Source organism: Nocardia sp. NPDC050697, from assembly GCF_040654395.1.
In the GTDB taxonomy this organism is placed as follows: Bacteria; Actinomycetota; Actinomycetes; order Mycobacteriales; family Mycobacteriaceae; genus Nocardia.
Genome location: NZ_JBFAHY010000005.1, coordinates 113,623 through 168,395, shown reverse-complemented (window position 1 = coordinate 168,395; position 54,773 = coordinate 113,623). Strand labels below are relative to the sequence as shown.

The following is a 54,773-nucleotide window of genomic DNA, read 5'->3' as shown; positions in this document are numbered from 1 at the left end:
TCGGCGCCAAGTACGTGCAGCTGGTCCCGCCGGAGCGCCCCGGCTCCGCGCACCTGACCGCCGGGCAGGTGCTGGACGCGCAGCACGTCACGGTGGAGATCAATACCGTCTTCCAGCAGCTCACCACGGTGCTCGGCCGGATCGAGCCGGAGAAGCTGAACGAGACGCTCGGCGCCATCGCGACCGCGACCAGCGGCCGCGGCGACCGGGTCGGGCAGATGCTCGCCGACCTGGAATCCTTCCTGGCGCAGCTCGATCCGGCGCTGCCCGCGCTCTCGGCCGACCTCGCCGCCGCGCCCGGCGTGCTGAACACCTACGCCGACGCCGCGCAGCCGCTGCTCGACACCGCCGCCAACGCGAGCTCCATCAGCCGGACCCTGGTGGACGAGCAGCAGAACCTGGACGCCTTCCTGGTCGGGCTGATCGGGCTCTCCGACACCGGGACCGCGGTGCTCGCCGAGAACCACGGCGTGCTCGACAGCACGCTCGCCGCCCTGGTTCCGACCACCACCCTGACCAGGGACTACCGGGCCGCGCTCCAGTGCTCGCTGGAGGGGTTCGGCGATCTCTCCCGCTCCAAGCCGGTGGATGTGCCCGGGCTCGGGCTCTCGGCCAACTTCATGCTCGGCATCGAGCCCTACCGGTACCCGCAGCACCTGCCCAAGGTCGCGGCCTCCGGCGGGCCGCAGTGCTCGGTGCTGCCGGTGCCGTACGAGGGCAGGCCGCCGTACGTGGTCGCCGACACCGGCGCCAACCCCTTCGAGAGTGGCAGGCAGACCGTGGAACTGAACTCGGCCAGTATTCAGCAGCTGCTGTTCGGGCCGCTGCTCACGGGGGCGCCGCGATGAGCCCGCGCAATGGCCCGCTGCTCAAGTTCGGCGCCTTCGCGGTGGTCATGCTGGTGCTCTCCGGGCTGCTCTTCACGGTGTTCGGCGACTACCGCTCCGGCTCGCGGGCGGAGTACGCGGCGATCTTCGCCGACTCCTCCGGGCTCCGCCCCGGCGACACCGTGCGCGTCGCCGGCGTCGAGGTGGGCAGCGTGCGGAAGGTGACGCTGCGCGCCGACCACTCCGTGCGGGTCACCTTCGACGCCGATCGCACCCTGGCGCTGACCGAGGGCACCGCGCTGGCGGTGCGCTACCTGAACCTGGTCGGCGATCGCTACCTGGAGCTCACCGAGGCACCGGGCACGCCGGGGGTGCTGGCCGAGGGCGCGGAGATCCCGCAGCAGCGGACCTCGCCCGCGCTCGACCTGGATCTGCTGCTCGGCGGGTTGAAACCGGTGATCCAGGGGCTGGACTCGCGGCAGGTGAACGCGCTCACCTGGTCGCTGCTGGAGATCGTGCAGGGCAGGGAGGGCACCGTGGAATCGCTGCTGACGCGCACCGCCTCCTTCACCGGCACGCTCGCCGCCGACGGCCAGGTGATCCAGCAGCTGATCGACCACCTGAACACCGTCATGCAGACCCTGGCCAGGGAGGGCGACCGCTTCGGCGCCACCATCGACCGGCTGGACCGGCTGGTCGCGGAGCTGGCCGCGGAGCGCGACCCGATCGGCGACGCCATCACGGCGCTCGACACCGGCACCGCCACCATCGCGAGCCTGCTCACCCAGGCCAACCCGCCGCTGGCGGGCACGGTCGACCAGCTGAACCGGCTCGCGCCGCTGGTCGACGACGACAAGCAGACGCTCAGCGATGCGCTGGGCCGGGCGCCGGGGAACTTCCGCAAGCTGGTGCGGGCGGGCACCTACGGCAACTTCATCCAGTACTACATCTGCTCGATCATCGTGCGGGTCAACGACCCGGCCGGGAACGTGGTGGTGCTGCCCGCGATCGAGCAGACGACCGGAAGGTGCAGCAGGTAATGCTGGAGTACCGCGGAACCCACCTCGCCAGGCACGGCACCGTCGGCGTGGTGCTGATGCTGTGCGTCATCGCGCTCGGGTTGCAGGCACAGCAGTTCATCACCTGGGTGAGCACCGTGCGCTACCACGCGGTCTTCACCGAGGCGGGCGGGCTCTCGGTCGGCGACGACGTGGTGGTCTCCGGGACGAAGGTGGGCCGGGTGTCGCGGGTCGAGCTGGTGGACGGCGACGCGCGCGTCACCTTCGCCATCGACGAGACGGTGGTGCTCGGCGACGCCACCTCGGCCCGGATCAAGACCGGCTCGCTGCTCGGGCAGCGGGTGCTCACCCTGGTCTCGGAGTACTCGGCGGGCTCGCGCCCGCTGCGGCCCTTCGACACCATCCCGGCCGAGCGCACCGGCTCGCCGTACTCGCTCACCGACGCCGTCGGCGAGCTCACCACGAATGTCACCGAGACCGACACGCAGGCGCTGAACCAATCGCTCGACCTGCTCGCCGGCACCATGGACCGGATCGCGCCGCAGATCGGCCCGGCCTTCGACGGCCTCACCGAGCTCTCCCGCTCGCTCAACGGCCGCAATACCGCGCTGCGCGACCTGCTCGCCGCGACGGCCGACGTCTCCGGCATCCTCGGCGAGCGCGGCGCCCAGGTGAACAGCCTGATCCTGAACGCCAACGACCTGCTCGGCGTGCTCGCCGCGCGCAGGCAGGCGATCGTGGAGCTGCTGGCCAACACCACCGCCGTCGCCGACCAGCTGACCCTGCTGGTCGCGGACAACGAGGCCGAGCTGGCCCCCACCCTGGACCGGCTGAACTCGATCGCCGCCATGCTGCAGCAGAACCGGGACAATATCGCCGCGGCGCTGCCCGGCCTGGCCAAGGTCGCGATGACCCAGGGCGAGGCCGTCTCCGGCGGGCCGTTCTACAACGCCTACGTCGCGAACCTGATCCCGGCGCAGGTGATCCAGCCCTTCATCGACCAGGCCTTCGGTATCCAGCCGCAGCCCGCACCCACCCCGGAGCCGCCCCGATGACCCGCAGAATCCTGCTCGCCGCCGGCGCCGTGCTGGTCGTCGCGGCGCTCGCCGTCGCCGGGACCTACGGCTACCGCGCGGCTTTCGGGCCGCGCACCATCACCGCGGTGTTCACCACCGCCACCGCCATCTACCAGGGCGACGACGTGCGGGTGGCCGGGGTGAAGGTCGGGCGGATCGCCGACATCCGGCCCACCGGCACCAGCACCGAGATGGAGCTGGAGCTGGACCGCGGCGTCGCCGTCCCGGCGGACGCCAGGGCCGTCGTGGTGGCGCAGAGCCTGGTCGACGCGCGCTACGTGCAGCTCACCCCCTCGTACCGGGGAGCGGGGCCGACGCTGGCGGACGGCGCGGTGATCCCGCTGGAGCGCACCGCGGTCCCGGTGGAGTGGGACGAGGTGAAGACCCAGCTCACCCGGCTCGCCACCGAGCTCGGGCCCGATGCCGACCTCGCCTCCAGCTCCACCGGGCGCTTCATCGACAGCGCGGCCGAGGCCATGGACGGCAACGGCGAGAAGCTGCGCAGCACGCTGCTGGAACTCTCCGCGGTGGGCCGGGTGCTCGCCGACGGCAGCGGCGATATCGCGAGCACGCTCGGCAACCTGCAGAAGTTCGTCACCGCGCTGCGCGACAGCGATGTGCAGATCGTGGAGTTCCAGAACCGGCTGGCCACGCTCTCCAGCGTGCTGAACGACAGCCGCTCCGACCTGGACGCGGCGCTGGCGAGCCTCTCGGTCGCGGTGGGGGAGGTGCAGCGCTTCGTCACCGCGAACCGGGACCGGGCCACCGAGCAGGTGCAGCGGCTCACCGACGTGACGCAGAACCTGGTCGACCACCGGGACGACCTGGAGCAGCTGCTGCACGTCTTCCCGACGAGCATCGCCAACTTCTACAACATCTACAACCCGGACACCGCCACCGAGGCCGGCGTCTTCGTGCTGAACAACTTCAGCGACCCGATCCAGTTCGTCTGCTCGGCCATCGCCAGCCTGGAGAACGGCACCTCCGCGGAGGGGGCGCGGAAGTGCCGCGAGTACCTCGGCCCGGTGCTCGGGCTGCTCAACTTCAACTACCTCCCGGTCCCGGTGAACCCGGCGCTCGGCCCCACCGCGCGCCCGGAGAGCCTCATCTACACCGAGCAGGATCTGATTCCCCAGGTGGTGGAGACGACCTCCCCGCCCCCGCCGCCCCTCCCCGATCTCGGGGCCATCCTCTTCCCGGGAAGGTAGTGAGCCGTGTTCACCTCCGGAACAACGCGGCACGCGCTGCGCGCGCTCGCACTCGCGCTCGGCACCGTGGCGGTGGCGACGAGCTGCGCCTGGAACGGCGTCGAGACCCTGCCGCTGCCCGGTGCGCCCGGGCAGGGCGGCGATGCCATCACCATCGATGTCGAGATGGCGAATATCGGCACCCTCGTGCAGAACTCGCCGGTCATGGTGGACGACGTCGTGGTCGGCAGCGTGAGCGGTATCCGGCTCGACGGCTGGCACGCCGTCGTCCAGGCCTCGATCCGACCGGACGCCGCCGTCCCGGCCAACGTCGTCGCCACCGTGGGCCAGACCAGCCTGCTCGGCTCCAGCCACCTGGCGTTGAACACGCCCGCCGGTCAGCTTCCCGCCGGGACGCTCGCCTCCGGCGTCCGCATCCCGCTGAATGCCTCCTCCACCTACCCCTCCACCGAGCAGACCCTCGCCTCGCTCTCGGTGGTGGTGAACGGCGGCGGCCTCGGCCAGCTCGGCGACATCATCCACAGCCTGAACGACGCCTTCGACGGCAGGCAGCAGGAGGTCGGCGCGCTCCTGGACCGGCTGAACACCGTCATGGGCACCCTGGACGGCCAGCGCGCCGACATCCTCGCCTCGATCGACGCGCTGAACCGCCTCGGCGGCCGCTTCGCCGAGCAGCGCGACACCGTCAGCCGGGCCCTGACCGAGCTGCCGCCCGCCCTGGACGTGCTGCTCGCCGAGCGCCCGGCCATCACCGACGCGCTGAACCGGTTGCGTACCTTCAGCGACACCAGCACCGCGGTCGTCCGCGACGTGCAGGCCGACCTGGTCACCAACCTGCGCAACCTGGAGCCGACGCTCGCCGCGCTGGCCGACGTCGGCCCGCAGATCGATGCCGCGCTGGCCTACGCGACCGTCTACCCCTACGGGCAGAAGACCATCGACGGCGCGGCGCGCGGCGACTACCTCAACCTGTTCGCCACCGTCGACCTCACCATCCCCCGGCTGCGCCGGGAGCTGCTGCTCGGCACCCCCTACGGCGACCCGACCGCCGTGGTGCAGGCCGCCGTCGGCGACCCCGGCTACGCCCAGCAGATCACCGATCCACTCCGCGCCGGCATCGGAGGCCGCTGAATGCTGCTGTCCCGCTTCGTCAAGTTCCAGCTGGTCACCTTCGCGGTGCTCTCGGTGATCGGGCTGGCCGTGATGGCGACGGTCTACATGAAGCTGCCGACGCTGGCCGGGGTCGGCACCATGCGGGTGACGGTCGAGCTGCCCGCCACCGGCGGGCTCTACCGATTCGGCAATGTCACCTACCGCGGGGTGGAGATCGGCAAGGTGACCTCGGTCGAGCTCACCGACGACGGGGTGCTCGCGCACCTCGCCATCGACTCCGGCCGGGATATCCCGGCCGACCTGGAGGCGCAGGTGCGCAGCGTCTCCGCGGTCGGCGAGCAGTACGTGGAGCTGCGCCCGCGCACCGACGCGGGGCCCTTCCTGCGCGACGGCGCGGTGGTGGCCCGGCGCGACACGACCATTCCGCAGCCGGTCGGGCCGATGCTCGACTCGCTGAGCGCGCTGGTCGGCACCATCCCCACCGACCAGCTGCACGCCCTGCTCGGCGAGCTCTTCACCGGGCTGCACGGGGCCCAGTACGACCTGGAGACGCTGCTCACCTCGGGGCAGACCATCGCCACCGAGCTGAACGGGGTGGCGCCGCAGACCCGCACCCTGATCGAGGACGCGCAACCGCTGCTCGACTCCCAGGTGCGCTCCGCCGACGCCATCCGGATCTGGACCCGCAGCCTCTCCGGGGTCACCGCCCAGCTGGTCGAGAGCGATCCCCGGCTGCGCGAGCTCCTGCACTCCGGGCCGGGGTTCAGCGCGGAGCTGGAGCAGCTGCTCGGCCAGGTGCGGCCCACGCTGCCGATCCTGCTCGGCAACCTGACCAGCGTCGGCCAGCTCGCGGTGACCTACAACGCCGGGCTGGAGCAGCTGCTGGTGCTGCTGCCGCCCTCCATCTCCATGATCCAGGCGGTGCAGCCGAACCGGAACGCCGCCGGGCTCGGGCTCGGCGACTTCCGGATCAGCGGCGTCTCCGACCCGCCCGCCTGCACCGTCGGCTTCCTGCCGCCCTCGGAGTGGCGCTCGCCGGAGGACACCTCCGTCATCGACACCCCCGACGACCTCTACTGCAAGCTGCCGCAGAACTCCGATATCGCGGTGCGCGGCGTGCGCAATATCCCGTGCGCGGAGAACCCGGCCAAGCGCGCCCCCACCGCCGCGCTCTGCCACAGCGAGGAGGGGTTCGTCCCGCTCGCCACCGAGCAGCCGCTGCTCGGCCCCTACCCCCGTGACCCGAGCCTCGAGGGGCAGGGGATTCCGCCGGACTCGCGCTACGGGACCGCGCCCGCCTCCTTCGGGACGGCGCAGTACGACCCACACACCGGCAACTACCTCGGTCCGGACGGAAAGCTCTACCAGCAAACGGATCTCGCCGACAAGGCGGCGGTCTGGACGGACATGCTCCCGCACTGAACCCGATCCCGGCCCGGCCCGGCGCGGCCCGGCCCGGCACGGTCCGTAGCCCGGCTGGTCCGGCCCGGACGGCCCCCGACCCCCGCGGCCGGTCGGCCGCCCGTCGACCCACACACGCACCGGGCACCCCGCATGGAATGCGGGGCGCCCGGTGCGGATTCGGTCAGCGGCCGAGATCGGCCAGCGGACTGGTATCGCAAGCCCTACCGGCAGTGGTCGCCGCGGGCCGCTGGATCGTCGGCAACCCGAGCCCGACCGTCGCCTTGCGCCCGCGCCGCGAGTGATCCTTGTCCGGCTTGGGCAGCGCACCGGCCGTGACCAGCTCCGCATTCCCCTTCACGCACTCCGGATCGGGGCCGTCCAGCGGCATCCCGGTGAAGAACTTCGCCGCCATGCACCCGCCCTTGCACGAGTCGTAGGCCGAGCAGGAGACGCAGGCCCCGCCGGTCTGCGGCTCGCGCAGCCGGGTGAAGAGCTCGGAGCGCCGCCAGACGGATTCGAACCCGCCCGGATCGCGCACATTGCCCGCGAGGAATTCGTCGTGGATGGCGAACGGGCAGGCGTAGACATCGCCGACCGGGTCGATGAGGCACACCACCCGCCCCGCGCCGCACAGGTTCAGCCCCGGCAGCGGGGTGGAGCCGAGCGCGTTCAGGTGGAAGAACGAATCGCCGGTGAGCACCTGCTCGCCATTGGCGACCAGCCAGTCGTAGATGGCCAGCTGCTGATCGGTGGTCGGATGCAGCTCCGGCCAGACATCGGCACCGCGCCCGGACGGCCGCAACCGGGTGATCCGCAGCTGCGCGCCGAACCGATCGGCGATCGCCTTGAACTCGTCCAGCTGCCCGACATTGTGCCGGGTCATCACCACGGAGATCTTGAAGTTCTCGAACCCGGCATCGGCCAGATTCCCCATCGCCCGGTACGCCATGTCGAACGAGCCGGGCCCGCGAACCGCGTCGTTCACCTCGGCGGTGGCGCCGTCCATGGAGATCTGCACATCGACGTAGTCGCTTCCCGCGAGCTGCTTGGCCCGCGCCGCGTTCAGCCGCACCCCGTTGGTGGAGAACTTCACGCCGACGCCGTGGTCGACGGAGTAGTCGAGCAGCTCCCAGAAGTCGGGGCGCACGGTGGGCTCGCCGCCGCCCATGTTGACGTAGAAGACCTGCATGCGCTGCAGCTCGTCGATCACGGCCTTGCACTCGGCGGTGCTCAGCTCGCGCGGATCACGCCTGCCCGAGGAGGAGAGGCAGTGCTCGCAGGCGAGGTTGCAGGCGTAGGTGAGCTCCCAGGTGAGGCAGATGGGGGCGTCCAGGCCGTGTTCGAAGTGCTCGACGAGTTTCATGGTCGCTCCTGGATGGTCCCGGCGTCGGCGAGGCCCGCGAGCGCTCGCAGATAGTGGTCGTGCGAAGGGGCGGGCACCCCCGCCGCGGTGAGCGCGCTGGCCGCGTCGGGCTGCTCCGCGAGCGCGCGGACCACCGCCACCAGCAGCGGCGTCTTCAGGAAGGAGAGCCTGCGGGTGCCGTAGTCGTAGAGCAGCGCGCCGAACGGCTCGGGCCGCACCGACACCGAGGGTGCCAGTGCGTAGGCCCGGGCCGGGTCGAACGGCGGACGGTCAGTAGACACCGCACATGCCATCGATCGAGACCTCCTCGACCAGGACGTCCTCCTCGACCAGGGCCTCGGTCTTCGTGTCCTCGCTCATCTGCGTCTCCTTCCGGTATCGGTGTGACCCCGAGCATAATGTCAGTTGATGTCGAAAAGGAAGAGAATCTAATTTCCGAAACTGAACTACACTGTTGCCGGACTGGAGGAGGTGCCGAGTGACGGAGTCGTCGGTCCGGCGCATGCTGGAGCTCTTCGACGTGCGGCCCGCGGGCGACGGCCGCTTCACCGGGGGCAGCGACGGCGGCTCGCGCCGGGTGGTCGACGGCACCCAGCTGCTGGCCCAGGCGCTCGTCGCGGCGGCGAAGACCTTCGAGGACAAGGTGATTCGCTCCGGCCACGCCACCTTCTCGCGCGCAGTCGACCCCGAGCGGCCGGTGGAGTTCGTGGTCGAGGAGACGCACCGCGGCCGCTCGATGGCGAGCGCGGTGGTCGGGGTGGAGCAGGGCGGGCGGCGCTGCGCCACCGTCTCGGTGCTCGCCGACACCCCCACCGCCGACGTGGTGCGGCACCACGTGCCGCGCCCCGAGGTGCCCGGCCCGGCGGCGGCTGTCTCCGCCGACATGCCGCTCACCGGCCGTGACCTGCGCATCGTCGGGGTCGCCGATGTGAACGACCCGGACGAGGTCGGCCCGCCGGAGCTGCACGCCTGGCTGCGCTACGACCCGATCCCGGACCGCGACGACCTGGCCAAGGCGCTGCTCGCGCACTTCACCGGCCACCTCTCGGTCTCCGCCACGCTGCGCGCGCACCCCGGCGTCGGCACCGCGCAGGCGCACCACACCCTCTCCACCGCGCCGATGACGGTGGCGGTCCGCTTCCACGAGCCCGCCGGGTGGGACGGGTGGCTACTGTATTCGCACGAGAGCATCCAGGTCGGCGCAGGCATGTCCTGCGTGCGCGGGCTGGTGCACACCGAGGACGGGCGGCTCGTCGCCTCCTTCACCCAGGAGGCCATGATCCGCCCGCTGCGCGGGGACGACACCGCCATCCCGGCGGAAGCCCGGCTGTGAGAAGGGAATACCGATGACCGATCACCCCGGCTTCCTGACCCGCCCCGATTACCGGGTCGACATCCACGCCCGCCGCAACCTGATCACCGTGCACCACGAAGACCGGCTGGTCGCGGAGAGCATCCGCGCGCTGCTGGTGGACGAGCAGGACCACGGGCTGGTCTTCTACCTGCCGCGCGCCGACGTGAAGGTGCAGCTGGCCGCCGACGAGTCGCGCGCGAGCACCTGCCCCTTCAAGGGCGCCGCCACCTACTGGCGCTTCGACGGCGACGGCGGCGAGGCGCTGGTCTGGAGCTACGAGGATCCGGCGCCGCAGGTGGCGCGGTTGCGCGGGCACGTCGCCTTCTATCAGGACCGGGTGCAGCTGCGGGTCGGGGTGGCGACCCCGGCGGTCAGCGGCCGGGGCTGAACTCGGCGAGCCGCGGCAGCACCGCCGCGGCGAAGAGCTCCATCGTCGCCTCCGCCTCGCGCGGCGAGACCAGGAAGACGATCGCGTCCAGGCCCTGTGCGGCCCGCTCGGCGAGCTGCTCCGCCACCATGGCCGGGGTGCCGACGTAGCCGTCCGCCAGCCCGTAGGCGGCGGCCGCGTACCGCCGCCCGGCCCGCGCCCGCACCGCGGGCAGCGCGGCCTCGTCCGCGGCCAGCGCGAGCACCGCCTGGTGGGAGCGCGCGATGGTGGCCGGGTCCCGGTCGATCGCGGCGCACTCCCGCTCCAGCGCCGCGGTGAGCGCCGGACGGTCGCGCAGCCCGTAGGTGGGGATGTTCCAGACGTCGGCGTACCGGGCGACCAGCGGCAGCGTGTACTTCGGCCCCGCGCCGCCCAGGTGGATCGGGGGCCGCGGCCGCTGCACCGGGCCCGGCACGTTCGGCAGCTCGGTGACCCGGTAGTGCGCGCCGGCGAAGGTGGTCGGCGCGCCGGTGAACATCCGGGTGACGATCTCCAGCGTCTCGCCGAGCCGCGCGGCGCGCTCGGCGGCGCTGCCCCACGGCAGCCCGGCCCGGCGGTGCTCCTCCTCGATCGAGCCGCTGCCGAGCCCGAATGCCAGCCTGCCGCCGGAGATGATGTCCAGCGTGGTGGCCATCCGGCCGAGCAGCGCCGGTGCCGGAAGGTGTTGCACAGGACGAGGGCGCCGACCCGGAGCGTCGCGGTGCCGCAAAGCAGCGCGGTCGCGGTGGTCCACGCCTCCAGCGCGGGCTGCTCCGCGGCGCCGGGCACCGCATCCCCCGACGGTAGCCGAAACACCCGGTCGCGCAGGGAAAACGAGAGCCGGATTTCCATAGAGCAAGTTATTGCGTGACGGGTGTCACTCTGGCTAGGGTGATGCGTCAACCCTGGTTCCACCCGCTCGAGAAGTAGGCACAATCGGTGATCGATCGCGATTTTCGCCGCTCGCTGCGCAAATACCTGCGCTTTCCCCGCGGCGTCCGTGCCCGGTTGCTCGCCATCGTGCTGATCCCGAGCGTGGCGCTGCTCGGCATCGGCGTCGGCGCGGCGGTCTACCTGGTGCGCGACGCGCAGGAGGCGCAGGACTGGGCCGACCTGGCCGGCGCCACCTGCGCCCCCGCGATCAACCTGGTCCGCACCTTCCAGGTGGAGCGGCAGGCCTCGCTGCTGCACCTGGCCGGTGACCCGGCCGGCACCCAGGGGCTGCCCGCGGCCCGGCTGGCCTCGGACGCGGCCATGCGGCAGATCGTCGACATGGGCAATGCCGCCGCCGAGCTGCGCCCCGACCTGGCCGGCGACATCTCCGGCTTCCAGGCGCTCTACGCCGAGATGCCGCGGCTGCGGCAGGCCGTCGACGTGCGCGCGCTCCCCACCGCCCAGGCCTTCGAGGCGTACAGCACCGTCATCGACACCATCGTGGCCGCGACGCTGCTCGCCGCCGACGTGGCGCCCGGCGGCGATATCGCGGTCGAGCTCTACAAGTCGGTGCACCCGCTGCGCGCGGCCGAGGCGCTGGCCAAGGCGACCGCGCTCGGCGTCACCGCCGAGCTGACCGGCGCGCTGAGCGCCGCCGAGCTGGCCCGGCTCGCCGAGTACGTCGGCGACGCGCGCGGCGAACTCGGTTACGGCCGAACGGTTCTCAAGGGTGACGAGCAGGCGGTGCTGCAGCGGATCCTGGCGGGGCCGGAGTACCAGCGCCTCGTCGAGGTGCAGAACGCGGTGCTGGAGCGCGGCGCGGTGACCGGGAGGGGCACCCCCGAGGAGCTGCCGGTCGGCACGGTGGAGTGGCAGCAGGCCTCGTCCGCGGTCACCACCGGGCTGCTCGCGCTGTGGGAGCAGCAGGCCACCTCGGCGCAGCGCCTCGCCAAGGCCGACGGCGACGAGACCAGCCGCAACGCCTTCCTCGGCGGGCTCGGCGTGCTGCTGGTGGCGGTGCTCGCCTTCGGCGCGGCCGCGCTGCTGGCCCGGCGCTTCGTGCAGCGCATGCGGCGGCTGCGCGGCGACACCCTCGAGCTCGCCGACAAGAAGCTGCCCGAGCTCATGAAGGCCATCGGCAGCGGCGCCCCCTTCGACCCGGATGCCCAGGTGGAGCGGCTGGAGTACGGGCTGGACGAGGTCGGCCAGGTCGCCGACGCCTTCAACCGCGCGCACCGGGCCGCGGTGGACGCCGCGGTCGCGGAGTCCAAGACCAGGTCCGGGGTGAGCACGGTCTTCCTCAACATGGCCTACCGCAGCCAGGCCATGGTGCACCAGCAGCTGGTGCTGCTCGACCGCGCCGAGCGCGACGAGGAGAACCCGGACCGCCTCGACATGCTCTTCACCCTCGACCATCTCGCGACCCGGGTGCGGCGCAACGCGGAGAACCTGGTGATCCTCGGCGGCGAGCAGCCGGGCAGGCGCTGGCGCAACCCGGTGCCGCTGGTCGAGCTGGTCCGCGGCGCGGTCGCGGAGAGCGCGGACTACCAGCGCATCCACACCGCCAAGCTGCCGGACGTGCGGATCATCGGCGCCGCGGTGGCCGACCTCATCCACCTGATCGCCGAGCTCACCGACAACGCCACCGCCTTCTCGCCCACCGAGACCCGGGTGGAGATCTCCGCGGCGCTGGTCGGGCGGGGGATCGCGCTGGAGATCAGGGACCAGGGCATCGGCCTCGCCAACGAGGAACTGGCCGAACGCAATGCGACGCTGGCGAACCCGCCGGACTTCAGCGTCGCCGACCTCTCCGGCGATGCCAGGCTCGGGCTCTTCGTGGTCGGCAGGCTGGCCACCAGGCACCGGATCTCGGTGCGGCTGGCGCACTCCGACTACGGCGGGATCAAGGCCATCGTGATCGTGCCGTCCTCGCTCATCGCCACCGGCTGGGAGCCGCCCACCGGTGCGCACGAGCTGGTCGGGGTCGGCTCGAGCGGGGAGAGCGCCAGCCGGCCCCTGCACCGATTGCGCCCGGACGACTTCGACCCGCCGCGATCGTGAACGACCCGCATGCGTCCTGGTTCGACGAGGACGCGGGCCCGATCGGCCGGCTGTACGCGGTGACCCGCGGCCGGACCGGTCGCGGCCGCCCCGAGCTGGACATGCTCACGCTGGTCGCGGCGAACCGGTTCGGCGGGCTGCGCCGCACCGAGCCGGAGTACGCCGAGATCCTGCGGCTCAGCCGGGAGCCGCAGTCGATCGCGGAACTCGCGGCGCTGCTGCACCTTCCGCTGGCCTCGACCAAGGTGCTGGTCGGCGACCTGGTGGACGACGGCCTGCTCGAGTTCCGCGCGCCGGTGCTCGCGCCGGACACCGCGAGCGCTGATATCGGTGTCCTGCGCGCGCTGCTCAGGGGGATCGAGGCGCTGTAGGCCCGGTCCCGGGGCGGCCCCCGGGCTGCGCGGCCGGGGCTCAGCCGAGCGTGGCCGCCAGCCTGCCCGCGTTCATCCAGCCGATCGCCTCGATCGAGACCATCGGGTTCACCCCGGACGAGGTGGGGAAGCAGGAGGCATCGGCCACCACCAGGTTCGGCACCTCCCAGGTGGCGCCGTCCGGGTTCACCGCGGAGTGCTCGGCGCTGCCGCCCATCCGGGCCGAGCCCATGATGTGCAGCGCCGCCATGGCGCACTGGCCGGGGCCGTACCCGGCGCTCGCGCAGCGGGCCGCGAAGGCCGCGTGGTCGCCGCGCTTCCCCGGCTCGTAGGAGGCGCCGGACTGGTGCCCGGAGGTGATCGCCCGCGCGCCCGCGGCCTCCAGGATCTCGGCGGCGCCGGTGATGCCGCGGTGCAGGTGCGCCCGGTCCCTGGCGGAGAGCGTGTAGTGCACGATCGCCTCGCCCTGCTTGTCCACGGTCACCCGCCCGTGGTCGCGGTCCCTGGTGATCACGCCGATGGCGGCGGTGTGCGCCAGGTTCAGCATGGCGTCGCGGTGCGCGCCCGCGCCGCGCCAGTTCATGAAGCCGACCAGCATGCCGGGGTGCATCGGCCCGGTCTCGTAGATGACGCCGTAGCCGTCGCCGTCCAGATCCGCGTGCTGCCGGGAGATCCGGGTCTGCAGCCCGCCCTCCCACGGCCTGATCTCGTCGTCGAAGGCGCCGAAGACCGCCGAGGCCGGGTGCAGCCGCAGGTAGTCGCCGATGTTCTTGTTCCGCAGCCCGGAGCGGCGCAGCAGCGCGGGGGTCTGGATGGCGCCCGCGGCGACCACCACCGCCCTGGCCCGCACGGTGAACTCGGCGCCGTCGGCGGTGCGCGCGGTGACGCCGGTGGCCCGGCCCGCGGTGACCTCGACCCGGCGCACGTCGGCGCCGACCACCAGCCGGGCGCCGCGCTCGGCGGCATCGCGCAGCCAGGTCTTGGTCGCCGACTGCTTGGCGCCGATCCGGCAGCCGTAGCCGCAGCGGCCGCACTCGGTGCCCGCGTCGCAGGCGTCGGTGACATTGCGCGGCAGCGTGTCCAGCTCCCAGCCGAGCGCGGTGACGCCGCGCTCCAGCACGCCGTCGCGGGCCGAGAGCGGGGAGCGCTCCGCGGTGACCGCGATCCGGCGCACCACCTCGTCCAGTGCGGCGCCGTACTCGTCGCCGGCGAACTGCTCCGCGCCGAGCGCCGCCCACTCCGCGCGCACCGGGTCCGGCGTGCGCAGCGAGGTGCTCCAGTTCACGACGGTGCCGCCGCCGAGGCAGCTGCCCGCCACCAGGGTCAGCTGGCCCTCGGTGGTGGCCTGCGGGCCGGGGGAGTAGAACCGGGTCAGCGCGTCGAGTTCGCCGCCGCCGAAATCGGCGTCGTCGTAGTACTCGCCGCGCTCCAGCACCACCACGTCCAGCCCGGCGGCGGCCAGCCGGGCCGCGGCCGCGCCGCCGCCCGCGCCGGAGCCGACCACCACCACATCGCACTCCAGCACCTGGGAGCCGGTGGGACGCAGCGGTTTCAGCGCGGGGGCGGGCGCCGACGCCAGCGGGCCGGGCGCGGCCGGGTACCCCATCTCCTTCCACAGCGGGTTGTCGCCGTGCGGGCCGGGGGTGGTGTAGTAGGAGAGCAGCGCGGCCTGCTTCAGCGCCTGGAAGATCGCGCGCTTGGGGGCCAGCCGGGAGTTGCCGAGCCCGAGCAGCAGCCGCTCCCGCTCGGCCTGGGTGCGGGCCGAGAAGCGGCCCGGCGCACCGCCGGTGAGCAGCGCGAGCAGTGGGGAGTCCCAGATGCCGAGCAGGGTGGCGAGCTGCTTGCCCTCCGCGGCGCGCGGATTGCGGGCCAGCAGCCGCAGCACGACGTCGGGCACGCCGAGCTCGGAGGCGGCGGGCAGGGCGCTGCCGTCCCCCGGTGCGAACGTGTCGCAGATCAGCGTGAGGGCCGCGCGCTGACGTGCGGTGAGGTCCATGCGAACTCCCGGCAGTATGTGAATCACGACTCACATGAATAGGCTGTGGCGAACCATACTCCGCAGGACAGCCGGGAGTAAAGCGGCATAGACCAGGATGTTCGGGCTGAATTCCGAATTACTTCGGGGAGTCGCCCGGGGTCGCGCGCTGGCGCCAGACGTCCAGGATGTCGGTGGCGAAGGTGCTGGTCGGCAGCGGCGGGCGCTGGCCGGTGGCGACGTGCGCGGCGAGCGCGGCCAGCCGGGTCGCGGCGCGCGCGGGCCAGCCGTTGGCCAGGGTCCAGGCGTAGACGTCGTCGCCGGTGAAGGAGTGGCCGTGCTCGTGCGCGATGCTCAGCACCGCGGCGGCGTCCCGGCGATCCTGCGGCGCAGTGAGATTCGAGGCCGGGTCGACCAGCCCGGAGAGCGTGGTCAGCGCCTCGGCCACCACCGGGTCGAGCCGGGCCGCGCCGGGCGGCGGCACCGCGGGGCCGAGCAGCCGCGGCTGCGCGGCCTGCGCCCAGGCGGCGACCTCGTCCAGGCTGTTCGGCACCACGCAGAGCGCGGTGGTGCGGCGGTCGTCGGCGATCCGGGTGAGCTCCTCCGGGGTGGGCCAGGCCGCGAGCACCGGCCCGCCGCGCCAGGTGGTGGCGGGCCTGCGCCAGGTCGCCACCAGCGCCCTGACCTCCTCGACGAACTCGCGCAGCCAGGGGTTGTCGTCCACGTTCGACCGGCCGGGCGCGTAGACCAGCGGCGTCCCGCCGTAGCGCCGGGATCTGCGCGTGACCCAGGCGATTCCGTCGGACAGCCCGGGGTCGTCACCGACAGCGGTGAGTGCGGTCGGGTAACGCCATCGGCCCGCGGCAGACATGCGGACCATCCTCGCATTACTGCGAGCGTCGAGTAGCGAGTGTCCGGTTCGAATGTCTCGGCGGTTAACTGGTCCAACCAGTTGACCAGAGAGGGGGTGCTGCGGGATGCTGGGGGAGTGGACATCACCCCCGTCACCCGCGCCTCGGTCTCCGACGAGGTCTTCGGGCAGCTCGTCACCGAGATCCTGGCCGGGCGGCTGGCGCCGGGCGCCGCGCTGCCCGGCGAGCGCGAGCTGGCCGAGCGGTTCGGGGTGAACCGGCACGCGGTGCGCGAGGCGCTCAAGGGGGTGCGGCAGGCCGGGCTGGTGCGGATCGCGCAGGGCGGCAAGACCAGGGTGCTGGACTGGCGGGCCAGCGCCGGGCTGGACGCGCTCTCCGCGCTGGCCGAGACCGGCGCGGTGCCGCCGGTGCGGATGCTGCGCGATATCGCGGAGCTGCGCCGCAGCGTCGCGGCCGACGCGGCCCGGCTCTGCGCCGAGCGCGCCACCCCCGAGCAGCGCGCCGCCGTCACCGCGGCGGCCGCGCGCTACCCGGCCGCCACCGACCGCCCGGTCGACGCCACCGAGGCCGACCTGGACTTCTGGACCGCCGTGATCGACGGCTCCGGCAATATCGCCTACCGGCTCGGGCTGAATACCCTGGTCGCGGCGTTCGGCGCGATCGGCTGGCCGGTCATCGCCGACCTCGGGCTCTTCCTGGAGTACGTGGACCGCGACGCGCACGCCGAGCTGGCCCGCCGGATCGCCGCGGCCGACGCCGACGGCGCGCACGCGCTCGCCACCGAGCTGCTCGGCCGCATGGTCGCGCTGCTGGCCGGCGGGGTCGAGGAGTAGCGGTGTTCGACCTTATCCTGCACGCCATCCCGGTCTTCGTGCTCTGCCTCGCGCTGGAGGCGGCCTCGTTCCGCTTCCGCCCCGATGAGGACACGCTCGGCTACGAATTCCGCGACGCCCGCACCAGTATCGGCATGGGGCTGGGCAGCGTGGTGGTGAACGCGGGCTGGAAGCTGGCGCTGGTCGCGATCCTGGCCGCCGCGTACACGCTCTCGCCGCTGCACCTGCCCGCGGACACCTGGTGGTTCTGGGCGCTGCTCTTCCTCGCCGACGACCTCGCCTTCTACTGGTACCACCGCACGCACCACACCATCCGGGTGCTCTGGGCCAGCCACGTGGTGCACCACTCCAGCCGCTACTTCAACCTCTCCACCGCGCTGCGCCAGCCCTGGACGCCGTTCACCGCCATGCCCTTCTGGCTGCCGCTGGCGCTGCTCGGCTTCCCGCCGTGGGCCATCCTGCTGCAGCAGTCGGTGAGCCTGCTCTACCAGTTCTTCCTGCACACCGAGCGGGTCGGGAAGCTGTGGGCGCCGGTCGAGTTCGTATTCAACACGCCCTCGCACCACCGCGTGCACCACGGCGCGAACCCGGAGTACCTCGACCGCAACTACGGCGGCATCCTGATCGTCTGGGATCGGCTCTTCGGCACCTTCGAGCCGGAGCGGGCGCGGGTCAGGTACGGCCTCACCACGAATATCGCGACCTTCAACCCGGTGCGGGTGGCCACGCACGAGTTCGCCGCCATCTGGCGGGATGTGCGCGGTGCGGCGGGCTGGCGGGAGCGGTGGGGGTTCGTCGCGCGCGGGCCGGGGTGGAAGCCCGCCGGTCAGTAGGCGAAGCGGGCGACGGCGCGCAGGAGCGCCGCGCCCATGGCCGGGCTGCCGGTGTGGCCGGAGTCCTCGATGACGTGCAGGCGGGCGTCGGGCCAGGCTTTGCCGAGTTCCCAGGCTGTCTCCAGCGGGCTGGAGATATCGAGGCGGCCGTGGATCAGTTCGCCGGGGATGCCCGCCAGCCGGTGCGCGTCGCGCAGCAGCGCGCCCTCCTCGAGCCACGCGGCATGCGCGAAGTAGTGTGTGCAGATGCGGACGAAGGCGAGCAGCGCGGCGTCCACTTTGGCGCTGTATTGGCCGGGGCTGCCGAGGGATTCGTGGGCGATGGCGGCGTCCTCCCAGCGGCACCACTCGACGGCCGCGTGCCGGCGGACATCGGGGTCCGGGTGCTCCTGCAGCAGTCGGTAGCCGTCGACCAGGTCATCCGTATCCGGGACGACGGCGCGGAAACGTTCCCACTCGGCGGGGAGCAGCCGGCCGAGGCCGCGGTACAGCCAGTCGGTCTCGCGGCGGCGGGTGGTGGTGACGCCGACCAGCACGATGCCGGTGACCCGCTCCGGATACCGCTCGGCGTAGGCGAGGACGAGGGTCGACCCCCAGGAGCCGCCGAAGAGCAGCCAGCGCTCGATGCCGAGGTGCTCGCGCAGCCGTTCCATGTCGGCGACGAGGTGGCCGGTGGTGTTCACCGACATGTCGGTGGCCGGGTCGGCCGCGCTCGGGGTGCTGCGGCCGCAGCCGCGCTGGTCGAACTGGACGATGCGGAAGATATTCGGGTCGAACGTCTTTCGCGGTCCCGGTGTGCTTCCGCTGCCCGGGCCGCCGTGCACCACCAGGGCCGGGCGGCCCTCCGGGTTGCCGCTGGTGCACCAGTAGACGTGGTTGCCGTCGCCGACGTCGAGGAGGCCGTCGGCGTAGGGGTCGATCGGGGGGAAGGGGGCCGTCACGATGGTCGACGGTACGCACCGGGGAGGTGGACTCACCCGCGGGCGGCGTCGACGGCGGCGCGGGCGTTCACCCGGCCGTGGCCGTACCAGGGGCTGTGGCCGGTGGCGTCGTAGGCGCCGTTCGCCTCGTCGATGCGATCGGCGGTGCGCTGCAGGATCTCCCGGACCTGCACGCGGGTGAGCTCCGGCCGCACGGCGAGGACCAGGGCGGCGGTGCCCGCGACGCCGGGGGCGGCGCTGGAGGTGCCGCCGAACTCGGCGGTGTAGTCGCCCGCGGCGTCGCCGAGCGCCGGGTCGCCGGGGTTGTATCCGCCGCGGCCGCGCCGGTCGACGGTCCAGATGCCGGGGGTGAGCGGTGCCGGGTGGCGGAAGGGGGCGTGTTCGAAGTCGTTGCTGGGGAACGCGACCGCCACCGCGGCGCCGGTGTCGCTGTAGACGCTGCGGGTGCCGGTGTCGTTGCAGGCGGCCACCGCGAGCACCGCCGGGTGGCCGGCGTAGCCGTCGTTGTCGGCGGGCTCGTTGCCATTGCCCGCCGCGAAGACGATCACGCAGCCGCGGCCCCCGCGGCCGCTGTTCGCGGCGTACTCCAGCGCCAGCCGGGTGCTCGCCGGAATCGGGACCACGCGCTGGTGGGCGGGGTCTGCGGGGCGGTACCAGGCGCCGTCCGCCGGGCCCCAGCTGCACGAGATCACGTCGGCGCCGTGGTCGGCGGCCCACTGGAAGGCGCGGGCCTCCGCCTGCGAACCGAGGCCGGAGGCGAGCCTGATCGGCAGCAGGGTGGCCTCCGGCGCGACTCCCGAGGCGCCCGCGCCGCCATTGGCGACGGCGACCCCGGCGCAGGCGGTGCCGTGGTTGTCGCCGTACTCCGGGCCGGTGCCGTTCTGGTCCTTCGGGCGCGGGTCGTCGGTGCCCGCGGTGACGTCGCGCGGGGCGACGACCTTGCCCGGCCCGGCGAACTCGGGGTGGTCGATGTCGATGCCGTCGTCGATCACCGCCACGGTGATGCCCCTGCCGCGGGTGATCGTATGTGCCGCCTCCACGTTCGCGTGCGCGTCCACCGGCGTGTTACCGATGGTGGTGGCGCGCAGGTGCCACTGCTGCGGGGCGATGGTCTTGCGGGCGCGGCGGCGGATCAGCTCCGGGTGGCTGTACTCGACGTCGGGGCGGGCCAGAAGTTCCGCGGCGAGGGTGAAGACGCGCCGGCCGGTGCGCTCCGGGGCGGCGGTGAACCAGGCATTGGCGGCGTAGCCGACCTGCTCCTTGACGGTCAGCCCGGCCTCGGCGAGCACCGCGCGGCAGCGGGCCGGGTCGGCGTCGTCGGTGAACTTGACGAAGAGGTTCTCGGTGTAGAGCACCGGTTCGTTCGTGGCCGGGTCGACCAGGACGTGTCCGGCGAATCGGACCTCCGGTGCGGCGTCCAGCGCCCGGATCCGCTCGGCGACCGGCTGCCCCGGCGGCAGCCGGTAGACCTCGACGCCCACCTCCGGATGGGACTGGACGACGACGGCGCCCGCGAGCAGGTCGCGCAGGGGAAGCGGGACCGAGCCGCGCTGCCGGGGGACCGCCGGGCCGGATACGGCGCGCACCACCAGCAGCTCCGCGCTCGGCTCGAACCGGCTGCCCGGCTCACCGGCCCGGCCGAAATAGGCTGTGGGCACCGTCTTCTCCTTCGTTCCCGGAACAGGATGCCGACGGTAGTGCCCGCGTTTCTCCCCACTGAAATGTATAGCGCGAGGTGGGGCTTGCGGCAAGGGGGCGGTGGGGGGTCAGAATCGCTCTCCCGGGCGCCGGACGGTGGCCGGGGGAGGAGGGAATCGTGCGGGTGTTGATCTCGACCGTCGGGTCGCGGGGTGAGGTGCAGCCGGTGGTCGCGCTGGCTCGGGCGCTCGCCGGGCGCGGGTACGAGGCGGTGGTGGTGGGGCCGCCCGATTTCCGTTCGTGGGCCGAGGGGCTCGGGGCGGAGTATCGGCCGGTCGGGCCGGAGTTGCGCGGGACCGCGCGGCGGGTGCCGGGGCCACCGCCGACCGAGGAGCAGCGGCGGGCCATGATCGCGGGGACCGTCGACGCGCAGTTCGACGCCTTGCTGGCGGTCGCGCCGGGGTGCGGGGCCGTGGTGGGCGGCGGGGCGCTGGCCATCGCGGCGGGGTCGGTGGCGGAGTTCGCCGGGGCGCGCTACTCGTACGCGGCGTTCGCGCCGGTCACCCTGCCCGCTGCCGCGCACCCGCCACCGGCGTTTCGCGGGGTCGAGCCGGGGACGTGGGAGCAGGATGCCGAGCGCTGGAACCTGCTCTGGGCCGAGCCGCTGAACGCCCGCCGGGCCGCGCTCGGGCTGGCGCCGGTCGCGGACGTCAGGGCGCACCTGTTCACCGCGAGCCCGCTGCTCGCCGCCGATCCGGTGCTGGCGCCGTGGCCGGAGCCCGGCGGCCCGGTCCGGCAGACCGGTGCCTGGCAGCTTCTCGACCCGCGGCCGCTGCCTGCCGAGGTGCTCGCCTTTCTGGATGCCGGCGAGCCGCCGATCTTCGCCGGGTTCGGCAGCATGCCCGAGCCGAGCGGCGCCGCCGAGGCTCTGCTCGGCGCCGCCCGCGCCCTCGGCCGCCGCCTGATCGTCTCCGCGGGCTGGTCCGGCTTCACCGTCGACGCACCGGATTGCCTTCTCGTCGGCGAACTGGACCTTCGCCAGCTCTTCCCGCGGGTCGCCGCCGCCGTGCACCACGGCGGAGCCGGAACCACGACCACCGCCGCCGCGGCCGGTGTCCCGCAGGTCGTGCTGCCCCAGATATTCGACCAGTTCTACTTCGCCGACCGCGTCGCCACGCTCGGCATCGGAGTCCCGTACACCGTTGCCCCGGAATCCGATTCACTCACCTCCGCCCTCTCCGCGGCCCTCGATTCCACCGCCCGCGCCCGCGCCGTCGCGCGCGAGATCCGCCCCGACGGCGCCCAGCTCGCCGCCGACCTGATCACCGCGGGCTGACCCCGCCCAGCTGCCCGTACGGCACCAGATACTCCCGATCCACCCGGCTCCGCCACCCCTCGTCGGTCGCCTCCAATGCCCGCCCGCCACCCGCGGGATCCCTCGGCCACGGCTCCCGCAGGTGAATCTGGATATCGTCCTGCAGAATCCGCACCAGCTCCATGGCGAACTCCGCCGCCGTATCGCTTCCCGGCTCGGTCGGGTCCAGCGCCGCGGTCGTCCCGACCTCCCGCACGGTAAGACTCACCCACCCGTCCGGCTCCGGTCGGCCGCTCTGCTCCCCGAACCTCCGCCACTCCGCGTCGTACGTCGATCCGACCTCGGCCGGTAACCCCGTCGATCGCTCGATATCGGCTGCCACCAGCCGTGCCCCGCGAACGGCTTCGTCTATGTCCACCTCATCATCCTTCCAGGGCGCTCACGGGACCGAGCACTCGTTGGGCGGGGTGATGTAGATGGTGCCGTCGGGCGCGGTGTGCAGCGCATCGACGTGGAGCACGTCTCCGCGGTTCCACCAATATTTGCCGCTGGAGTAGCGGGGCTGGCCGAAGTGCAGCATGTCGTCCTTCACCGCGCTCTGCAGTTTGGTGATCGGTTTGTCGTTCACGAACAACTGCCACTCGTACTTGCCCGGGCGATGGCCGAGGTCGTTGATGAACCACCACCAGGTGTAGTAGCCGATGGGGTCGCCGTCGGCCGGTCTGATGTCGGATTTGATCGAGCCGTACTGCGTGCCCGCCTGGTAGTCGAGGCACGGCGGTGGTGCCGCGTTCGCGGTCGACGCCGTAGTGAGCTGTCCGATCGTGCCGAGAGCAGCGACGGCGACCGCCACGATCAGGCGCTTGCCGTGCGTGAGCAACACTCCGTACGAGGTCATGGTGCTTCCTCCCCCTGAAACTGTCCGATCGCATGTCCCCTGATCGATGCCGATCACTGAATTGGACGCCTCAACCGGAGGATCGGTTCCCCTCGACAGGTGGGTTGGCGGGGGAGGGGTCGGGGGGACCCCAGCGGAGGGGGCCTTCGGGGCGGGCGACGACCCCGGTGACGGTGAAGTCGAGGGCGGACTGGGCGCCGGGGGCGAAGGTGGCGGGGTCGGGGTTCACTCTGGCGGTGCCGGTGAGCTGGAGGGTGCCGCCGGTGGTCCAGTCGGGGACGAGGAGGCCGCAGCGGGGCTGGGTGACCACGTTGCCTAGCGTCATGAACAGAGAGTTGCCGCGGTAGTCGGGCCAGCGCAGCAGGGTGGGGGAGAGGACCTGGAGGAAGCCGGGGTCGCCGCCGCGGTGGGAGGCGTCGGCGCGGCCGGCGGGGTCGGTGCTGGCGATGAAGAAGGTGTCGGCGGCGGCGACCGCCGCCCGCATGGCGGGGTCGAGGTCGGGGCGGCGGTGCGGTGGCCGCGCCGGGGTGGGGTGATAAGACGCGGGGTCGCGGCGGGCGATGTACTTGGGGCAGTTGCTGTAGACCTGCTCGGTGGTGATCCGCAGCCCGGCGCCGTGCGGTTCGGCGGTGCCGTTGATACGCATGCGCCTGCGGCGCTGGGGTTGCAGGGCGATGAGGCCGATCGGGGCGGCGGTGGTGAGGGCGGCGGCGATCGGGTCGGCGGGGTCGGGGCGGGTGTCGATCAGGACGGTGTGCTCGTCGGCGGTGTGCGCGAAGCCGGGCGGACCGGTGAGCATGCTCGCCCACACGGCGCCGTCCGGGGCGGTGGCGGCGAGCACGAGAAAGCGTTGCGCCGCGAGGAAATCGGCGGCCACGGCGGGGATGTCGGGGCGGATGGAGCGGCCGACGTGCTCGGCGATCTCCGCCTGACCCATGGCCCGCTGCACGGCCAGCTCGCCGGGGTGGAAGAGCATCAGAAGAAGCCGCAGGTGGGGGCGGAACCGGCGGGCGCGGGGGCGGTTTCGGCGCCGGTGGGGGCGTAGACCTCCAGCCGGATGCCGTCCGGGTCGGTGAAGAACAGCCCGCCCGAGGCGGCGCCCTCGCCGTGCGCCACCACCCCGTCGTGCACCCAGCGCACCCCGAGCTCGCGCAGCGCCGACTCCACCGTGCGCACCTCGTCGATATCGGCGACCTCGAAGGAGAGGTGGTGCAGCCCCGGTGTGGCCGCCGAGAACTCGCCGGTCGACTGCTGCCAGAGGGTGAGTACCAGCTTGCCGTCGGCACCGAGGAAGGCCCAGCGCTGGTCGCCCTCGGTGGCGGCGGAGACCTGCTCGAATCCCAGTGCGCGGCAGTAGAAGTCGACCGAGCGGTCCAGGTTCGAGACGTTCAGGCCGATGTGGCCGGTGGCGAGCTGCATGAGTCCTCCTGCGATGGGGTGTAACCGTCTATCTGGATTAAGACGGTAGAACGGCTGCGCGCTGCCCGTCAACCGTCAAAATAGATCTAGATGGTTAGGAGATACCATCAGGTGTGCCTGATCCACGCCCGCACCTCGGCGAACCCCTCGCGCTCGACCTGCTGAACACCAGGTGGAACGGTGGCGGCGGCCCGCGGGACCTGCTGGCCGATCTCGACGGGCTGGAGATCTGGCTCGGCACCGCCGGGCTCGCGGCCCCGGCGAACACCGCCACGCTCGCCGCGCTGCGCATCGCGCGGGATGCCGTCTACGACACCGTCACGACCGGGGACAGCGCCGCGCTCAATGCCGTGCTGGCGCACGGGCGGCTCCGGCGCTCGCTCACCGCGGCGGGGCCGGTGACCGAACCCGACGTCGCCGACCCGGCCGAGCTACCGGGCTGGCTCGCCGCGAACGACCTGCTCGACCTCATCGCCCGCGACGCCGGCCGCATCCGGCAGTGCGCGCACCCGGACTGCGTCCTCTTCTTCTACGACACCTCGCGCAACGGGACCAGGCGCTGGCACTCCATGGCCGCCTGCGGTAACCGCACCAAGGCGGCCCGGCACTACGCCCGCCGCAGCTGAGCTGCTACCTTGAACGTCGTTCAAGTCAGGGTGTGAAGGGTGTGTGCGCCGTGGAGGGTGTCGAGGATTCCCGCAAGCCGAGGCTTCGGGTGCCCGCGCGGGACATGGCGCGGATCGCGGTGTTCGCGGCGCTCATCGCCGCGCTCGGGTTGCCGGGGGCGATCACCGTCGGGTTCAGCGGGGTGCCGATCACGCTGCAGACGCTCGGGGTGATCCTGGCCGGGGCGGTGCTCGGGTGGCGCAACGGGACCGCGGCGGTGCTGGTGTTCCTCGCGCTGACCATGATCGGGCTGCCGCTGCTCTCCGGGGGGCGCACCGGGCTCACCGCGCTGGCCGGGCCGAGCGCGGGGTACCTCATCGGGTGGGTTCCGGGGGTGTTCGTGATCGGGCTGCTCACCGAGCGGATCCTGCCGAAGTACCCGATCGCGCTCGGGTTGCTGATCAATGCGCTCGGGGGGATCGGGGTCATCTACCTGTTCGGCACGCTCGGGTTGCTGGTGCGGACCGATCTCGGGGTGGGGGCGGCGATCACCAGCAATGGGCCGTTCCTGCCCGGGGATATCGCCAAGGTCGTGGTGGCGGCGGTGGTGGCGAAGGGTGTGCATCGGGCTTATCCCGGGTTGATTCGTGGGTGAACTTGCCGAGGGGGAGCTTCTCGGCACGGCCGACGTGGCGGAGAGGAGCGTCGCGCGAGCGGGGCGAGACGACCCGCAGCCGAGCGCCGAGGCGATGCGGAGCGGCTCGGGTACCGCGTTCCCGGCGGTCGTGCTCGGCGGTGCCGGGGACGATGCGGCTGTGCGTGCGAGCGGGCGGGCGTGGAGCTACCGCGAGCTGGAGCGCGCGATCGACGAGTGGAACAGGCGGCACCACGACCTCGACTGCTACGACGCCTCCGAGCTCGAGCTGACCGAGGCGCTGGTCGCCGTCTGCGCGGCCGCGCGGCGCGGGATCCCGGTGCGGGTGGAGAACCCGGAGGCCCGCCCGGAGCGGAGAGGGATCCCGGCGGAGGCGTTCCTGCTGGTCGCCACCTCGGGGTCGACCGGGCGGCCGCGCCCGCTGGCCCGCACCGCCGCCTCCTGGTACGACAGCTTCCCGGAGTTCTCCGCCCGCACCGGCATCACCGCCGCCGACCGGGTGCTGATCACCGGCCCGCTGCACGCCACCATGCACCTCTTCGGCGCGCTGCACGCGCTGTGGGCGGGGGCCTGCGTCACCGACGAGCCGGGGCACGCGACCGTGGTGCACGCGGTGCCCGCGGTGCTGCGCGACGTCGTGCGCGCGGCGCCGCGGCTGCGCACCGCGGTGATCGCGGGAATCGCGCCCGACACGGGTGCGCTGGCGGTCGCGGCGCACCTGACGGTGATGGAGTACTACGGCTCCGCCGAGGTCTCGCTGGTCGCCGCGCGCCGGATCGAGGGTGCGGCGGGGGCCACGGCGGAACCCCTCCGCTTGTTCGCCGGGGTGCGGGCGGAGATCAGGAACAGGCTGCTGTTCGTCCGGACCCCGTACGCGGTGCTGGGCGCCCCGGAGTGGTCCGACGTCGGCGACCTGGCCGAACTCGACGACCACGGGCAGCTCCGGGTGCGCGGCCGCGGGGACTGCGCGATCAATGTGGGCGGCACCCTCGTGGTCGCCGAGGACGTCGAGCAGACGCTCGCGGCGGTACCCGGCGTGCGCGCGGTGGCGGTACTCGGCGCACCGCACGCGGTATTCGGCGCCATCGTGACGGCGGCGGTCGAGCTCGACCCCGACGCCGAGCTGACCGCGGTCCGCGCCCGCGCCCGCACGATGCTGAGCCGCGAGGCGACACCGCGCCGCTGGATCCCCGTGCCGCACCTCCCGCGCACGGCCGCGGGCAAGGTGGCGCGCGGGGCGCTGCGAGACTTGCTGGTATGAGCGCTGTCCTGGTCGCCCCGCGGCGCACCCCGATCGGCACTGCCGGGCACGGGTTCGCCGCGCACACCGTCATCGACCTCGCCGCGCCGGTCCTGCGGGAGATCGCGGCGATGGTCCGCGCGGCGGGCATCACCGCCGAGATCGACGACGTGGTGCTCGGCAACTGCCTCGGCCCCGGCGGCGACCCGGCCCGGATCGCGGCGCTCGCGGCCGGGCTCGGCACCGCTGTCCCGGGCGTCACCGTCGACCGGCAGTGCGGCTCCGGGCTGGACGCCGTCATGCAGGCCGCGCTGCGCGTGCAGTCCGGCGCCGACACCCTGATCCTGGCGGGCGGGGTCGAGTCGGCGAGCACGGCGCCGATGCGGTTCTGGCCGGGGGCCGAGCCGGTCCGCTACACCCGCGCCCCGTTCGCCCCGCCCGGCTTCCCCGACCCCGACATGGGCGCGGCCGCCGACGCCCTCGCCGCGGCCCGCGGCATCTCCCGGGAGCGGCAGGACGCCTACGCCCTGCGCTCGCACACCCGCGCCGCGGCCGCCGACTTCGGCGCCGAGCTCGTCCCGGTCGCGGGGGTCGAGCGGGACGAGCGCATCCGCGCCGGGCTCACCGCCGCCAGGCTGGCCCGGCTGCGGCCCAGCTTCTCCCCCGACGGCACCGCCACCGCGGGGAACTCCTGCGGCATCTCCGACGGTGCCGCCGCGCTGGCGGTGCTCGACGAGAAGCACGCCGCCGGGCTGCCCGCGCTGCGGGTGCGCGGCGCCGCGGTCGCGGGCTCGGACCCGGCGCTGCCCGGGCTGGGCCCGGTCCCCGCCATCCGGAAGCTGCTGCGCCGCACCGGGGTCGGCATCGGGCAGCTCGGCGTCGTGGAGATCACCGAGGCCTTCGCGTCGGTGGTGCTCGCGGTCGCCGACGAGCTCGGGCTGGACGAGGAGCGGATCTGCCCGGAGGGTGGCGCCATCGCCATGGGCCATCCGTGGGGCGCCTCCGGCGCGGTGCTGCTGGTGCGGCTGGCGAGCCGCATGCTGCGCCCGGACGGCCCCGAGCTCGGCCTCGCCGCCTGCGCCATCGGCGGGGGACAGGGGATCGCGCTGCTGGTGGAGCGGGTGGCATGAGCGGGTCGAGTTCGGCGGAGCGGGTGCGCGGAGAGCTTTCGCTCGTGCCGGGGAGGGACGCGGCGTGAGCGAGATCGTCTTCACCGGGGTGCGCCACGGCTACGGCGAGCGCACCGTGCTGCGCGGAATCGACCTGCGGCTCACCGAGCGCCGGATCGGGGTGATCGGCGCGAACGGCTCGGGCAAATCGACGCTGGCCCGCATGATCAACGGGCTGCTCACCCCGGACGCCGGCACCGTCACCGTGGACGGGCTGGACGTGGCGCGCAAGGGCGGGCAGGTGCGGCGCCGGGTCGGCTTCGTCTTCACCGACCCCGACACCCAGATCGTCATGCCGACGGTCGCCGAGGACCTCGCCTTCTCGCTGCGCCGCAGCGGGCTCGGCAAGGCCGAGATCGCGGACCGGGTGCGCGAGATCCTGGAGCGCTTCGGGCTGCACGAGCACGGCGACCACCCCTCGCACCTGCTCTCCGGCGGGCAGAAGCAGCTGCTCGCGCTCGGCGCGGTGCTCATCCGCCGCCCCGAGGTGATCGTCGCCGACGAGCCGACCACCCTGCTCGACCTGCGCAACACCAGAACCGTCGCCGCCGCGCTGGACGCGGTGGACCAGCAGGTCATCGTGGTCACGCACCAGCTCTCGCTGCTCACCGGCTTCGACCGGGTGGTGGTGATCGACGAGGGAGCGGTCGCCTTCGACGGCCCCCCGGAGACCGCGCTCCCGGCCTACCGGGAGCTGATCGGATGATCGGGCTCTACCGCGCCGGCACCTCCCCGCTGCACCGGCTGCCCGCCGGGGTGAAGCTGGTGCTGCTGCTGGTGAGCATTGTCGCGGCGGCCGTCCTGGTGCGTACGCCGGTGCGGGTGGCGGTCGCGGCCGCGGTGGTCGCGGTGCTCTACGCGATGGCCCGGATTCCGGTGCGGGTGGCGCTGGCGCAGCTGCGGCCGGTGCTCTGGGTGCTGCTGCTGATCGCGGTGTTCCAGGTGCTCACCACCTCGCCCGCTCGGGCCGTCGTGGTCTGCGGGGTGCTGCTGATCTCGGTGGCGCTGGCCGCGCTGGTCACGCTGACCACCCGGGTGAGCGCCGTGCTGGACGCGGTGACCGGCGGGCTCGCGCCGCTGCGCCGGGCCGGGGTGGACACCGAGCGGCTCGGGCTGCTGCTCGCGCTCGCCATCCGGTGCGTGCCGCTGCTCGCCGGGATCGTGCACGACGTGGCCGAGGCGCGGCGGGCGCGCGGATTGCAGTGGTCGATGACCGCGCTGGTGACGCCGGTGCTGGTGCGCGCGCTGCGCACCGCCGACGCCTTGGGGGAGGCGCTGGTGGCGCGCGGGGTCGACGATGACTGAGCTGCTCGCCGCGCGCATTCTGCGGCGGGGGGCGGCGCGGCCGGAGGCCGTGGCGGTGCGGGCCGCGGGGGAGGAGGTGGTGTTCGGTGCATTCCTGCACCGGGTGCGGAGTTTCTCGGACGCACTCGCCGGGATGGGCCGGGTGGCGGTGCTGCCCACCTCGGATGTCGAATCGCTGGTCGCCGTCGTCGGCGCCATGCACGCGGGCGTGAGCGTCGTTCTCCTGCACCGCCACCTCACCCCCGCCCACCTGTCCCACACCCTCACCCTCACCCGCCCCGGCGCCCTGATAGCCGCGACCTCCCAGCACCGCCGCCTGCGCCGCCTGGGCTACGAAGGGGACATCCACACCGCCGCCTCCCTGCCGCGCCGGATCCCGCCGCACACCGCCGGGCCCGCTACGGCCACGTCACCGAACCACCCCACCCCCGACGGCCAACGACCTCCCGTCACCCCGGACACCGAACTCCTGATCGGCCTCACCTCCGGCACCACCGGCACCCCCAAACTCTTCGTCCGCGACCAACACTCCTGGTCCACCACCCTCGACCGCTCGGACCACACCTTCCCCATCACCCCCGGCGACACCGTCTCCACCCCGGGCACCCTGGACCACACCCACTTCCTCTACGGCGCCCTGCACGCCCTCACCCGCGGCGCCACCGCCGACCTCCGCCCGGCCGTCACCGCGTTGCAAGCCGGCGCCACGCACCTGTACACCGTCCCCGCCATCGCCTGGGACGTGGTCCGCGCGGGCACCGGCCCCTTCCCGCAGGTCCGCGAGGTCCTCTCCTCGGCCGCCCGCTGGCCCCGCACCGGCCGCGCTGCCTTGCGAAAAGTCCTTCCGAACGCCGAGATCACCCACTTCTACGGCGCCTCCGAACTCAGCTTCGTGGCCAGGGACCGCGGCCTCGGCGCCCCGGACGACACCGCCGCGGGCGAACTCTTCGACGGCGTCGACGCCGAGATCCGCAACGGCCTGGTGCACATCCGCAGCGACATGCTCTTCACCGGCTACCTCACCGAGCACGGCGTCACCGGCGGCCCGGTGGACGGCTGGTGCACCGTCGGCGACCGCGGCGCCCTGCACGGCCGCCACCTGCACCTGCACGGCCGCGCGAGCGAGACGCTCATCCGCGGCGGCCTCAATGTCGAACCGGCCGAGGTGGAATCCGCGCTCACCGCGATACCCGGCGTGCTGGAGGCCGCCTGCGTCGCGCTCCCCGACCCGCGCATGGGCGAGGTCCCCGCCGCCGCCATCGTGGTGGACGGCAGCGCCCCCGCCGAACTCCGCGCCCGCCTCCGCGAAACCCTCCCGGCCCCCGCGATACCGGTCCACATCCAGCGCCTCGACGCCCTGCCGCGCACCCCGCGCGGCAAGATCGACCGCGCCGCGCTCCGAATCCTGCTGGCCGAGCACCGAAAAGGTTGGCGTACCCCGCCATCGGGTACCTGAACCCCGTGCGGCACCGATACTTCCGAGCAACCCTCGCCCTCCTGACCGCGGCCACCGCCGTCCTGCTCACCACCGCCCCCGCGGCGGCGCAGCCCGAACCGCACGTGGTCGCCAGGGAACCCCTCGGCGACCGCGCCTCCCGCATCGACGTCTACTCCCCGTCGATGGACCGGGTGATCTCCACCCGGGTCCTGCACGCCGCCACCGGCCCCGCCCCGACGCTCTACCTGCTCACCGGGCTCGGCGGCGGCCAGGACGGCATCTCCTGGTGGCACGACACCGACGCCAGGGCCTTCTTCGCGGACAAGCGGGTCGACGTGGTGCTCCCCTTCGGCGGCGCCTACAGCATGTACACCGACTGGCGCGCCGACGACCCCGCGCTCGGCCGCAACCGCTGGCAGACCTTCCTCACCGAGGAGCTCCCGGCGGCGCTCGCCACCGAACTGGAGAGCACCGGCCGCGCCGCCGTCGCCGGTGTCTCCATGAGCGCGGGCTCCGCGCTCGACCTCGCCATCCAGGCGCCCGGCCGCTACGCCGCGGTCGCCGCCTACAGCGGCTGCCCGTGGTCCGCTGACCCCTCCGGCGTCGTCGGCATCACCGCCCAGGTGACCCGCGGCGGCGGCAACCCGGCGAACATGTGGGGCCCGCTCGGCGGCCCCGGCTGGCAGGCGCACGACGCCTACACCTACGCGAGCGCCCTGCGGGGCACCGCGATCTACCTCTCCGCCGCCTCCGGCGCGCCCGGCGCCATCGACCGCGGCGCCGCCATCCCGCCGGTGGAGGCGCTCGCCCGCGGCTGCACCGCCGCCTTCGCCCGCCTCCTGGCCGCGCTCGGCATCCCCGCCACCCACGTGGACCGGCCGCAGGGCGCGCACACCTGGGGCCAGTTCGAGACCGATCTGCACGAATCCTGGCCGCTGCTCGCCGCCGCGCTGGAATGAGCGTGCGGACGCGGTAGTTTCGTTCTCGGAACCGTTACGAGAAGGAGACGAACGTGAAAACCAGACTCAACTGCCCCTGCGGCGAGACCATCGCGGGCTCCGACGAGGACGAGCTGGTGACCAAGACCCAGGCGCACCTGAAGGAGAACCACCCCGGCCACGAGTACTCCAGGGAAGAGATCCTCTTCATCGCGTACTGATCGGGGCCGCCGCGTGCCCCGCTCCGCCGCGCATTCCACCGCCCGGCAAGGTGGTACCGCCGTACTATGACGCGGCACCCGCCCGCTGTCCGGGGGTGCGTGGTGGAGAGGGGTATGTGCGTGAGGTCGAGACTGTGGGCGATCGCGGCCGGCGCGGCCCTGCTGCTGGCCGGCTGTGGCGACACCGGCTCCGATCCGGCGCTGGTGAGCTCGCCGACCGCGGCGCTCGGCGGCGGCTTCGGCGGGATCCCGGCCGCGGGCACGCACGCCCCCGACGAGGTGGTCACCGACCCGGACTCCGGGCTGCGCATCGCCATCAGCCGGGTGGAGGCGGTGCCGAGCATCGCGGGCACCGTCACCGTGCTGCACTTCCGCTTCGAGAATCCGGGCCGCGACCCGCTGCCCGCGCGCGGCTGGACCGCGCCGGTGCTCACCTACGGGCCGTCGGATATGCCCGCCGCGCACGTGGTCTCGGTTTCCGAGGGGTACGGCGCGGACGTGCCCGGCGCGCTGGCGCCGGGCACGAGCCAGGAGTTGAAGCACGCCTACCGGGTGCCCCGCGCCGAGCTCACCTCGGCGCGGGTGAGCGTCGGCTCGGTGATCTGGGAGGGCGATTTCACCCGCTGAGCGCGGTCAGATGACGCTGCCGACGTCCTGCAGGACCAGGTTGTCCAGCGCCCGCTCGGCGACCGCCGCGATGGTCATGGACGGGTTGCAGGCGGCGGTATTGCCCGGCATGAGCGCGCCGTCGAGCACGTAGAGCCCGCGCTGGCCGAGCACCCGGCCGTCCAGGTCGCAGACCGAACCCATGCTCGCGCCGCCCAGCGGATGCCAGGTGGACGGGAAGGCCAGGTTGGTGTCGAGCAGGAAGCCGTCCGGCCCGGCGATCTTCTGCGCGGCCGGGCCGATGAAGCCGGTCTGCAGCGCGCTGTCGCCCTCGTAGGGCCAGTGCAGCACCGCGTCGTCCTTGGCGCCGTCGTAGACGAAGTGCCCGCGCCCCGCGCTGGCGCCGTAGCCGACCATCACGGTGCTCTGCGGGTTCAGCGAGAGCGGCGGGATGGAGGCCTGGATGAGGGTGTGCGCGTTCTTCGGGTCGTCCCACACCTTGCTGCCGAAGACCACCGGCCCGCCCTGCGGCGCACCGAACTCCGCGGACGGGTCGGTCCACAGGTAGATCCGGTCGGCATTGCTGCCCCAGTTGGCGCCGAGCTCGTCGGGCAGGTCGGGGATGAGCCCCTTGGCCCCGGCCCGCATGAGCAGCCGGGTGGTGTTCATGGTGCCCGCCGCCATGATCAGCGTCGGCGTGGTGAGGACCTTGTGCTCCAGCACCGCGCCGGTGGTGTCGAGCCGCTGGACGTGCACGAGCCAGCGGCCGTCGCCCGCCCGCTCGACCTCGGTGACCTCGTGCAGCGTCCGCACATCCACCAGCCCGGTGGCCTCGGCGGCGGCGATGTAGGTGACGTCGACGGTGTGCTTGCCGCCGTTGTTCACGCCCATGGCGCCGTCGCCGTTGGTGTACGAGGCCTTCATCTCACCGCGCAGCTCGGCCATGGCGAAGTCCCAGTCGATCGGCATCGGGATCTTCGAGACCGGCAGCCCGGCGCGCTTCGCCCGCTCCGCGAAGACCCGCGCGGCGCGGTAGGTCTCGGTGCCGACGAGCTCGTCCGGCGCCTCGGCCAGCCCCAGCATCTTCTCGACCCGGCGGTAGTGCACCCGGTCCATCCGCGCCCAGTCCAGCTCCTGCGGGAACCAGGTGTTGAAGACCGCCTCGTCCGGCTGCAGCGACATGCCCTGGTAGACCAGCGAGCCGCCGCCGAGCCCGGCCGCGCAGAGCGCCGTCATGTTCTCGCCGGGCACCGCCTCGACCAGGCCGGTGTACGGCTCGAAGACCAGCGGGGTGCCGAACAGGTTCGGGCTCGACCGGTACCAGAGCACCCGCTTGTCCAGGTTGGACGCGCGCGGGAAGGTCTCCGAGTTCGGCCCGGTCGGCCAGCGCAGCCCGCGCTCCAGCACGGTGACCGGCACCCCGGCCTGTGCGAGCCGCAGGGCGCTCACCCCGCCGCCGAAGCCGGAGCCGACGATGACGACGCGGTGCTCCTCGCGGGTGAGCGGCACGGCGTTCACCCGGGCGGCGATCGGGGCGGCGATGGACCCGGCACCGGCGAGCACGGCGCCCGCGGCGACGGCCCCGGTCAACAGTGACCGGCGCGAGATTCCTGACATGTCCCACCTTCGGGATGCGGAGGTAAACCGGACACTATTGTCCGGTTGCCAGAAGTGTGGCGAGCGGCCGCTGCCCCGTCAATCGGACCGGTCGGATGCCGGTCCGCCGGGGCCGCGCGGCACCGCCGACCGCCGCGGTCACCGGCGGTGCGTCTGCGCAGGGCGGAACCCGCCGGAAAGCGTGCACGCGGGAATGATAACCCGGTTATCGTGAGGTTGACCGAAAACGTGCAGGAATCTCCCGCTACAGGAAGCGGCGGATCGGCTGCACCGCGAACTCCCGCGCGCGCTGCACCGTGGAGCGCCGCTTCCAGCGCCCCTCGCGGATCCGCTCGGACTCGGCGAGGTCCTCATCGAAGTGCCCGTCCAGGGTGGCGCAGAACTCCGCGTCGAGCACCGCGAGCATGACCTCTTCGTCGTGGTCCAGCGAGCGCCGGTTGAAGTTGGTCGAGCCGACCAGGCTGGCGATCCCGTCCACCGTGATGATCTTGGCGTGCATCATGGTCGGCTGGTACTGGTGGATCCGCACGCCGCAGGCCAGCAGCTCCTCGTAGAAATGCTGGCCGGCCAGCTGGCACACCCGCTTGTCGGTGTGCGGGCCGGGCAGCAGGATCTCCACCTCGACCCCGCGCCGCGCGGCCGCGCAGAGCAGCTCGATGAAGTAGGCGTCCGGGGCGAAGTAGGCGGTGGCCAGCCGGAAGCGGACCTCGGCGGATTCGATCATCACCCGGAGCAGCGTCTGCATGTCCTGCCAGCCGACGCTGGCCGAGCCGCGCACCACCTGGACCACGGCGCTGCCCTGCGGCTCGTGGTCCACGAAGCGGTCGCGGTGGTCGAAGAGCTCGTCGTGGCACTCGGCCCAGCCCTGGGCGAAGGCGGCCGCCATGCCGTCCACCGCGGGGCCGCGCACCTCGACGTGGGTGTCCCGCCACTCGTGCTCGGTGCGGGCGTCGCCGCACCACTCCTCGGCGATCCCGACGCCACCGGTGAAGCCGACCTCCTCATCCACCACCAGCACCTTGCGGTGACAGCGGTGGTTCTGCTTGAACGGCGAGATGTAGACCGGCTTGCGGAACCAGGCGACCCGAACCCCGGCGTCCTCCATGAGCTCGAGCAGGTCCTTCTCGATCAACCTGCTGCCGAAGCCGTCCAGCAGCAGCCGCACCCGGATCCCGGCGCGCGCCCGCTCGGCCAGCGCGTGCGCGAACTGGCTCGCGATATCGCCCTTCCAGTACACGAAGGTCATCATGTCGACGGTGTGCTCGGCGGCCCCGATGCTCGCCAGCATGGCCGGGAAGATCTCGTCGCCGTTGCGCAGCGCGGTCAGCGCGTTGCCCTCGGAGGCGGCGATGCCGATCAGCCGCTCCAGCCTGCGGCGCAGCGCGACGGCGCGCTCGGTGGTGGCGGCGGGGTTCTGGGTCGCCTCGGACATGTTCGCTCCTTCGCCGGCACGCGCACGACCGATACCCGCCCTGTCCGGCTCGGGCGGGTACCGATCGGTAACTGTAGTGGTACCGCGCCGGTCAGGCGTCGGGAGCCTGCAGCAGTGCCAGCACCCGCTTGGCGGCGGCGTTGAACCGGCCCATCGTCACCGCGGGCCCGCCCGCCACCACCAGCAGCAGCGTGGCCGAGACCGGGAAGACCCCGACGCAGCCGCGCTCGGCCTCGAAGACCGAGGCGTGTAACCGGCCCTGCCGGACCAGGGTGGTGAAGTGGTCGCCGATCCCGGCGGCGGCGGCCGCCATGGCCGAGCCGCGCATGGCGATGGTGTCGGCGCCCGGCGGGCCGCCGGCCTCCCGGTTCGCCGCGATCACCAGGCCGTCCCTGGTCGTCATGATCGCGTGCGCGACATCGTCGATCTCGTCGACCGCGCGCTGCAGCAGCGCGCCCACCACCTCCGGGTCGCGCAGCGCGACCTCCACCCGCGCCGCGGGTCTGCTCATACCCGGACCGCTTGCTCGATGCGCCGCAGCTGATGCCTGGCCAGCGCGAGATTCCCGCGCCCGCGGTCGAGCGCGAGGTAGAGGAAGAGCTCCTCACCGTCGGCATCGCGCAGCGGCATGATGATGTGGAACTGCTGACCCAGCGTCACCAGGATGTCCTCCACCTCGTCGCCGAGTTGCAGCGCCTCCACGGCCCGCAGCTTGGCCCGCAGCACCTCGGTGTTCAGTGCCCCCGCCATGTCCAGGTCGAACATGGTGTGCCCGCCCTGTTTGGCCAGCAGCATGCCGCTCCGGAGATCGACCAGCGCGATACCGATCGCGCCCTCCACGCTCATTCCGTCGCGCAGCGCTTCTTCCAGCTTCATGTCGAACTTTCCCGCCCCGCAACAACCCCGCCGCGACGGCGGGTGCGCAGATCTCGAATCCAATACCTCACCGCGCCGACGGCGCACTCCCATCGGCAGCGACAGTCTAGCAACGTGATTCGGGCGCAACCACCACATCGTCGCCGAGTCCGCGAGGTTGCGAATTCGCCGCGCGGAGCCCGTGCATCCCCTGCGCAGCGGCGCGCGATTCTGCCAGTGCGGCGCGGGCGCGACGAGTCCCAGTTCCGGGTCTCCGGCACCTTTCCGTGGAGGCTGGCGAATTCGGGCAACAATTCGCGGGAGTGCGCGCAAGAATGCGAATGCGAATTCGTGATCGCACCGGGTGAAAGGATTCACCGCCCTGCGAACCCGCAATTCCGGGCACCGGTGGGCACCCCGGGCGGTGTGTCCGCCCGGATTCCGGCGGTGGCTGCGGGAGGCTGGGGGCGGCGGGGAAGGCGGAAGGAGTGCCGATGGCGACGAGCTCCCGGTTGCTGCGCAGCGCGTGGGGCAACGCCAGCGCCGAGGCGTTCCTCATCGTGGCGATCGTGACCATCCTGGTCACCAGGCTCTACCTGGAGCTGACCGGGTATCCGCAGGTCGGCGGCGGCAGCCTGCACATCGCGCACGCGCTCTACGGCGGCGCCGCGATGGCGGTGGCGCTGCTGCTCGGCTGGCTCTTCCTCGGCTCCGGGGTGCGCGGGTTCTCGGTGCTGCTCGGCGGCATCGGCTTCGGGCTCTTCCTGGACGAGGTCGGCAAGTTCGTCACCAAGGACAACGACTACTTCTACGGCCCGGCCGCCGAGATCATGTACATCTCGGTGGTCGTGCTGCTGGTGGCGAGCAGGCTCACCAGGGAGCTGCGCACCCCGACCGGGGACGAGTACCTCGGCAACGCCGCCGCGGTCGCCGCCGACGGCCTGGTCCGCGGGCTCCCCCCGCACCGCCGCACCACCGCGCTGCTCATGCTGGACAGCGCCGCCGAGCTCGGCGCCGACCCGGCCGATATCGCCGGGGTCCGCGCGCTGCTGGAGCGCGCCGCGCACCGGGACGACCGGCTGCGCGCGCTGCGGCTGCGCGCCGCCGCGCTGATCCCCGGCTGGGCGGGCGGGCCGTGGCCGGTGTGGATCCTGGGCTGGCTGCTCGTCCTCTCCGCCTTCGTCACGGTGGGCTTCGGCATCGCGCAGCTGGCCACCGGCGGGCTGCAGATCGAGGACCGGAACTACGAGCTGGAGCTGGACCGGATGACCGTCTCCGGCGGCATCCTCTTCGTCAGCGCGCTGCTCACGCTGGCGCTCGCGCTCCCCGCCATGCTGCGCGTCCGCCGCGACGGCCCGCTCTGGCCGCTCCGGCTGCTGCGGATCGCGGCGCTGGTCTCGACCATGCTGAACGCCCTGGTGGATTTCGCCACCGAGGGGTTCGGCGCGCTCGGCGGGGTCGCGCTCGGGCTGCTCACCATGGCCTTCATCTCGCACCGGATCGCGGTGCGGTACACCGAGATCGTCCGGGCCGCGGACGATCTCGGCGAGCCGGTCACGCGGGCAGTGGATGCGCGCGGAAGAACTCCCAGATGATCGGGGTCGCCGCGATGGAGGGGGTGTCCCTGCCGACGAACGGCTCCGGGAACGGCACCTTGCTGCCCGGCCACACGTGCCCGCCGCCGGTGATCGACCAGAACTCCACCGCGCCGTCGGCCGGGCAGCTGTACCGGTAGCGCACCACGTCCGGGGCGACCTGCTCGACGGCGGGGCCCGCGGCGCAGCCGTTGCGCGCCGCCCAGGCCGCGGCATTGTCCGGGATGCTCTGCGGCGCCGGGCCGTTCGGGCCGCGGTCCAGATCCTGCGGATTGGCCGAGCCGGTGCCGTCGGTGCGCGGCAGCAGCCTGGCATTGGGGCCCGCGCCGCCGCCGTAGGCCACGATCGGGTCGTCGGTGCCGTGGAAGGCGATCACCGGGACCGGGCGCGCGGTGTCGCACCACGCGAAGTCCTGCAACCCGGCCACCGGCGCCACCGCGGCGATCCGGTCGGAGAGCCGGCAGGCCAGCGCGGAGGTGGTGAAGGCGCCCATGGAGAGCCCGGTGACGTACACCCGATCGGTATCGACGCAGAGCGCGGCCTGCGCGTCGTCGATCACGCCGGTGAGCCAGTCGATATCGGCGCCGCCCGGCTGGAAGTTCCAGCGCGGCGGCCCCGGCTCGTCGATCTGCGGAGTCACGGTGGCGTACCCCTGCTGCACCCCGTACTCGCCGACCCCGCTGCTGCGGGTCTGGATCTCGGCGGGCTCCAGGTAGCCGTGCAGGTCGACGACGAGCGGGTACGGCCCCGGCGCGGCGGGGACATCGCGCAGGTAGAAGCCGGAGCGTCCGGCCCCGGCGTAGGTCTGGGTGGTGTGGCCCGCGGCGGCGGGCGGGGCCGCGCACCCGGCGGACGGCGCGGCGCCGGGATCGGCCCCGGCGGCGGCAGGAACGGCGGCCGGAGCGGCGAGCAACGCCGCCGTGGCGGCGACGGCGCCGAGCACCCGGCCCGGAATCACATTCTCGAACACGCGGCCATGCTCTCACCCCGGCCACCACGCCCAGGCCCGAAACAGATATTCTCTATCGTGAGAATGGCATTATCGGACACGGGTCAGGAGACGCTATGACGGTGGACAGCGGGCTGGAGGGGCGCGGGCAGATCCTGCGCGAACTGGGCTTTGCCACCCGCCGCTCCGGCGACGAGCTGCACGGCAGTGCGGAGATCACCCCCGAGATGCACGTGCCCGGTACCGGGCACCTGCGCACCTCGGTCCTGGTGACCTGGGCTGACACCCTGGCCGGGCTGCTCGCCTCGCTGGTCATGGGGCCGCGCGTGCCGGTCACCCTGGAACTTGACATCCACCTGCACCGCCCGGCGCCGGGGGCCGGGCGGGTCGAGGCCGTCGGCCGCACGGTGAAGGTGGGGCGCTCGGTCTTCGTGGCCGAACTCGACTTCACCGTCGGCGGCGAACCCATCGCGGTCGCGGGTGCCTCCTTCATGGTGGCGCCGGACCCGGCCGTCACCTTCCCGGACCGGCTCAGCGTGGAGCTGCCGCCCACCGCCGACCGGCTGCGCCGCCCGCTGGCCGAGCGCGCGCAGTGCGTGCGCACCGGGCCCGGGGTCGCGGTGCTGCCGAGGACCGTGGAGGGGCTCAATGCCTCCGACACCGTGAACGGCGGGCTGCTCGCCCTGGTCGCCGAGGAGGCGGTGCTCTCGCTCGCGCCCGGCGCCACCCTCGGCTTCCTCGGGCTGCGCTACCTGCTCGGTGCCCGGGTCGGCCCGGTCACCGCGACCGCGCGCAAACACGGGGAGCTGGCCCGGGTGCAGGTCAGGGATACCGGCAACGACGACCGGATCACCACGCTCGCCACCGCGCGCACCTTCGGCGGCTGAGCCGCGCACCTGCCTGTTGACCGGACCACAGGGTCGGGGTTACGGTGACTGCACTCACAGATTGAAACGTTTCAATCCGTGCCGGTTCAACGACGAGGCGGATCACCCCGATGCCCGACACCACCGAACGCGTCTGCTTCCTGCTGGCCCTGCGCCCGGAGCGGATCGCCGACTACCTCGCGGCGCATGAGACCGTGTGGCCGGAGATGCTCGACGCGCTGCGCACCGCGGGCTGGCGCAACTACTCGCTCTTCCTGCGCCCGGAGGACGGCATGGTGGTCGGTTACCTGGAAACGCCCGACTTCGAGCGGGCCCGCTCGGCCATGGCCGCCACCGCGGTGAACACCCGCTGGCAGTCCGCCATGGCCGAGTACTTCCGGCCGGTGCCGGCGACCGCGGGCACCCGCCCGGACGAGGCGCTGCACCGGCTCACCGAGTACTTCCACCTCGACTGAGCCCCCCGAACCCGCCCCCGAGCACCCCCCACTCCGCACCCCGAGGAAGACCATGAAGGTAGGCGCCCGCTCCACCACCGGGTGGAAAGCGACCATCTCCGTCGCGATGTCCAACTACATCGAGGCCGGCTCCATCATCGCCATCGCCACCAGCCTGACCTTCTGGCAGGACGCGTTCGGCATCAGCAACTTCGCCGTCGGCCTGCTGGCCGCGCTCTCCGCCAATGCCTTCGGCGCGGCGATCGGCGCCGGCATCGGCGGGCCGCTCTGCGACCGCCACGGCCGCAAGGCGATCTACACCTACGACCTGCTCGTCTACATGGCCGGGGTGCTGCTCGCGGCCTTCGCGGTGAACTTCGGCATGCTGCTCGCGGCCTTCGTGATCACCGGGATCGCGGTCGGCGCCGGTGTCCCCGCCTCCTGGACCTACATCGCCGAGCAGGCGCCGACCACCGCGCGCGCCAAGCACGTCGGCACCGCCCAGCTGGCCTGGTCGGTCGGCCCGCTCATCGGTTTCGCGCTGGCCGCGGCGCTGGCCCCGCTGGAGCTGCTCGGCTCCCGGCTGATCTTCCTGCACCTGTTCGTGGTGGCCGCCGTGGTCTGGTGGATCCGGCAGGGGCTCGCGGAGTCGCAGATCTGGAAGGACGAGACCGGCTCCGGCCACGGCGCGGCCGCCGAGTCCGCCACCGGCGGCCAGGGCATGCGCGGGCTCTTCTCCCGGCGCATCAACATCACCGCGCTGCTGGTGCTGATCGGCATCTACGGCTTCTGGAACACCGTCGCGGGCCAGGCCGGCATCTTCATGCCCCGGGTCTACGACAGCGCGGGCGTGCACAGCGCGGTCCAGCAGAACTTGCTGCAGGTGCTGGTCTGGGGCTGCACCGTGGCCGCCACCTACTGGGGCTTCATGGCCTACGCGGACCGGATCTCGCAGCGCCGGCTCTACGTGTTCGGCGCCGCGCTCGGCATCCTGGCCTGGTGCGTGCTGGTGTTCTTCACCGACGCCGGCATGCCGACGCTGCTCCTCTTCGCGGTGCTCTGGGGCATCTCCAGCGGCATCGGCGCGCAGGCCTTCTACAGCCTGTGGACCAGTGAGCTCTTCGCCACCCCGTACCGGGCCAGCGCCCAGGGCTTCATGTTCTTCGTGGTCCGCTCGGCCACCGGGCTGCTCAGCTACTTCTTCCCGACCCTGCTCGCCGCCACCGGGCTCACCGCGGTGGGGCTGCTGCTGGTCGGGCTGCTCACCGTCGCGCTGGTCATCGGCGCCGCCTTCGCGCCGAAGACGCAGGGCAAGACGCTGCGCGAGATCGAGACCGAGCGCTACGGCGCCCCGGTCGCCGCGGCCGAGCCGCGCACCCCGGTGGCCTGACCCGTGCCGCACCCCGAGAAAGGAAGCACCGTGGACGTCGACACCGTTCTGCAGCACCTCGCGATCGAGCTGCCCTCCTGGGCATTCGGCAACTCCGGCACCCGCTTCAAGGTGTTCGGCACGCCGGGCACCGCGCGCACCGTCCGGGAGAAGATCGCCGACGCCGCCACCGTGCACCGGCTCACCGGCCTCGCGCCCGCCGTCGCGCTGCACATCCCGTGGGACGCCGTCGACGACTACGCCGAGCTGGGTGGGTACGCCGCCGATCTCGGGGTCCGGCTCGGCACCGTCAACTCCAATACCTTCCAGGACGACGACTACAAGCTCGGCAGCCTGACCCACACCGACAAGCGGATCCGGCAGAAGGCGATCGACCACCACCTCGACTGCCTGGAGATCATGGAGCGCACCGGCTCCCGCGATCTCAAGATCTGGCTCGCCGACGGCACCAACTACCCGGGCCAGGGTGATATCCGGGCCAGGCAGGACCGGCTCGCCGAATCGCTGGCCGCCATCTACCAGCACGTCGGCGCCGGCAAGCGGATGGTGCTGGAGTACAAGTTCTTCGAGCCGGCCATGTACATGACCGACGTGCCGGACTGGGGTACCGCGTACACCCAGGTCAGCGCGCTGGGGGAGCGGGCGGTGGTGTGCCTCGACACCGGGCACCACGCGCCGGGCACCAATATCGAGTTCATCGTGGCGCAGCTGCTGCGGCTCGGGAAGCTCGGCTCGTTCGATTTCAACTCGCGCTTCTACGCCGACGACGACCTGATCGTCGGCGCCGCCGACCCGTTCCAGCTCTTCCGCATCCTCTTCGAGGTGCTGCGCGGCGGCGGGCTGGAGCCGGGCTCCGGGGTGGCGCTGATGCTCGACCAGTGCCACAACATCGAGGACAAGATCCCCGGGCAGCTGCGCTCGGTGCTCAATGTCCAGGAGATGACGGCGCGGGCCGCGCTGGTCGACCTGGACGCGCTGGCCGCCGCGCAGGAGTCCGGCGACGTGCTCGGCGCCAATGCCGTGTTCATGGACGCCTTCTACACCGACGTCCGGCCGCGGCTGGCCGCCTGGCGGGCCGGGCGCGGCCTGCCCGAGGACCCCATGGCCGCCTACGCCCGCTCCGGGCAGCAGCAGCGGCTCGCCGCCGAGCGCACCGGAGCCGCCGCCTCCTGGGGCGCCTGACCACACCGACATCGGAAACGAGGAAACACCTGCCATGACCCACCCCACGGTCGCGGAACTCATCGCCAGGTCCAACCGGCTCGGCGCCGACCCGAAGAACACCAACTACGCGGGCGGCAACACCTCCGCCAAGGGCACCGGCACCGACCCGGTCACCGGCGAGCCGGTCGAGCTGCTGTGGGTCAAGGGCTCCGGCGGCGACCTCGGCACGCTCACCGAGCCCGGGCTCGCGGTGCTCCGGCTGGACCGGCTGCGCGCCCTGACCGGGGTGTACCCGGGCGTCGAGCGCGAGGACGAGATGGTCGCCGCCTTCGACTACACCCTGCACGGCAAGGGTGGCGCCGCACCCTCCATCGACACCGCCATGCACGGGCTGGTCGAGGCCGCGCACGTGGACCACCTGCACCCGGACTCCGGCATCGCGCTGGCCACCGCGGTGGACGGCCCCGAGCTGACCGAGAAGATCTTCGGCGACCGGGTGGTCTGGGTGCCGTGGCGGCGCCCCGGCTTCCAGCTCGGGCTCGACATCGCCGCCATTCGCGCGGCGAATCCGCAGGCCATCGGCACGATCCTGGGCGGCCACGGCATCACCGCCTGGGGCGAGACCTCGGACGAGGCCGAGGCGCGGTCGCTGGAGATCATCCGGACCATCGAGGAGTTCCTGACCGCGAACGGCAAGGCCGAGCCCTTCGGCGCGGTGCTGCCCGGCTACGCGGCGCTGCCCGCGGACGAGCGCCGGGCCCGGGCCGCCGCGCTCGCCCCCTTCCTGCGCGGCCTCGTCTCCACCGACCGCCGCCAGGTCGGGCACTTCACCGACACCGAGCCGGTGCTGGACTTCCTGGCCCGCGCCGAGCACCCGCGGCTCGCCGCGCTCGGCACCAGCTGCCCGGACCACTTCCTGCGCACGAAGGTCGCCCCGCTCGTGCTCGACCTACCGGCCGACGCCCCGCTCGAGCGGGTCAGGCTGCGGCTCACCGAGCTGCACGCGGCGTACCGGGCCGAGTACCGCGCCTACTACGAGCGGCACGCCACCCCCGACTCGCCCGCGCTGCGCGGCGCCGACCCGGCCATCGTGCTGATCCCCGGCGTCGGCATGTTCAGCTACGGCGCGGACAAGCAGACCGCGCGGGTGGCGGGCGAGTTCTACCTGAACGCCATCAATGTCATGCGCGGCGCCGAATCGGTCTCCCGGTACCGGCCCATCGACGAGGCGGAGAAGTTCCGCATCGAGTACTGGGCGCTGGAGGAGGCCAAGCTGGCGCGGCGGCCGGAGCCCAAGCCGCTGGCGGGCCGCATCGCGCTGGTCACCGGTGCGGCGTCGGGGATCGGGAAGGCCATCGCGGTGCGGCTGGCCGCCGAGGGCGCCTGCGTGGTGGTGGCGGATCGGGACGCGGCGAAGGCCGCCGAGGTCGCCGCCGAACTGGGCTCGGCCGACGTGGCGATCGGCTTCGGCGCCGACGTCACCGACGAGGGGCAGGTCCGGGCCGCGGTGGACGCGGCGGTGCTCGCCTTCGGCGGCCTGGACCTGGTCGTCAACAATGCCGGGCTCTCGCTCTCGAAGTCGCTGCTGGAGACCAGCGCCGCGGACTGGGACCTGCAGCACGACGTCATGGCCAAGGGCTCGTTCCTGGTCTCCAAGGCGGCCGCGCGGGCGCTCATCGACCAGCGGCTGGGCGGCGACATCCTCTACATCTCGTCCAAGAACTCGGTCTTCGCCGGGCCGAACAATATCGCCTACTCCGCCGCGAAAGCCGATCAGGCGCACCAGGTCCGGCTGCTCGCGGCCGAGCTGGGCGAGCACGGCGTGAAGGTGAACGGCATCAACCCGGACGGGGTGGTGCGCGGCTCCGGCATCTTCGCCGGCGGCTGGGCCGCGCAGCGCGCCGCGGTCTACGGGGTCGAGGAGTCCGAGCTGGGCGCCTTCTACGCGCAGCGCACCCTGCTCAAGAAGGAGGTGCTGCCCGAGCACATCGCCAATGCCGCGTTCGCGCTGTGCAGCGCCGACTTCTCGCACACCACCGGGCTGCACGTGCCGGTCGACGCCGGGGTCGCCGCGGCGTTCCTGCGATGACCGGCGCGGTCGCCGCCGTCGATCTCGGCGCCACCAGCGGGCGGGTCATGCTGGCCCGGGTCGGTCCCGGCCGGATCGAGATGCGGCAGGTCGCCCGGTTCGGCAACGACCCGCTGCCGCTCTGGCACGGCGATCGGTCGGCCCTGCACTGGGACCTGCCCGGGCTGTACCGCGAGGTCGGGCGCGGGCTGGCCGAGGCCGCGCGGCTGGAGCCCGGGCTGCTCGGCGCCGGAATCGACTCCTGGGCCGTGGATTACGGCCTGCTGCACCGCGGCGCGCCGCTGAACCTGCCCTACCACTACCGCGACACCCGCACCGCCGCGGGCGTGGCGGCGGTGCACGCCGTGGTGGACCAGGCCGAGCTGTACCGGCGCAACGGCCTGCAGTTCCTGCCGTTCACCACGGTGTACCAGCTCGCGGCCGAGCGGCTCGCCGGCACGCTGGAGCTCGCCGACGTGGCGCTCCTCGTCCCCGACCTGCTCGGTTACTGGCTCACCGGTGCGCGGGTCACCGAGCGGACCAATGCCTCCACCACCGGGCTGCTCGGGCTGGACGGCGCCTGGGACACCGAGCTGCGCACCCGGCTCGGGCTGCCCGCGCTCTTCCCGGACGTGGTCGACCCCGGCACCCCGCTCGGCCCGGTGCTGCCGTCGGTGGCGGCGGCCTTCGGGCTCGACCCCGCCCTCACCCTGAGCACCGTCGCCTCGCACGACACCGCCTCCGCGGTCGCCGCCGTGCCCATGGCGCCGGAGGCCGCCGCCTACATCTCCTGCGGCACCTGGGGGCTGGTCGGCGTCGAACTCGCTTCGCCGCTGGTCAGCGCTGGGGGCAGGGCCGCCAACTTCACCAACGAGGGCGGGCTGGACGGCCGCACCAGGTACCTGCGCAATGTCATGGGGCTGTGGCTGCTCAGCGAGTCGGTGCGGCACTGGCAGCGCACCGGCATCGGCGCCGAGCTGTCCCGGCTGCTCGCCGCGGCCGCCGCTGCGCCCGCCCCGGCCGCCCCCTTCGACGTCGACGACCCGGTCTTCCTCGCCCCCGGCGACATCCCCGGCCGGATCGCGGAGTGGTACGCCGCCCGCGACCTCCCGGCCCCCGCCGACCCGGTCGCCACGGTGCGCGCCATCGTGGAGAGCCTCGCCGCCGCCTTCGCCACCGGCGTCCGCACCGCCGCCGAGCTCACCGGAGTCCCGGTGCGCAGCATCCACCTGGTCGGCGGGGGAGCGCGGAACACGCTGCTCTGCACCCTGCTCGCCGAGCACGCGGGGGTGCCGGTGCTGGCCGGGCCGGTCGAGGCGACCGCGCTCGGCAACATACTGGTGCAGGCCCGCACGCACCGGCTGCTGCACGGCGACGTGGACGCGCTGCGGGCCGAGGTGGCCGCCGCGTTCCCGCCGCGCCGCTACCCGCCCCGCACCGCTCCCGCCAGAAAGGCAGGCTGATGAAACGACAGCTCCCGAAGCCGCGCGATCTCGCGCCGCTCCTGCGGTTCGAGAAGCCCAAGCTGGGCGCGCGGCGGCGGCTCGACGCCGCACTCACCATCGAGGACCTGCGCCGCATCGCCAAGCGCCGCACCCCGCGCGCCGCCTTCGACTACACCGACGGCGCCGCCGAGGCCGAGATCTCGCTGGATCGAGCCCGCCAGGCGTTCCGCGACATCGAGTTCCACCCGGCCATCCTGCGCGATGTCGAGAAGGTCACCACCGGCTGGGAGGTGCTCGGCGCCCCGGTCGCGCTGCCCTTCGGCATCGCCCCCACCGGCTTCACCCGCATGATGCAGACCGAGGGCGAGTACGCCGGGGCCAGGGTCGCCGGCCGCTCCGGCATCCCGTTCGCGCTCTCCACCATGGGCACCGCCTCGATCGAGGACGTCGCCGCCGCGAACCCGGACGGCCGCAACTGGTTCCAGCTCTACATGTGGAAGGACCGGGAGCGCTCGATGGCCCTGGTCGAGCGGGCCGCCGCCGCGGGGTTCGACACCCTGCTGGTGACCGTCGACGTCCCGGTGGCGGGCGCCCGGCTGCGCGACACCCGCAACGGCATGTCCATCCCGCCCGCGCTCACCCCCGCCACCGTGCTCGACGCGCTGCCCCGGCCGCGCTGGTGGATCGACTTCCTCACCACCGAGCCGCTCGCCTTCGCCTCCCTGGACCGCTGGTCCGGGACCGTCGCCGAGCTGCTCGACTCCATGTTCGACCCCACGGTGACCTTCGAGGACCTGGCCTGGATCCGGCAGCAGTGGCCGGGCAAGGTCGTGGTCAAGGGCATCCAGACGCTCGCCGACGCCCGCGCGGTCGTCGATGCCGGGGTGGACGGCCTCGTCCTCTCGAATCACGGCGGGCGGCAGCTCGACCGGGCACCCATCCCCTTCCACCTGCTGCCCGAGGTCGCCCGCGAACTGGGCCGGGACACCGAGATCGGGCTGGACACCGGCATCATGTCCGGGGCCGACATCGTCGCCTCGATCGCGCTCGGCGCCCGCTTCACCCTGATCGGCCGGGCCTACCTCTACGGCCTCATGGCCGGTGGCGAGGCCGGGGTGGAGCGCGCGGTGCGGATCCTGGCCGGGCAGGTGGAGCGCACCATGCGGCTGCTCGGGGTGCGCGCCCTGGAGGAGCTCGCGCCGCACCACGTCACCCAGCTGACCAGACTTGCCCCGCGCCCGGTGGCCGATCAAGATCGGGGGTGAGCAGTTCGGCGAGGTGCCCTCGGCAGGCACGGAGGAGGCGTGAGCCCCGGTGGTGAGCATGCGGGAGGTGGCCGCCGCGGCCTCGGTCTCGGTCGGCACCGTCTCCAATGTGCTCAATGCCCCGGAGAAGGTCGCGCCCGCCACCGTGCAGCGGGTGCAGCAGGCCATCGACCGGCTCGGCTTCGTCCGCAACGACGCCGCCCGGCAGCTCAAGGCCGGGCGCTCGCGCTGCGTCGGGCTGGTGGTGCTCGATATCGGCAACCCGTTCTTCTCCGATATCGCCCGCGCCGCCCAGGAGCGCGCCGCCGCGCACGACCTGGTGGTGCTGCTCGGCTCCAGCGACGACGACCCCGAGCGCGAGCGGCAGTACCTCGACACCTTCGACGAGCAGCGGGTTTTCGGGCTCATGATCTCGCCGTCCGGGGCCGGCGACGAGCGGATCGCCGCACTGCGCAGCCGCGGCGTCCCGGTGGTGCTGGTCGACCGGGACGGCAGCGGCACCCCGTTCTCCTCGGTCGCCGTGGACGATGTGGCCGGCGGCGACCTCGCCGTGCGGCACCTCTGCGCCACCGGCCGCCGCAGGATCGCCGTCGTCGGCGGCCCCGCCACCCTCTCGCAGATCGCCGACCGCCGCACCGGGGCCCGCCGCGCCGCCGCCGAGCACGGCGTCGCCATCGCGATCTGGGACACTGCCGCGCCGACCGTGCTCGCGGGCAGGCAGGTCGGGGAGCTCATCGCCGGGCAGCCCGCCGCCGAGCGCCCGGACGCCGTCTTCTGCGTCAACGACCTGCTCGCCATCGGGGTGCTGCAGGCGCTCACCCTGCGCGGCGTCGCGGTCCCCGCCGATATCGCGCTCATGGGCTATGACGACATCGATTTCGCGCAGTCCGCCATCGTGCCGCTGACCTCCGTCCGGCAGCCGCGCGCGCAGATCGGCTCCTCCGCGGTCGACCTGCTCGTCGCCACCGCGGAGAGCGACGGCGAACCCGAGCACGTCTGCTTCCGCCCCACCCTGGTCGAACGCGCCTCCACCGAACCGATTGCCGGTCAACACGTTTGAGACACGCTATCCGAGCAAACCCCGGGGGTGACGCCGGGGCAACCCTGTCCGCTCGCGCGGGCCCCTGCGTCGTCACCGGCCCCGGCCGGGCGTCCCGCGACCGGCTGCCCGGCCGGGGTCCCTACCGCCCGGCGCGCCGGACGGGCTGCCGGGTCGGCACCGGATCGGTGCTCAGGAACGTGCCGACCAGCCCGTAGACCAGCTCCGGCTTCTCCACCACCAGCAGGTGCGAGGTGCCGGGGACGATGGCGAGCTCGGCGTCCGGGATCGCGCGGTACAGCGCGAGGGTGTGCTCCGCCGCGATCATGTCGTCGTCGCCCGCCATCACCAGGGTCCGGGCCGCGACCCCGGCCAGCTCGCCGGTGCCGAGCGCCGGTTCGGCGCGGCCCAGCTCGATCACCTTGCGGGCCAGCTCCGGGAAGTGCTCCTCACCGTCCGGCGAGACCTCGCCGTGCTTCGCGGCCAGGTACGCCATCGCGGACTCGTCCTCGAAGCCGTCCAGCACACCGGGCAGGAGGCCACCGACGTGGTAATTGCCGCTGATCAGCACCAGTTTGCGCACCAGGTCGGGGCGGGCGAGCGCGACCTGCAGCGCCAGATTCGCGCCGTCACTGTGCCCCACCAGGTGCGCCGCGCCGCCGACCACCCGCTCCAGGAACGCGATCAGATCGTCCGCCAGCGCGGCGTAGCTCAGCGGCCCCGGCACATCCGGCGTGTGCCCGTGCCCGCGCCGATCCATCCGGTACACCTGGAACCGGCTGATGAGCAGCGGGAGCGCGGGCGCGAAGGTGCGGGAGTCGACGAAGCCGCCGTGCAGCAGCACCACCGGTTCGCCGTCGCCGCGCACGTCGAACCAGGTGGGCACGGTACCGAGCTCGATATTCGCCATGCGCCCATCATCCGGTATGGGTTCCGGCGTCGACGCGGCGGCGGCGAGTGCGGCGTCACCCGCGGCATTTCCCGGCGAACAGCCGGATACCCCGAGCCGGGCGGTTGTCGCTCCCGCGAACTGGACGCGCAGGGAGAGTGAGTGTACGGTCACTCAAATGAGCAGACGGGCCACCCTCTCCACCGCCGAACTCCGCCGCGAGGCCGCGGTGGAGGCCGCGATCGACGAGTTCGCCCGCACCGGCTACCACGGCACCCCGATCGCGAGTGTCGCGGCGCGCGCGGCGATTTCGCCCGCGTACGTCTTCAAGCTGTTCCCCGGCAAGATCGCGCTCTTCGTCGCCGCGCTGGATCGGACCTTCGAGCTGGTCCGCGACGCGCTGGCGGCGGGCGCGGCGGCACAGGGGGAGCAGACCCCGGAGGCGGTGCTGCACCGCATGGGCGGCGCCTACGCCGAGCTCATCGCGGACAACCGGCTGCTCATGGTGCAGGTGCACGCCCAGTCCGCGGCGGATATCCCGGAGATCGCCGCGGCCATGCGCCGCGGGCTGGAGCTGGTCACCGCGTACGCGGCCGAGCGCTCCGGCGGCACCGCCGAGCAGGTCCAGCGCTTCATGGCCTACGGCCAGCTCTGCCACCTGATCACCACGCTCGATATCGACGCGGGCGCGGGGGAGTGGGCGGCGCTGCTCACCGCGGGAATCCGGCACCCCGGCCGCTGAACGCCCCGCTTCGCGGCAGCGTTGCCGCGTGCCCATCGGGTGACTGACCAATCACACACTATAGAAGGAATTCGACATGCAGACCACCGAGATCGTGCTGCCCGGCAAGGTCGAGCCGAGCGGGCTCCGGGTCGAGCGGCGTGAGCTGCCGCCGCCCGGCCCCGGCCAGGCCCTGGTCCGGGTACTCGCCACCGGCGTCTCCTTCGCCGAGCAGCAGATGCGGCGCGGCAAGTACTTCGACCAGCCGCCGTTCCCCTTCGTCCCCGGCTACGACCTGGTCGGCGAGGTCGCCGCGGTCGGCGCCGGGGTGGAGCAGGCGCTCGCCGGCCGCCGGGTGGCGGCGCTGACCAAGATCGGCGGCTGGCGCAGCCACGTCCTGCTGGACGCCGCCGACCTGGTCCCGGTGCCGGACGGACTCGACCCGGCCGAGGCCGAGACCCTGGTCGTCAACGGCATCACCGCCTGGCAGCTGCTGCACCGCACCGCTCGGACGCCCCGCGGCGCCACCATCCTGGTGCACGGCGCCAACGGCGGCGTCGGCTCGGTGCTGGTCCAGCTGGCCCGCGCCGCCGGGATCACCGTCATCGGCACCGCATCGGCCCGCAATGCCGATGCCGTGCGGGCGCTCGGCGCGCAGTGGGTGGACTACACCGGCGACGTCCCCGCCCTGGTGCGTGAGCTGGCCCCCGGCGGCGTGGCCGCGGTCTTCGACCACATCGGCGGCCCCGGCATCGTCGACTCCTTCCGCCTGCTCGCCCCCGGCGGCGCGCTCGTCGCCTACGGCACCGCCGCGACCAAGGACACCGAGGGCGATTCCCGGCTCCCGGTCCTGAAACTGCTGGCCCGCCTGGCCCTCTGGAACGCGCTGCCCAACAGGCGCCGCGCGCACTTCTACAACCTCTGGGCGGGTAAGCGGAACGCCGCCGCCTTCCGCACCCGGATCGCCGACGACCTCGGGCGGGTCTTCGCCCTCGCGGTCGCGGGCGAGGTGCGCGGCCAGGTCGCCGCGCGGCTCCCGCTCGCCGAGGCGGCGGCGGCGCTGCGGCTCGCCGAATCCCGCACGGTCGTCGGCAAGGTGGTGCTCGAGCCGTGAGCGCGCCCCCCGCCGCCGCCCGCGGCGCACCCGCCACGGCGACCCTGCTCGCGGCAGCCGCTCTGACCCTCATGGCGGCCGCCGTGATCGCCCCGGCCCTGCCCGCCATGGCGGCGGCCTACGCCGGAACACCCGGCGCGGAGCTCCTGGTCCGGCTCGCGATCGGCAGCACCTCGCTGGCCATCGCGGTGAGCGCGCCAGCGGCCGGGGTGCTCGCCGACCGGATCGGCCGGGCCCCGCTGCTCACCGGCGGTCTGCTGCTCTACGCGGTGAGCGGGGCCGCCGGGTACTTCCTGACCACCCTGCCCGCGGTGCTCGCCAGCCGCGTCCTGCTCGGCATCGCGGTCGGCGGCGTGATGACGGCGGTCACCGCCAGCCTCACCGACCGGTACGAGGGGCCGCTCCGGGCACTGTGGCTGGGCAGGCAGCAGGCCGCCGCCTCGCTCGGCGGCGTTGTCTTCCTGCCGCTGGCCGGGGTACTCGGCGGGCTCGACTGGCGGCTCCCGTTCTGGCTGCACGCCGCGGCCGCGCCGATCGCCGTCGCGGCGGCGCTGCTCGTGCGCGACGGAGCGCGAGCTCCGGCCCCCGCGCCGGCGGGGGAGCGCGGCGGTAGCGGCAGCACCGGCATCTACCTGCTGGCGCTCACCGCCACGCTCGCCTTCTTCATGGCCCCCACCCAGCTGCCGTTCCTGCTCGCCGAACAGGGCGCGAGCGCCGCCGCCATCGGCGCCATCGTGGCGGGCAGCACGCTCACGAGTATCGCGGGCGCCCTGCTCTTCCCCCGGCTGCGCGCCCACCTGAGCCCGGCCACCGTGACCGCCGCGAGCCTCGCGCTCCTCGGCCTCGGCTGGCTCGTTGCCGGCACCGCCGCGCACCCCGCCCAGGTGCTGGCCGGGCTCCTCGTCGGCGGCTTCGGCGTCGGCGCCCTCGTGCCGAACCTCAACCTGCGGCTGGGCGAGCTGGCTCCGGCAGACCGGCGCGGCCGGGTGCTGAGCGGCCTGGTCACCGCCGTCTTCCTCGGACAGTTCCTCTCGCCCCTGGCGCTCGCGCCCCTCATCGCCGCGATCGGCATCGCGGGCGCCTTCACGACCACCGGACTCGCGCTGCTCGGCGCGGGCCTCCTCCTCCGGCAGAAAGGCCGAAAGTCATGATCTACCACGGCAACCGCTTCACCCTGAAGCCCGGCGTCACCGCCGAGCAGCGCGAGACAGCGCTGGAGAGCCTGCGCGACCAGGGCCGCGTCATCCCGGCGGTCCGGCACTTCACCGTCGGCCCCGACCACGGCGGCGAGTACGAGTGGGGTGCCGTCTTCGCCCTCGACGACCTCGACGGCTACTGGGAGTACCTGGTGCACCCGGCGCACCTGAACACCGACCGGATCGGCCTCCCGCTGGTCGACCGCTTCGTGTCCTTCGACATCACCGACGACCCCGACCCCGGACTCGGCGCGCGGATCGCCGCGCTGCACCGGCGGCGCTACGCCTCCATGCCCGAGATCGAGGGGCTGGTCGCCGATCTCGGGCACTACAGCGGCAGCGCCGCACCCGGCGAACACGCCGGGTGAGGCCGCTCAGGTGATCCGCGCGTGCGGTGGCGCGGCTCCGCCGATGGTCGCCTCGGCCGCGCCGGTGAGCAGCCGCAGGAAGTCCTCCTGCTCGCTCCGGCCCCGCACCGCGGCGCGCCCGGTGCCACCCGGCAGCACGCGCACCAGTGCACTGCGCGCCAGATTCACCGGGATGCGCAACGCCGGGTACCAGGGCAGGTGGGCGGGCAGCCCCAGCGTCCGCATGGCCTTCGGCCCGAGGAAGGCGCTGGTCACCGAGAGGTGCCGGGAGCGCGCGATTTTCCCGCGCAGCGCCGGCAGGTTGGGGTAGTGCCAGGTGAGCGGGTCGTCGGCCATGGGGAGGGCGAGCTGCCGGCTGGTGTCGTCGGGGTTCGTGATGGCGCCGAGGCAGTGGTAGAGGATGCCGACGCCGTCCCGGAACCCGGTCGGCAGCCACGCGTCCTCGACGCCGATGAGCCAGCCCACGTAGCGGGTCAGGTGCGCCGCCGCCGCGGTGTCCGCCCGGCTCGGGATGATGCCGAGCGCCATGCCGCCCACGAACGGCGCGAGCAGCGCGCCGACCAGGGTGGCCGCCATATCGGTCTGGTTGATCGGCACCCCCCACTCGTCGCCGCGCCAGTCCGGCATGGCCGCCACGTGCCTGCGCACCAGCGCGTGGATCAGCCGCACGTGCAGCGTGGAGCGGTACCCCTGTCCGTACAGCTCCATGCCGTTCTCGGTGGAGACGTCCATGGCCCACTGCAGCGTCTCGGCGAAGCGCTGGGCGGGCCCCTTCTCCAGCGCGCCGGTGCGCAGCAGCGTCTTGTTGAAGCCGGAGGCCAGGTAGCCGCCGAGGAAGGAGACGTCGCGGGCGAAGTAGAGCCCGTCGGTGCCGCCGGAGCGGAACACCCGCTCGCCGTGCCGGAGCAGGTCCGGGTCGACCCAGTCCGGGGTCGCCTCGACGGCGGCGAAGAAGGCGCGCAGCGGCTCCGGCGCCTCCGGCACGCTGTCGATCCCGGTACGCAGCGCCCGCTCGAAGAGCGGCCGGGTGGCGTCCATCCCCTCGGCGTCCATCCAGTCGACCAGCCGGTCCATCGGCTCGTCGCCGACGAGCAGCGACTCGCCGAGCTGCCGCCAGCGCTCGGCGCTCGGTTTCCCGATGCCGAGCAGCAGGGCGAAGGGGCCGAGACCGGGGGCCTTACGTGGCCTTTCCGGATGCCGGGTGGGAACGGGCGCGGTCGTCGTCATCGGTGACTTCCTCGGTGGTGGTGGCGATGCCGTGCTTCATGAGCGGCACGATGGAATGCCGGACGAAGGCGCGGGCCAGCTCCGGATCGGTGAAGTCGACGCTGCCGCCGCCCGGCGTCAGCATGAGCGAATGCGCCAGCCGCGCAACGAGTTCGGCGACCGGCCGCGGATCGTAGCGCTCCACCAGCCCGGCCTCCTGGGCGTGCGTGAGCATGCCGGTGATGTAGTCGATGCCGATCGCGACCAGCCGCTCGCCCTGCACGGTGTAGAAGCCGAGCGCCTCCTCCGGCGCCACCCGCAGCAGCTGGGTCACCAGCCGGTGGATGCGGGTCTGCAGCAGCACGTGCAGGACGGTCTCCTCGAGCTGTGCCTCCACCCCGGAGGCGGTGGTGGCGATCGCGGTGACCTCGGCCAGCATCCGCCTGGTCTCCCGCTCCAGCACCGCCTCGACCAGGTTGTCCTTGCCCGCGAAGCGGCGGTGGATGGTGATCCGGTTGATCCCGGCGCGGCGCGCGATGTCCTCCAGGCTGGCCCGGCGGATCCCGACCTGCAGGATCCGGTCGAGCGCGGCGTCCATGATCGACTCGTCCACGCTGTCGTACCGGTCCGCCATGTAACGAGTATGCAAAATCTGTTTCATTGTGTCAATCGGCCGCCGCAGCGCCCGCGAAGCGCGGTACGTTACCGCCTATTCGGCGTTTGCGGAGGGTGTTCGCGGGGACCGGTCGCGCACCATAGACCACAACATGTTCGTTACCGAATCGACTGTTCAGAGCGGTAAATCGGACAACTGGGGGTGCGCCCTACCCAAAATGCGGGAAAGTCTGTCGCCCACAACCGAACCCTGCTAAGTTACTGAGTATTCCGGTTCATGAGGCACGAGATTCCCGGCGGTCGGGGCGTGCAGGAACTCGACGAGGAGTAGCGACATGGATGGATTCAGCAGGCGTAACGCGCTGAAGGTCGGTGGGGCGCTCGGCGCGGTCGGCGCGCTGGCGACGGTGGCACCGGCCCGCGCGGAGCCGTGGACGTGGTCGCCGCAGGGCTCGGTGGCGGGCAGCGGCGAGGGCGCCGATCCGAT

The 54,773-nt window shown here is 73.0% G+C and carries 58 protein-coding genes and 1 pseudogene (2 of these 59 only partly in view); 38 read left to right on the top strand and 21 right to left on the bottom strand.

Annotation, left to right across the window (positions count from 1 at the left end; all coding sequences use genetic code 11):
* The 6 genes in view from AB0H71_RS19385 to AB0H71_RS19360 are tightly spaced (at most 6 nt apart) and all read left to right on the top strand, a layout consistent with a single transcriptional unit that may run on beyond the window.
* On the top strand, positions 1-848 hold the 3' portion of the coding sequence (locus tag AB0H71_RS19385; RefSeq protein WP_357022417.1) for an MCE family protein. Its footprint begins 337 nt before the window's first position; only the last 848 of its 1,185 coding nucleotides appear in the window; its start codon lies beyond the left edge, outside the window; the stop codon is at positions 846-848.
* Complete coding sequence (locus AB0H71_RS19380) at positions 845-1,867, top strand: MCE family protein (RefSeq protein WP_357022414.1); 1,023 nt, start codon at positions 845-847, stop codon at positions 1,865-1,867. The genes AB0H71_RS19385 and AB0H71_RS19380 overlap by 4 nt, the downstream gene beginning before the upstream one ends.
* A complete protein-coding gene (locus AB0H71_RS19375; protein ID WP_357022412.1) occupies positions 1,867-2,901 on the top strand; it encodes an MCE family protein in 1,035 nt (344 codons plus the stop codon). The genes AB0H71_RS19380 and AB0H71_RS19375 overlap by 1 nt, the downstream gene beginning before the upstream one ends.
* Positions 2,898-4,130 carry an MCE family protein gene (locus AB0H71_RS19370; RefSeq protein WP_357022409.1) on the top strand — a complete coding sequence of 411 codons (1,233 nt, stop codon included), beginning with the start codon at positions 2,898-2,900 and terminating at the stop codon, positions 4,128-4,130. The genes AB0H71_RS19375 and AB0H71_RS19370 overlap by 4 nt, the downstream gene beginning before the upstream one ends.
* 6 nt (positions 4,131-4,136) lie before the next feature.
* Positions 4,137-5,261 carry an MCE family protein gene (locus AB0H71_RS19365; RefSeq protein WP_357022406.1) on the top strand — a complete coding sequence of 375 codons (1,125 nt, stop codon included), beginning with the start codon at positions 4,137-4,139 and terminating at the stop codon, positions 5,259-5,261.
* Positions 5,262-6,665: an MlaD family protein gene (locus AB0H71_RS19360; protein ID WP_357022403.1), complete on the top strand. Its 1,404-nt coding sequence runs from the start codon at positions 5,262-5,264 to the stop codon at positions 6,663-6,665. It abuts the gene before it with no gap.
* Between the two features lie 163 nt (positions 6,666-6,828).
* On the opposite strand, the gene mftC is transcribed toward AB0H71_RS19360, so the two are convergent.
* From mftC to mftA, 3 genes are read right to left on the bottom strand one after another with little or no spacing between them, the layout of a single operon-like run.
* Positions 6,829-8,010: a mycofactocin radical SAM maturase gene (gene mftC, locus AB0H71_RS19355; RefSeq protein ID WP_357022400.1), complete on the bottom strand. Its 1,182-nt coding sequence runs from the start codon at positions 8,008-8,010 to the stop codon at positions 6,829-6,831.
* Positions 8,007-8,291, bottom strand: coding sequence for a mycofactocin biosynthesis chaperone MftB (gene mftB, locus AB0H71_RS19350; RefSeq protein WP_245650705.1), 285 nt, complete (start codon positions 8,289-8,291; stop codon positions 8,007-8,009). The genes mftC and mftB overlap by 4 nt, the downstream gene beginning before the upstream one ends.
* A complete protein-coding gene (gene mftA, locus AB0H71_RS19345; RefSeq protein WP_357022395.1) occupies positions 8,281-8,370 on the bottom strand; it encodes a mycofactocin precursor MftA in 90 nt (29 codons plus the stop codon). Before mftA ends, mftB begins: the two co-directional genes overlap by 11 nt.
* Before the next feature lie 142 nt (positions 8,371-8,512).
* Between mftA and AB0H71_RS19340 the strand changes: the two genes are divergently transcribed.
* Both AB0H71_RS19340 and AB0H71_RS19335 read left to right on the top strand, forming a co-directional pair.
* A complete protein-coding gene (locus tag AB0H71_RS19340) occupies positions 8,513-9,343 on the top strand; it encodes a thioesterase family protein (protein WP_357023275.1) in 831 nt (276 codons plus the stop codon).
* 13 nt (positions 9,344-9,356) lie between these two features.
* Complete coding sequence (locus AB0H71_RS19335) at positions 9,357-9,752, top strand: DUF427 domain-containing protein (RefSeq protein WP_357022392.1); 396 nt, start codon at positions 9,357-9,359, stop codon at positions 9,750-9,752.
* Here the strand turns inward: AB0H71_RS19335 and AB0H71_RS19330 are convergent.
* Positions 9,736-10,461: an LLM class flavin-dependent oxidoreductase gene (locus tag AB0H71_RS19330; RefSeq protein WP_357022390.1), complete on the bottom strand. Its 726-nt coding sequence runs from the start codon at positions 10,459-10,461 to the stop codon at positions 9,736-9,738. The two genes, AB0H71_RS19335 and AB0H71_RS19330, sit on opposite strands and share 17 nt — an antisense overlap.
* Positions 10,462-10,709: 248 nt before the next feature.
* Here AB0H71_RS19330 and AB0H71_RS19325 point away from each other — a divergent pair, with 248 nt between their 5' ends.
* Both AB0H71_RS19325 and AB0H71_RS19320 read left to right on the top strand, forming a co-directional pair.
* Entirely contained in the window at positions 10,710-12,764 is a 2,055-nt protein-coding gene (locus AB0H71_RS19325) for a nitrate- and nitrite sensing domain-containing protein (protein ID WP_357022387.1), read from the top strand.
* Positions 12,761-13,135 (top strand): DUF742 domain-containing protein, encoded by a 375-nt coding sequence (locus tag AB0H71_RS19320; RefSeq protein ID WP_357022384.1) that lies wholly within the window; start codon positions 12,761-12,763, stop codon positions 13,133-13,135. The genes AB0H71_RS19325 and AB0H71_RS19320 overlap by 4 nt, the downstream gene beginning before the upstream one ends.
* A gap of 40 nt (positions 13,136-13,175) precedes the next feature.
* Here the strand turns inward: AB0H71_RS19320 and AB0H71_RS19315 are convergent, their stop codons facing one another.
* Positions 13,176-15,131, bottom strand: coding sequence for an FAD-dependent oxidoreductase (locus AB0H71_RS19315; RefSeq protein WP_357022381.1), 1,956 nt, complete (start codon positions 15,129-15,131; stop codon positions 13,176-13,178).
* Positions 15,132-15,249: 118 nt separating this feature from the next.
* On the bottom strand, positions 15,250-15,981 hold the full coding sequence (locus tag AB0H71_RS19310; protein WP_357022378.1) for a hypothetical protein: 732 nt from the start codon (positions 15,979-15,981) through the stop codon (positions 15,250-15,252).
* Between the two features lie 117 nt (positions 15,982-16,098).
* On the opposite strand from AB0H71_RS19310, the gene AB0H71_RS19305 reads away from it, so the two are divergent.
* Together AB0H71_RS19305 and AB0H71_RS19300 are read left to right on the top strand one after the other, a co-directional pair.
* The gene (locus tag AB0H71_RS19305) at positions 16,099-16,815 is read left to right on the top strand and encodes a GntR family transcriptional regulator (RefSeq protein WP_357022375.1); all 717 of its coding nucleotides are present in this window, start codon (positions 16,099-16,101) and stop codon (positions 16,813-16,815) included.
* Positions 16,816-16,817: 2 nt separating this feature from the next.
* Positions 16,818-17,648: a sterol desaturase family protein gene (locus AB0H71_RS19300; RefSeq protein WP_357022372.1), complete on the top strand. Its 831-nt coding sequence runs from the start codon at positions 16,818-16,820 to the stop codon at positions 17,646-17,648.
* Here AB0H71_RS19300 and pip read toward each other — a convergent pair.
* Both pip and AB0H71_RS19290 read right to left on the bottom strand, forming a co-directional pair.
* Complete coding sequence (pip, locus tag AB0H71_RS19295; RefSeq protein ID WP_357022369.1) at positions 17,642-18,589, bottom strand: prolyl aminopeptidase; 948 nt, start codon at positions 18,587-18,589, stop codon at positions 17,642-17,644. The genes AB0H71_RS19300 and pip overlap by 7 nt on opposite strands.
* Before the next feature lie 32 nt (positions 18,590-18,621).
* Positions 18,622-20,247, bottom strand: coding sequence for a S8 family serine peptidase (locus tag AB0H71_RS19290; protein WP_357022366.1), 1,626 nt, complete (start codon positions 20,245-20,247; stop codon positions 18,622-18,624).
* A 158-nt stretch (positions 20,248-20,405) separates the two neighbouring features.
* Here AB0H71_RS19290 and AB0H71_RS19285 point away from each other — a divergent pair, with 158 nt between their 5' ends.
* Positions 20,406-21,563, top strand: coding sequence for a nucleotide disphospho-sugar-binding domain-containing protein (locus AB0H71_RS19285; RefSeq protein ID WP_357022363.1), 1,158 nt, complete (start codon positions 20,406-20,408; stop codon positions 21,561-21,563).
* Here the strand turns inward: AB0H71_RS19285 and AB0H71_RS19280 are convergent.
* From AB0H71_RS19280 to AB0H71_RS19265, 4 genes are all read right to left on the bottom strand, one after another.
* The gene (locus tag AB0H71_RS19280; RefSeq protein ID WP_357022360.1) at positions 21,550-21,810 is read right to left on the bottom strand and encodes a hypothetical protein; all 261 of its coding nucleotides are present in this window, start codon (positions 21,808-21,810) and stop codon (positions 21,550-21,552) included. The two genes, AB0H71_RS19285 and AB0H71_RS19280, sit on opposite strands and share 14 nt — an antisense overlap.
* 171 nt (positions 21,811-21,981) lie before the next feature.
* Positions 21,982-22,440, bottom strand: coding sequence for a hypothetical protein (locus tag AB0H71_RS19275; RefSeq protein ID WP_357022357.1), 459 nt, complete (start codon positions 22,438-22,440; stop codon positions 21,982-21,984).
* Between the two features lie 70 nt (positions 22,441-22,510).
* Complete coding sequence (locus AB0H71_RS19270) at positions 22,511-23,416, bottom strand: pyridoxamine 5'-phosphate oxidase family protein (protein ID WP_357022354.1); 906 nt, start codon at positions 23,414-23,416, stop codon at positions 22,511-22,513.
* Entirely contained in the window at positions 23,416-23,859 is a 444-nt protein-coding gene (locus AB0H71_RS19265; RefSeq protein ID WP_357022351.1) for a VOC family protein, read from the bottom strand. The genes AB0H71_RS19270 and AB0H71_RS19265 overlap by 1 nt, the downstream gene beginning before the upstream one ends.
* Before the next feature lie 113 nt (positions 23,860-23,972).
* Between AB0H71_RS19265 and AB0H71_RS19260 the strand changes: the two genes are divergently transcribed.
* From AB0H71_RS19260 to AB0H71_RS19215, 10 genes are all read left to right on the top strand, one after another.
* Positions 23,973-24,485 carry a CGNR zinc finger domain-containing protein gene (locus AB0H71_RS19260; protein WP_357022349.1) on the top strand — a complete coding sequence of 171 codons (513 nt, stop codon included), beginning with the start codon at positions 23,973-23,975 and terminating at the stop codon, positions 24,483-24,485.
* 50 nt (positions 24,486-24,535) lie between these two features.
* Complete coding sequence (locus AB0H71_RS19255) at positions 24,536-25,120, top strand: biotin transporter BioY (protein ID WP_357023272.1); 585 nt, start codon at positions 24,536-24,538, stop codon at positions 25,118-25,120.
* Positions 25,121-25,214: 94 nt separating this feature from the next.
* Complete coding sequence (locus AB0H71_RS19250) at positions 25,215-26,381, top strand: synthetase (protein ID WP_357023270.1); 1,167 nt, start codon at positions 25,215-25,217, stop codon at positions 26,379-26,381.
* Positions 26,378-27,490, top strand: a complete 1,113-nt coding sequence (locus AB0H71_RS19245) for a thiolase family protein (protein ID WP_357022346.1) — start codon at positions 26,378-26,380, stop codon at positions 27,488-27,490. The genes AB0H71_RS19250 and AB0H71_RS19245 overlap by 4 nt, the downstream gene beginning before the upstream one ends.
* A 64-nt stretch (positions 27,491-27,554) precedes the next feature.
* Positions 27,555-28,235 (top strand): ABC transporter ATP-binding protein, encoded by a 681-nt coding sequence (locus tag AB0H71_RS19240; RefSeq protein WP_357022343.1) that lies wholly within the window; start codon positions 27,555-27,557, stop codon positions 28,233-28,235.
* Complete coding sequence (locus AB0H71_RS19235; protein WP_357022340.1) at positions 28,232-28,834, top strand: energy-coupling factor transporter transmembrane protein EcfT; 603 nt, start codon at positions 28,232-28,234, stop codon at positions 28,832-28,834. Before AB0H71_RS19240 ends, AB0H71_RS19235 begins: the two co-directional genes overlap by 4 nt.
* Positions 28,827-30,290, top strand: a complete 1,464-nt coding sequence (locus tag AB0H71_RS19230) for an AMP-binding protein (RefSeq protein ID WP_357022338.1) — start codon at positions 28,827-28,829, stop codon at positions 30,288-30,290. Before AB0H71_RS19235 ends, AB0H71_RS19230 begins: the two co-directional genes overlap by 8 nt.
* A gap of 5 nt (positions 30,291-30,295) precedes the next feature.
* Complete coding sequence (locus AB0H71_RS19225) at positions 30,296-31,231, top strand: alpha/beta hydrolase family protein (protein ID WP_357022335.1); 936 nt, start codon at positions 30,296-30,298, stop codon at positions 31,229-31,231.
* A gap of 53 nt (positions 31,232-31,284) precedes the next feature.
* Entirely contained in the window at positions 31,285-31,431 is a 147-nt protein-coding gene (locus tag AB0H71_RS19220) for a DUF1059 domain-containing protein (RefSeq protein WP_357022332.1), read from the top strand.
* A 120-nt stretch (positions 31,432-31,551) separates the two neighbouring features.
* Positions 31,552-32,058 (top strand): hypothetical protein, encoded by a 507-nt coding sequence (locus AB0H71_RS19215; protein WP_357022329.1) that lies wholly within the window; start codon positions 31,552-31,554, stop codon positions 32,056-32,058.
* 6 nt (positions 32,059-32,064) lie between these two features.
* Here the strand turns inward: AB0H71_RS19215 and AB0H71_RS19210 are convergent, their stop codons facing one another.
* From AB0H71_RS19210 to AB0H71_RS19195, 4 genes are all read right to left on the bottom strand, one after another.
* The gene (locus AB0H71_RS19210) at positions 32,065-33,654 is read right to left on the bottom strand and encodes a GMC oxidoreductase (RefSeq protein WP_357022326.1); all 1,590 of its coding nucleotides are present in this window, start codon (positions 33,652-33,654) and stop codon (positions 32,065-32,067) included.
* Between the two features lie 244 nt (positions 33,655-33,898).
* On the bottom strand, positions 33,899-35,086 hold the full coding sequence (locus AB0H71_RS19205; RefSeq protein ID WP_357022323.1) for a phospholipase D-like domain-containing protein: 1,188 nt from the start codon (positions 35,084-35,086) through the stop codon (positions 33,899-33,901).
* 91 nt (positions 35,087-35,177) lie between these two features.
* The gene (locus AB0H71_RS19200; protein WP_357022320.1) at positions 35,178-35,597 is read right to left on the bottom strand and encodes a hypothetical protein; all 420 of its coding nucleotides are present in this window, start codon (positions 35,595-35,597) and stop codon (positions 35,178-35,180) included.
* Entirely contained in the window at positions 35,594-35,962 is a 369-nt protein-coding gene (locus tag AB0H71_RS19195) for a hypothetical protein (RefSeq protein ID WP_357022317.1), read from the bottom strand. Before AB0H71_RS19195 ends, AB0H71_RS19200 begins: the two co-directional genes overlap by 4 nt.
* A 473-nt stretch (positions 35,963-36,435) precedes the next feature.
* Between AB0H71_RS19195 and AB0H71_RS19190 the strand changes: the two genes are divergently transcribed.
* On the top strand, positions 36,436-37,536 hold the full coding sequence (locus tag AB0H71_RS19190) for a hypothetical protein (protein ID WP_357022315.1): 1,101 nt from the start codon (positions 36,436-36,438) through the stop codon (positions 37,534-37,536).
* Here AB0H71_RS19190 and AB0H71_RS19185 read toward each other — a convergent pair.
* Positions 37,496-38,506, bottom strand: coding sequence for a hypothetical protein (locus AB0H71_RS19185; protein ID WP_357022312.1), 1,011 nt, complete (start codon positions 38,504-38,506; stop codon positions 37,496-37,498). The genes AB0H71_RS19190 and AB0H71_RS19185 overlap by 41 nt on opposite strands.
* A 95-nt stretch (positions 38,507-38,601) precedes the next feature.
* Here AB0H71_RS19185 and AB0H71_RS19180 point away from each other — a divergent pair, with 95 nt between their 5' ends.
* The 8 genes from AB0H71_RS19180 to AB0H71_RS19145 all read left to right on the top strand — a co-directional run bounded on the left by AB0H71_RS19180 (position 38,602) and on the right by AB0H71_RS19145 (position 48,198).
* Positions 38,602-39,372, top strand: coding sequence for a PaaI family thioesterase (locus AB0H71_RS19180; RefSeq protein WP_357022310.1), 771 nt, complete (start codon positions 38,602-38,604; stop codon positions 39,370-39,372).
* A gap of 110 nt (positions 39,373-39,482) precedes the next feature.
* Positions 39,483-39,827 carry an L-rhamnose mutarotase gene (locus AB0H71_RS19175; RefSeq protein WP_357022307.1) on the top strand — a complete coding sequence of 115 codons (345 nt, stop codon included), beginning with the start codon at positions 39,483-39,485 and terminating at the stop codon, positions 39,825-39,827.
* A 52-nt stretch (positions 39,828-39,879) separates the two neighbouring features.
* Positions 39,880-41,196, top strand: a complete 1,317-nt coding sequence (locus AB0H71_RS19170) for an MFS transporter (RefSeq protein ID WP_357022304.1) — start codon at positions 39,880-39,882, stop codon at positions 41,194-41,196.
* Between the two features lie 30 nt (positions 41,197-41,226).
* A complete protein-coding gene (gene rhaI, locus AB0H71_RS19165; protein WP_357022301.1) occupies positions 41,227-42,378 on the top strand; it encodes an L-rhamnose isomerase in 1,152 nt (383 codons plus the stop codon).
* Positions 42,379-42,412: 34 nt separating this feature from the next.
* Complete coding sequence (locus tag AB0H71_RS19160; protein WP_357022298.1) at positions 42,413-44,449, top strand: bifunctional aldolase/short-chain dehydrogenase; 2,037 nt, start codon at positions 42,413-42,415, stop codon at positions 44,447-44,449.
* On the top strand, positions 44,446-45,891 hold the full coding sequence (locus AB0H71_RS19155; RefSeq protein WP_357022295.1) for a rhamnulokinase family protein: 1,446 nt from the start codon (positions 44,446-44,448) through the stop codon (positions 45,889-45,891). The genes AB0H71_RS19160 and AB0H71_RS19155 overlap by 4 nt, the downstream gene beginning before the upstream one ends.
* A complete protein-coding gene (locus AB0H71_RS19150) occupies positions 45,891-47,138 on the top strand; it encodes an alpha-hydroxy acid oxidase (protein WP_357022293.1) in 1,248 nt (415 codons plus the stop codon). The genes AB0H71_RS19155 and AB0H71_RS19150 overlap by 1 nt, the downstream gene beginning before the upstream one ends.
* Positions 47,139-47,196: 58 nt before the next feature.
* Positions 47,197-48,198 (top strand): LacI family DNA-binding transcriptional regulator, encoded by a 1,002-nt coding sequence (locus tag AB0H71_RS19145; protein ID WP_357023267.1) that lies wholly within the window; start codon positions 47,197-47,199, stop codon positions 48,196-48,198.
* Positions 48,199-48,319: 121 nt separating this feature from the next.
* On the opposite strand, the gene AB0H71_RS19140 is transcribed toward AB0H71_RS19145, so the two are convergent.
* Complete coding sequence (locus AB0H71_RS19140) at positions 48,320-49,087, bottom strand: alpha/beta hydrolase (RefSeq protein WP_357022290.1); 768 nt, start codon at positions 49,085-49,087, stop codon at positions 48,320-48,322.
* A 157-nt stretch (positions 49,088-49,244) separates the two neighbouring features.
* Between AB0H71_RS19140 and AB0H71_RS19135 the strand changes: the two genes are divergently transcribed.
* Together AB0H71_RS19135 and AB0H71_RS19130 are read left to right on the top strand one after the other, a co-directional pair.
* Entirely contained in the window at positions 49,245-49,808 is a 564-nt protein-coding gene (locus tag AB0H71_RS19135) for a TetR/AcrR family transcriptional regulator (RefSeq protein WP_357022287.1), read from the top strand.
* A 76-nt stretch (positions 49,809-49,884) separates the two neighbouring features.
* Positions 49,885-50,142 (top strand): annotated as a pseudogene (locus tag AB0H71_RS19130) (alcohol dehydrogenase catalytic domain-containing protein); the annotation flags it as partial.
* Here the strand turns inward: AB0H71_RS19130 and AB0H71_RS19125 are convergent.
* Positions 50,076-50,318, bottom strand: coding sequence for a hypothetical protein (locus AB0H71_RS19125; RefSeq protein ID WP_357023264.1), 243 nt, complete (start codon positions 50,316-50,318; stop codon positions 50,076-50,078). The pseudogene AB0H71_RS19130 and the gene AB0H71_RS19125 overlap by 67 nt on opposite strands.
* Between AB0H71_RS19125 and AB0H71_RS19120 the strand changes: the two genes are divergently transcribed.
* The 3 genes from AB0H71_RS19120 to AB0H71_RS19110 are packed head-to-tail and all read left to right on the top strand — an operon-like array spanning position 50,212 to position 52,465.
* The gene (locus AB0H71_RS19120) at positions 50,212-50,901 is read left to right on the top strand and encodes a zinc-binding dehydrogenase (protein ID WP_357023261.1); all 690 of its coding nucleotides are present in this window, start codon (positions 50,212-50,214) and stop codon (positions 50,899-50,901) included. The two genes, AB0H71_RS19125 and AB0H71_RS19120, sit on opposite strands and share 107 nt — an antisense overlap.
* Positions 50,898-52,052 (top strand): MFS transporter, encoded by a 1,155-nt coding sequence (locus AB0H71_RS19115; protein ID WP_357022286.1) that lies wholly within the window; start codon positions 50,898-50,900, stop codon positions 52,050-52,052. Before AB0H71_RS19120 ends, AB0H71_RS19115 begins: the two co-directional genes overlap by 4 nt.
* The gene (locus AB0H71_RS19110; RefSeq protein WP_357022283.1) at positions 52,049-52,465 is read left to right on the top strand and encodes a Dabb family protein; all 417 of its coding nucleotides are present in this window, start codon (positions 52,049-52,051) and stop codon (positions 52,463-52,465) included. The genes AB0H71_RS19115 and AB0H71_RS19110 overlap by 4 nt, the downstream gene beginning before the upstream one ends.
* A 6-nt stretch (positions 52,466-52,471) precedes the next feature.
* Here AB0H71_RS19110 and AB0H71_RS19105 read toward each other — a convergent pair whose 3' ends face one another.
* Entirely contained in the window at positions 52,472-53,692 is a 1,221-nt protein-coding gene (locus AB0H71_RS19105; protein ID WP_357022281.1) for an oxygenase MpaB family protein, read from the bottom strand.
* Positions 53,643-54,305 (bottom strand): helix-turn-helix domain-containing protein, encoded by a 663-nt coding sequence (locus AB0H71_RS19100; RefSeq protein WP_357022278.1) that lies wholly within the window; start codon positions 54,303-54,305, stop codon positions 53,643-53,645. The genes AB0H71_RS19105 and AB0H71_RS19100 overlap by 50 nt, the downstream gene beginning before the upstream one ends.
* 316 nt (positions 54,306-54,621) lie before the next feature.
* Between AB0H71_RS19100 and AB0H71_RS19095 the strand changes: the two genes are divergently transcribed.
* Positions 54,622-54,773: the beginning of an oxygenase MpaB family protein gene (locus AB0H71_RS19095; protein WP_357022275.1), read on the top strand. It continues 1,090 nt past the right edge of the window; the window shows 152 of its 1,242 coding nt (coding positions 1-152); it begins with the start codon at positions 54,622-54,624; its stop codon lies beyond the right edge, outside the window.

What these genes read in the sequence shown, in the direction of transcription:
- AB0H71_RS19250 (WP_357023270.1), top strand. Translation starts at nt 25,215, where the DNA reads ATGCGGAGCGGCTCGGGTACCGCGTTCCCGGCGGTCGTGCTCGGCGGT.
- AB0H71_RS19160 (WP_357022298.1), top strand. Translation starts at nt 42,413, where the DNA reads ATGACCCACCCCACGGTCGCGGAACTCATCGCCAGGTCCAACCGGCTC.
- AB0H71_RS19175 (WP_357022307.1), top strand. Translation starts at nt 39,483, where the DNA reads ATGCCCGACACCACCGAACGCGTCTGCTTCCTGCTGGCCCTGCGCCCG.
- AB0H71_RS19200 (WP_357022320.1), bottom strand. Translation starts at nt 35,597, where the DNA reads ATGAGCAGACCCGCGGCGCGGGTGGAGGTCGCGCTGCGCGACCCGGAG.
- AB0H71_RS19100 (WP_357022278.1), bottom strand. Translation starts at nt 54,305, where the DNA reads ATGGCGGACCGGTACGACAGCGTGGACGAGTCGATCATGGACGCCGCG.
- AB0H71_RS19195 (WP_357022317.1), bottom strand. Translation starts at nt 35,962, where the DNA reads ATGAAGCTGGAAGAAGCGCTGCGCGACGGAATGAGCGTGGAGGGCGCG.
- AB0H71_RS19135 (WP_357022287.1), top strand. Translation starts at nt 49,245, where the DNA reads ATGAGCAGACGGGCCACCCTCTCCACCGCCGAACTCCGCCGCGAGGCC.
- AB0H71_RS19245 (WP_357022346.1), top strand. Translation starts at nt 26,378, where the DNA reads ATGAGCGCTGTCCTGGTCGCCCCGCGGCGCACCCCGATCGGCACTGCC.
- AB0H71_RS19340 (WP_357023275.1), top strand. Translation starts at nt 8,513, where the DNA reads ATGCTGGAGCTCTTCGACGTGCGGCCCGCGGGCGACGGCCGCTTCACC.
- AB0H71_RS19230 (WP_357022338.1), top strand. Translation starts at nt 28,827, where the DNA reads ATGACTGAGCTGCTCGCCGCGCGCATTCTGCGGCGGGGGGCGGCGCGG.
- AB0H71_RS19315 (WP_357022381.1), bottom strand. Translation starts at nt 15,131, where the DNA reads ATGGACCTCACCGCACGTCAGCGCGCGGCCCTCACGCTGATCTGCGAC.
- AB0H71_RS19110 (WP_357022283.1), top strand. Translation starts at nt 52,049, where the DNA reads ATGATCTACCACGGCAACCGCTTCACCCTGAAGCCCGGCGTCACCGCC.
- AB0H71_RS19360 (WP_357022403.1), top strand. Translation starts at nt 5,262, where the DNA reads ATGCTGCTGTCCCGCTTCGTCAAGTTCCAGCTGGTCACCTTCGCGGTG.
- AB0H71_RS19140 (WP_357022290.1), bottom strand. Translation starts at nt 49,087, where the DNA reads ATGGCGAATATCGAGCTCGGTACCGTGCCCACCTGGTTCGACGTGCGC.
- AB0H71_RS19150 (WP_357022293.1), top strand. Translation starts at nt 45,891, where the DNA reads ATGAAACGACAGCTCCCGAAGCCGCGCGATCTCGCGCCGCTCCTGCGG.
- AB0H71_RS19375 (WP_357022412.1), top strand. Translation starts at nt 1,867, where the DNA reads ATGCTGGAGTACCGCGGAACCCACCTCGCCAGGCACGGCACCGTCGGC.
- AB0H71_RS19205 (WP_357022323.1), bottom strand. Translation starts at nt 35,086, where the DNA reads ATGTCCGAGGCGACCCAGAACCCCGCCGCCACCACCGAGCGCGCCGTC.
- mftA (WP_357022395.1), bottom strand. Translation starts at nt 8,370, where the DNA reads ATGAGCGAGGACACGAAGACCGAGGCCCTGGTCGAGGAGGACGTCCTG.
- AB0H71_RS19155 (WP_357022295.1), top strand. Translation starts at nt 44,446, where the DNA reads ATGACCGGCGCGGTCGCCGCCGTCGATCTCGGCGCCACCAGCGGGCGG.
- AB0H71_RS19270 (WP_357022354.1), bottom strand. Translation starts at nt 23,416, where the DNA reads ATGCTCTTCCACCCCGGCGAGCTGGCCGTGCAGCGGGCCATGGGTCAG.
- AB0H71_RS19190 (WP_357022315.1), top strand. Translation starts at nt 36,436, where the DNA reads ATGGCGACGAGCTCCCGGTTGCTGCGCAGCGCGTGGGGCAACGCCAGC.
- AB0H71_RS19380 (WP_357022414.1), top strand. Translation starts at nt 845, where the DNA reads ATGAGCCCGCGCAATGGCCCGCTGCTCAAGTTCGGCGCCTTCGCGGTG.
- AB0H71_RS19170 (WP_357022304.1), top strand. Translation starts at nt 39,880, where the DNA reads ATGAAGGTAGGCGCCCGCTCCACCACCGGGTGGAAAGCGACCATCTCC.
- AB0H71_RS19125 (WP_357023264.1), bottom strand. Translation starts at nt 50,318, where the DNA reads ATGGTGGCGCCGCGGGGCGTCCGAGCGGTGCGGTGCAGCAGCTGCCAG.
- AB0H71_RS19265 (WP_357022351.1), bottom strand. Translation starts at nt 23,859, where the DNA reads ATGCAGCTCGCCACCGGCCACATCGGCCTGAACGTCTCGAACCTGGAC.
- AB0H71_RS19105 (WP_357022281.1), bottom strand. Translation starts at nt 53,692, where the DNA reads ATGACGACGACCGCGCCCGTTCCCACCCGGCATCCGGAAAGGCCACGT.
- mftC (WP_357022400.1), bottom strand. Translation starts at nt 8,010, where the DNA reads ATGAAACTCGTCGAGCACTTCGAACACGGCCTGGACGCCCCCATCTGC.
- AB0H71_RS19145 (WP_357023267.1), top strand. Translation starts at nt 47,197, where the DNA reads ATGCGGGAGGTGGCCGCCGCGGCCTCGGTCTCGGTCGGCACCGTCTCC.
- AB0H71_RS19310 (WP_357022378.1), bottom strand. Translation starts at nt 15,981, where the DNA reads ATGTCTGCCGCGGGCCGATGGCGTTACCCGACCGCACTCACCGCTGTC.
- AB0H71_RS19180 (WP_357022310.1), top strand. Translation starts at nt 38,602, where the DNA reads ATGACGGTGGACAGCGGGCTGGAGGGGCGCGGGCAGATCCTGCGCGAA.
- AB0H71_RS19335 (WP_357022392.1), top strand. Translation starts at nt 9,357, where the DNA reads ATGACCGATCACCCCGGCTTCCTGACCCGCCCCGATTACCGGGTCGAC.
- AB0H71_RS19210 (WP_357022326.1), bottom strand. Translation starts at nt 33,654, where the DNA reads ATGTCAGGAATCTCGCGCCGGTCACTGTTGACCGGGGCCGTCGCCGCG.
- AB0H71_RS19235 (WP_357022340.1), top strand. Translation starts at nt 28,232, where the DNA reads ATGATCGGGCTCTACCGCGCCGGCACCTCCCCGCTGCACCGGCTGCCC.
- AB0H71_RS19275 (WP_357022357.1), bottom strand. Translation starts at nt 22,440, where the DNA reads ATGACCTCGTACGGAGTGTTGCTCACGCACGGCAAGCGCCTGATCGTG.
- AB0H71_RS19370 (WP_357022409.1), top strand. Translation starts at nt 2,898, where the DNA reads ATGACCCGCAGAATCCTGCTCGCCGCCGGCGCCGTGCTGGTCGTCGCG.